This window comes from Cupriavidus sp. SK-4 (assembly GCF_000611125.1).
GTDB lineage: Bacteria > Pseudomonadota > Gammaproteobacteria > Burkholderiales > Burkholderiaceae > Cupriavidus > Cupriavidus necator.
Genome location: NZ_JFJW01000025.1, coordinates 187 through 56,730 on the forward strand (window position 1 = coordinate 187; position 56,544 = coordinate 56,730).

The 56,544-nt window shown below is 64.1% G+C and carries 54 protein-coding genes (1 of these 54 only partly in view); 43 read left to right on the forward strand and 11 right to left on the reverse strand.

Features of this window, described 5'->3' with window-relative positions:
* From CF68_RS38065 to CF68_RS05490, 14 genes are all read left to right on the forward strand, one after another.
* Positions 1-269: P-loop NTPase (locus tag CF68_RS38065; protein ID WP_035816576.1), on the forward strand; the 269-nt coding region annotated here is incomplete at its 5' end.
* 27 nt (positions 270-296) lie between these two features.
* Entirely contained in the window at positions 297-830 is a 534-nt protein-coding gene (locus tag CF68_RS05430) for a DUF3305 domain-containing protein (protein WP_035816578.1), read from the forward strand.
* A 27-nt stretch (positions 831-857) separates the two neighbouring features.
* Positions 858-1,451, forward strand: a complete 594-nt coding sequence (locus tag CF68_RS05435; RefSeq protein WP_035816579.1) for a DUF3306 domain-containing protein — start codon at positions 858-860, stop codon at positions 1,449-1,451.
* A 101-nt stretch (positions 1,452-1,552) separates the two neighbouring features.
* Complete coding sequence (locus CF68_RS05440) at positions 1,553-3,718, forward strand: 4Fe-4S binding protein (RefSeq protein WP_035816580.1); 2,166 nt, start codon at positions 1,553-1,555, stop codon at positions 3,716-3,718.
* Positions 3,719-3,753: 35 nt separating this feature from the next.
* A complete protein-coding gene (locus tag CF68_RS05445; protein ID WP_035816581.1) occupies positions 3,754-4,386 on the forward strand; it encodes a molecular chaperone in 633 nt (210 codons plus the stop codon).
* 198 nt (positions 4,387-4,584) lie between these two features.
* Positions 4,585-4,809, forward strand: a complete 225-nt coding sequence (locus CF68_RS05450) for a formate dehydrogenase (RefSeq protein WP_035816582.1) — start codon at positions 4,585-4,587, stop codon at positions 4,807-4,809.
* Between the two features lie 72 nt (positions 4,810-4,881).
* Positions 4,882-7,914: a molybdopterin-dependent oxidoreductase gene (locus CF68_RS05455; protein ID WP_035816583.1), complete on the forward strand. Its 3,033-nt coding sequence runs from the start codon at positions 4,882-4,884 to the stop codon at positions 7,912-7,914.
* 15 nt (positions 7,915-7,929) lie between these two features.
* Positions 7,930-8,607, forward strand: coding sequence for a formate dehydrogenase FDH3 subunit beta (fdh3B, locus tag CF68_RS05460; RefSeq protein WP_035816585.1), 678 nt, complete (start codon positions 7,930-7,932; stop codon positions 8,605-8,607).
* Entirely contained in the window at positions 8,604-8,840 is a 237-nt protein-coding gene (locus tag CF68_RS05465; protein ID WP_035816587.1) for a hypothetical protein, read from the forward strand. The genes fdh3B and CF68_RS05465 overlap by 4 nt, the downstream gene beginning before the upstream one ends.
* Positions 8,841-8,904: 64 nt before the next feature.
* Complete coding sequence (locus tag CF68_RS05470; RefSeq protein ID WP_035816589.1) at positions 8,905-10,113, forward strand: formate dehydrogenase subunit gamma; 1,209 nt, start codon at positions 8,905-8,907, stop codon at positions 10,111-10,113.
* 33 nt (positions 10,114-10,146) lie between these two features.
* The gene (locus CF68_RS05475) at positions 10,147-10,536 is read left to right on the forward strand and encodes a hypothetical protein (protein WP_035816591.1); all 390 of its coding nucleotides are present in this window, start codon (positions 10,147-10,149) and stop codon (positions 10,534-10,536) included.
* 63 nt (positions 10,537-10,599) lie between these two features.
* Entirely contained in the window at positions 10,600-11,430 is an 831-nt protein-coding gene (locus CF68_RS05480; protein ID WP_013957767.1) for a formate dehydrogenase accessory sulfurtransferase FdhD, read from the forward strand.
* Positions 11,431-11,527: 97 nt separating this feature from the next.
* A complete protein-coding gene (gene dcd, locus CF68_RS05485) occupies positions 11,528-12,094 on the forward strand; it encodes a dCTP deaminase (protein WP_010813843.1) in 567 nt (188 codons plus the stop codon).
* A 149-nt stretch (positions 12,095-12,243) separates the two neighbouring features.
* Positions 12,244-14,517, forward strand: a complete 2,274-nt coding sequence (locus CF68_RS05490; protein ID WP_035816594.1) for an arginine/lysine/ornithine decarboxylase — start codon at positions 12,244-12,246, stop codon at positions 14,515-14,517.
* 63 nt (positions 14,518-14,580) lie between these two features.
* On the opposite strand, the gene CF68_RS05495 is transcribed toward CF68_RS05490, so the two are convergent.
* The 3 genes from CF68_RS05495 to CF68_RS05505 all read right to left on the reverse strand — a co-directional run bounded on the left by CF68_RS05495 (position 14,581) and on the right by CF68_RS05505 (position 16,180).
* Positions 14,581-14,997, reverse strand: a complete 417-nt coding sequence (locus tag CF68_RS05495) for a type II toxin-antitoxin system VapC family toxin (RefSeq protein ID WP_035816596.1) — start codon at positions 14,995-14,997, stop codon at positions 14,581-14,583.
* The gene (locus tag CF68_RS05500) at positions 14,984-15,220 is read right to left on the reverse strand and encodes a plasmid stability protein StbC (RefSeq protein WP_010813840.1); all 237 of its coding nucleotides are present in this window, start codon (positions 15,218-15,220) and stop codon (positions 14,984-14,986) included. Before CF68_RS05500 ends, CF68_RS05495 begins: the two co-directional genes overlap by 14 nt.
* A 261-nt stretch (positions 15,221-15,481) precedes the next feature.
* Positions 15,482-16,180 (reverse strand): glutathione S-transferase family protein, encoded by a 699-nt coding sequence (locus CF68_RS05505; RefSeq protein WP_035816598.1) that lies wholly within the window; start codon positions 16,178-16,180, stop codon positions 15,482-15,484.
* A gap of 126 nt (positions 16,181-16,306) precedes the next feature.
* Between CF68_RS05505 and CF68_RS05510 the strand changes: the two genes are divergently transcribed.
* On the forward strand, positions 16,307-17,221 hold the full coding sequence (locus CF68_RS05510; RefSeq protein WP_035816600.1) for a LysR substrate-binding domain-containing protein: 915 nt from the start codon (positions 16,307-16,309) through the stop codon (positions 17,219-17,221).
* 43 nt (positions 17,222-17,264) lie between these two features.
* Here the strand turns inward: CF68_RS05510 and CF68_RS05515 are convergent, their stop codons facing one another.
* The 5 genes from CF68_RS05515 to CF68_RS05535 form a co-directional block, all read right to left on the reverse strand.
* The gene (locus CF68_RS05515) at positions 17,265-18,998 is read right to left on the reverse strand and encodes a TRAP transporter large permease subunit (protein WP_035816602.1); all 1,734 of its coding nucleotides are present in this window, start codon (positions 18,996-18,998) and stop codon (positions 17,265-17,267) included.
* A complete protein-coding gene (locus CF68_RS05520; RefSeq protein WP_035816603.1) occupies positions 18,995-19,537 on the reverse strand; it encodes a TRAP transporter small permease subunit in 543 nt (180 codons plus the stop codon). The genes CF68_RS05515 and CF68_RS05520 overlap by 4 nt, the downstream gene beginning before the upstream one ends.
* A gap of 192 nt (positions 19,538-19,729) precedes the next feature.
* Positions 19,730-21,142 carry an argininosuccinate lyase gene (argH, locus tag CF68_RS05525; protein ID WP_035816604.1) on the reverse strand — a complete coding sequence of 471 codons (1,413 nt, stop codon included), beginning with the start codon at positions 21,140-21,142 and terminating at the stop codon, positions 19,730-19,732.
* 133 nt (positions 21,143-21,275) lie between these two features.
* Positions 21,276-22,028 (reverse strand): anti-sigma factor domain-containing protein, encoded by a 753-nt coding sequence (locus tag CF68_RS05530; RefSeq protein WP_035816605.1) that lies wholly within the window; start codon positions 22,026-22,028, stop codon positions 21,276-21,278.
* Positions 22,025-22,621, reverse strand: coding sequence for a sigma-70 family RNA polymerase sigma factor (locus CF68_RS05535; RefSeq protein ID WP_051591421.1), 597 nt, complete (start codon positions 22,619-22,621; stop codon positions 22,025-22,027). The genes CF68_RS05530 and CF68_RS05535 overlap by 4 nt, the downstream gene beginning before the upstream one ends.
* A gap of 160 nt (positions 22,622-22,781) precedes the next feature.
* Here CF68_RS05535 and CF68_RS05540 point away from each other — a divergent pair, with 160 nt between their 5' ends.
* A complete protein-coding gene (locus CF68_RS05540; protein ID WP_035816609.1) occupies positions 22,782-23,408 on the forward strand; it encodes a ferritin-like domain-containing protein in 627 nt (208 codons plus the stop codon).
* Between the two features lie 102 nt (positions 23,409-23,510).
* On the opposite strand, the gene ppc is transcribed toward CF68_RS05540, so the two are convergent.
* Positions 23,511-26,549, reverse strand: coding sequence for a phosphoenolpyruvate carboxylase (gene ppc / locus CF68_RS05545; protein ID WP_035816611.1), 3,039 nt, complete (start codon positions 26,547-26,549; stop codon positions 23,511-23,513).
* Positions 26,550-26,626: 77 nt separating this feature from the next.
* On the opposite strand from ppc, the gene hemC reads away from it, so the two are divergent.
* From hemC to CF68_RS05595, 10 genes are all read left to right on the forward strand, one after another.
* The gene (hemC, locus tag CF68_RS05550; protein WP_035816613.1) at positions 26,627-27,640 is read left to right on the forward strand and encodes a hydroxymethylbilane synthase; all 1,014 of its coding nucleotides are present in this window, start codon (positions 26,627-26,629) and stop codon (positions 27,638-27,640) included.
* Positions 27,641-27,649: 9 nt separating this feature from the next.
* The gene (gene hemDX / locus CF68_RS05555) at positions 27,650-29,770 is read left to right on the forward strand and encodes a fused uroporphyrinogen-III synthase HemD/membrane protein HemX (protein WP_035816615.1); all 2,121 of its coding nucleotides are present in this window, start codon (positions 27,650-27,652) and stop codon (positions 29,768-29,770) included.
* A gap of 4 nt (positions 29,771-29,774) precedes the next feature.
* Positions 29,775-30,965 (forward strand): heme biosynthesis protein HemY, encoded by a 1,191-nt coding sequence (locus CF68_RS05560; protein WP_035816617.1) that lies wholly within the window; start codon positions 29,775-29,777, stop codon positions 30,963-30,965.
* A 130-nt stretch (positions 30,966-31,095) separates the two neighbouring features.
* Positions 31,096-31,803, forward strand: a complete 708-nt coding sequence (locus CF68_RS05565; RefSeq protein WP_035816619.1) for a pseudouridine synthase — start codon at positions 31,096-31,098, stop codon at positions 31,801-31,803.
* A 102-nt stretch (positions 31,804-31,905) separates the two neighbouring features.
* Positions 31,906-32,478 (forward strand): YqgE/AlgH family protein, encoded by a 573-nt coding sequence (locus CF68_RS05570; protein ID WP_035816620.1) that lies wholly within the window; start codon positions 31,906-31,908, stop codon positions 32,476-32,478.
* Complete coding sequence (ruvX, locus tag CF68_RS05575) at positions 32,471-32,896, forward strand: Holliday junction resolvase RuvX (RefSeq protein ID WP_013957752.1); 426 nt, start codon at positions 32,471-32,473, stop codon at positions 32,894-32,896. The genes CF68_RS05570 and ruvX overlap by 8 nt, the downstream gene beginning before the upstream one ends.
* Positions 32,893-33,429 carry a bifunctional pyr operon transcriptional regulator/uracil phosphoribosyltransferase PyrR gene (gene pyrR, locus CF68_RS05580; protein ID WP_010813826.1) on the forward strand — a complete coding sequence of 179 codons (537 nt, stop codon included), beginning with the start codon at positions 32,893-32,895 and terminating at the stop codon, positions 33,427-33,429. The genes ruvX and pyrR overlap by 4 nt, the downstream gene beginning before the upstream one ends.
* A 91-nt stretch (positions 33,430-33,520) precedes the next feature.
* On the forward strand, positions 33,521-34,495 hold the full coding sequence (locus CF68_RS05585; RefSeq protein WP_013957750.1) for an aspartate carbamoyltransferase catalytic subunit: 975 nt from the start codon (positions 33,521-33,523) through the stop codon (positions 34,493-34,495).
* Between the two features lie 62 nt (positions 34,496-34,557).
* A complete protein-coding gene (locus CF68_RS05590; RefSeq protein WP_035816621.1) occupies positions 34,558-35,841 on the forward strand; it encodes a dihydroorotase in 1,284 nt (427 codons plus the stop codon).
* Positions 35,838-36,671, forward strand: a complete 834-nt coding sequence (locus tag CF68_RS05595) for a 1-acyl-sn-glycerol-3-phosphate acyltransferase (protein ID WP_035816622.1) — start codon at positions 35,838-35,840, stop codon at positions 36,669-36,671. Before CF68_RS05590 ends, CF68_RS05595 begins: the two co-directional genes overlap by 4 nt.
* Before the next feature lie 35 nt (positions 36,672-36,706).
* Here the strand turns inward: CF68_RS05595 and CF68_RS05600 are convergent, their stop codons facing one another.
* Positions 36,707-37,555: a symmetrical bis(5'-nucleosyl)-tetraphosphatase gene (locus CF68_RS05600; protein WP_035816624.1), complete on the reverse strand. Its 849-nt coding sequence runs from the start codon at positions 37,553-37,555 to the stop codon at positions 36,707-36,709.
* Between the two features lie 230 nt (positions 37,556-37,785).
* On the opposite strand from CF68_RS05600, the gene rfbB reads away from it, so the two are divergent.
* The 17 genes from rfbB to CF68_RS36005 all read left to right on the forward strand — a co-directional run bounded on the left by rfbB (position 37,786) and on the right by CF68_RS36005 (position 56,152).
* A complete protein-coding gene (gene rfbB, locus CF68_RS05605; protein WP_035816626.1) occupies positions 37,786-38,850 on the forward strand; it encodes a dTDP-glucose 4,6-dehydratase in 1,065 nt (354 codons plus the stop codon).
* Positions 38,840-39,757, forward strand: coding sequence for a dTDP-4-dehydrorhamnose reductase (gene rfbD, locus CF68_RS05610; protein ID WP_035816627.1), 918 nt, complete (start codon positions 38,840-38,842; stop codon positions 39,755-39,757). The genes rfbB and rfbD overlap by 11 nt, the downstream gene beginning before the upstream one ends.
* 8 nt (positions 39,758-39,765) lie before the next feature.
* Positions 39,766-40,644 (forward strand): glucose-1-phosphate thymidylyltransferase RfbA, encoded by an 879-nt coding sequence (gene rfbA, locus CF68_RS05615; RefSeq protein WP_035816629.1) that lies wholly within the window; start codon positions 39,766-39,768, stop codon positions 40,642-40,644.
* On the forward strand, positions 40,641-41,192 hold the full coding sequence (gene rfbC, locus CF68_RS05620; RefSeq protein ID WP_035816630.1) for a dTDP-4-dehydrorhamnose 3,5-epimerase: 552 nt from the start codon (positions 40,641-40,643) through the stop codon (positions 41,190-41,192). The genes rfbA and rfbC overlap by 4 nt, the downstream gene beginning before the upstream one ends.
* Before the next feature lie 73 nt (positions 41,193-41,265).
* On the forward strand, positions 41,266-42,390 hold the full coding sequence (locus tag CF68_RS05625; protein ID WP_152548454.1) for a glycosyltransferase family 4 protein: 1,125 nt from the start codon (positions 41,266-41,268) through the stop codon (positions 42,388-42,390).
* Between the two features lie 166 nt (positions 42,391-42,556).
* On the forward strand, positions 42,557-43,972 hold the full coding sequence (locus CF68_RS05630; RefSeq protein WP_035816634.1) for a mannose-1-phosphate guanylyltransferase/mannose-6-phosphate isomerase: 1,416 nt from the start codon (positions 42,557-42,559) through the stop codon (positions 43,970-43,972).
* A 19-nt stretch (positions 43,973-43,991) separates the two neighbouring features.
* Positions 43,992-45,122: a GDP-mannose 4,6-dehydratase gene (gene gmd, locus CF68_RS05635; protein ID WP_051591414.1), complete on the forward strand. Its 1,131-nt coding sequence runs from the start codon at positions 43,992-43,994 to the stop codon at positions 45,120-45,122.
* Between the two features lie 2 nt (positions 45,123-45,124).
* A complete protein-coding gene (locus tag CF68_RS05640; RefSeq protein WP_084187087.1) occupies positions 45,125-46,054 on the forward strand; it encodes a GDP-L-fucose synthase in 930 nt (309 codons plus the stop codon).
* Between the two features lie 3 nt (positions 46,055-46,057).
* Entirely contained in the window at positions 46,058-47,239 is a 1,182-nt protein-coding gene (locus CF68_RS05645; RefSeq protein ID WP_035816638.1) for a DegT/DnrJ/EryC1/StrS aminotransferase family protein, read from the forward strand.
* A complete protein-coding gene (locus tag CF68_RS05650; RefSeq protein WP_035816640.1) occupies positions 47,239-48,105 on the forward strand; it encodes an ABC transporter permease in 867 nt (288 codons plus the stop codon). The genes CF68_RS05645 and CF68_RS05650 overlap by 1 nt, the downstream gene beginning before the upstream one ends.
* A 3-nt stretch (positions 48,106-48,108) precedes the next feature.
* The gene (locus CF68_RS05655) at positions 48,109-49,392 is read left to right on the forward strand and encodes an ABC transporter ATP-binding protein (protein WP_051591415.1); all 1,284 of its coding nucleotides are present in this window, start codon (positions 48,109-48,111) and stop codon (positions 49,390-49,392) included.
* A complete protein-coding gene (locus CF68_RS37630) occupies positions 49,389-51,134 on the forward strand; it encodes an FkbM family methyltransferase (protein ID WP_035816642.1) in 1,746 nt (581 codons plus the stop codon). Before CF68_RS05655 ends, CF68_RS37630 begins: the two co-directional genes overlap by 4 nt.
* The gene (locus CF68_RS05665; RefSeq protein ID WP_035816644.1) at positions 51,131-51,997 is read left to right on the forward strand and encodes an alpha-1,2-fucosyltransferase; all 867 of its coding nucleotides are present in this window, start codon (positions 51,131-51,133) and stop codon (positions 51,995-51,997) included. The genes CF68_RS37630 and CF68_RS05665 overlap by 4 nt, the downstream gene beginning before the upstream one ends.
* A 125-nt stretch (positions 51,998-52,122) precedes the next feature.
* Positions 52,123-53,178 (forward strand): glycosyltransferase, encoded by a 1,056-nt coding sequence (locus CF68_RS05670; RefSeq protein ID WP_051591416.1) that lies wholly within the window; start codon positions 52,123-52,125, stop codon positions 53,176-53,178.
* Between the two features lie 2 nt (positions 53,179-53,180).
* Positions 53,181-54,125, forward strand: coding sequence for a glycosyltransferase family 2 protein (locus CF68_RS36000; RefSeq protein ID WP_161786851.1), 945 nt, complete (start codon positions 53,181-53,183; stop codon positions 54,123-54,125).
* 123 nt (positions 54,126-54,248) lie between these two features.
* The gene (locus CF68_RS05685; protein ID WP_063832552.1) at positions 54,249-55,277 is read left to right on the forward strand and encodes a glycosyltransferase family 2 protein; all 1,029 of its coding nucleotides are present in this window, start codon (positions 54,249-54,251) and stop codon (positions 55,275-55,277) included.
* A complete protein-coding gene (locus tag CF68_RS36005) occupies positions 55,277-56,152 on the forward strand; it encodes a glycosyltransferase family A protein (protein WP_081645100.1) in 876 nt (291 codons plus the stop codon). The genes CF68_RS05685 and CF68_RS36005 overlap by 1 nt, the downstream gene beginning before the upstream one ends.
* A gap of 13 nt (positions 56,153-56,165) precedes the next feature.
* Here the strand turns inward: CF68_RS36005 and CF68_RS05700 are convergent, their stop codons facing one another.
* Positions 56,166-56,544 carry the 3' end of a glycosyltransferase gene (locus tag CF68_RS05700; protein WP_035816652.1) on the reverse strand. It continues 521 nt past the right edge of the window, so the window shows 379 of its 900 coding nt (coding positions 522-900); its start codon lies beyond the right edge, outside the window; the stop codon is at positions 56,166-56,168.

Here is a 56,544-nt window from a genome sequence, read left to right on the forward strand (position 1 = left end):
CGAACTGCGGCCACGTCGAGCATATTTTCGGACACGGCGGCGGCGAGAAGATGTGCGCCGACTACGGCGTGGACCTGCTCGGCAGCCTGCCGCTGAACCTGCAGATCCGCGAGCAGGCCGACTCTGGCCGCCCGACCGTGGTGGCCGAGCCCGACAGCCCGGTGGCCGAGATGTACCGCGCCATCGCGCGCAAGGTGGCGATCAAGGTCGCCGACAAGGCGCGCGACATGACCAGCAAGTTCCCGAGTATCGTGGTGCAAAACACCTGAGGGCGCGGCGCGCCGCGCGCAGCAACCATGGACAGCCAGCCTACCCCAGACCTGCCGGCACCCGGAGCCCGCCCCGCCGTCACCATGGCGGTGGTGATGCGCAAGGTCGCGCTGGCCAACCGCTGGCAGCCGTGGAAGTGGGAGCTGGACGCGGTGCTGCCGGATCTTGGCGAGTTCGGCACGCACCCCGTGTGCCTGGAGCATGACGCCCACGGCGCGCACTGGCTGTACCCGGGCTTTGAGGTGACGCTGTTCCGCGACCAGGGCGAAGGCTACTACCTGAACCTGACCTCGACCACGCCGTGCTGGTTCGTGCTGTGGCGCATGCCGGAGGATGACGGCGATGGCGAAGAAGCCCATCCGGTGCCGATGACCGTGACGCTGTCGTACAACGAGGCCGGCCGCTGGCTCGATGCCGGCGAGACCGTCGAGAACGTGCCGCTGGCGCCCGAGCAGCGCGAGTGGCTGCAGGCCTATGTCGACGAGCACTACCGGCCCGAGCCCAAGCAGCGGCGCCGGCCCGAATCCTTCAAGGCGCCGGAAGACCGCGCCCGCTACTGATCCTGACGACCTGAGCTTGCCCTGCCGATGAGCGATTCGTCCTTCCTGTCGCGCTGGTCGCGCCGCAAGGCCGCGGTGCGGGAAGGCATGCCCGTGCCGGCCGAACCGGCACCGCCGGCAGTTGTTGCCGACGCCGTCCCCGTGGCCACCGGGGCCGCGCCCGAAGGTCCGCAGGTACCGGCCCCGACGCTGGAGGACGTGGCGGCGCTGCGCCCCGGCGACGAGATCGCCCGGTTCGTGGCCCGCGGCGTGGATGAATCGGTCAAGCGCGCGGCGCTGAAGACGCTGTTCGCCGATCCGCACTTCAATGTGATGGACGGGCTCGACATCTATATCGACGACTACAGCAAGCCCGACCCGATCCCGCCGGAGATCCTGCGCCAGCTGCGCCAGGCCGAGACGCTGGGCCTGTTCGAGCCGACCGACGAGGAACGCGCGGCGGCACAGGCCGCGGCCGCTGCCGCGGGGCCTGTGGATGTACCGCCGGCGACGCCCGCCGAGTTCGCCGAACCCGGCGAGAGCGCCGACACTACGGACATACCCGCACCAGTCGAAACGCCGCAGCAAACGGTAAGTCAAAGCGCAGAACAGGGCCCGCAAGACCCGCATAAATGCGCGTAGCCCCGCAGGTGCAGCGCAGCCTACAATAGGCATCCCCACAATCCGCCGGCCCGCAGACCCCTCGCGAAGAAGGACGTCCGGACCGGTCAGCCGCATTCGCCATGCCGACGCTGATCTGCAACTGCAACGACACCATGCCGCTTGACGGGGCGGCATTGTCCGAAGCAACCAAGGACGCCAACCAGAGCCCCTTGAAGGTCCATCACCTGCTGTGCCGGCGCGAGATCGGCGACTTCACCGCCGCGCTCGACGGCACCGACGACGTCATCGTCGCCTGCACGCAGGAACGCCAGCTATTTACTGAAGTTGCAGCGCAAGCCGCGCAGGGCAGCGATGGCCGCCCGGTGGTGACCGCGCCGGTGCGCTTCGTCAATATCCGCGAGACCGGCGGCTGGTCACAGGGCGCCCGGCGCGACCCGAAGACCGCCAATGCCAAGATCGCCGCGCTGCTGGCCGTGGCCGCGCTGCCGGAGCCTGACCCGGTGCCGGTGGTGGATTACCGGTCCGACGGCGCGGTGCTGGTGCTGGGCCCGGCCCAGCGGGCGCTGCCGTGGGCTGAGCGGCTGGCCGCGATGCAGCTGGAGGTCACGGTGCTGCTGACTGGCAGCGACAGGCGTGAAGGCGCCGCGGCGCAGCCGGCGGCGCGCGCTTATCCGGTCCACAGCGGTCGGCTGGCCTCGCTGACGGGCTGGCTCGGTGCATTCGAGGCCAGCTGGGAGACCGGCGCAGGCCGCAGCAACCCGATCGACCTGGACCTGTGCACCCGCTGCAACGCCTGCATCGACGCCTGTCCCGAAGACGCGATCGATTTCAGCTACCAGGTCGACCTGTCGCGCTGCCGCTCGCACCGTGCTTGCGTGCGTGCCTGCGGCGCCGCCGCGGCGATCGACTTCGACCGCCCGCGGGGCACTGTGCAGGGGCGCTTCGACCTGGTCTTCGACCTGTGCGACACGCCCGCCTTCACCATGCACCAGCCGCCGCAGGGCTACCTGCACGCCGGCGCCGATGCCTCGCACCAGCAGGCCCAGGCGCTGATGCTGGCGGGGCTGGTGGGCGAGTTCGAGAAGCCGAAATTCTTCCGCTACAAGGAAAACCTGTGCGCGCATGGCCGCAACCAGACCACCGGCTGCACCGCCTGCATCGACATCTGCTCGACCGAGGCCATCGGCTCGCGCTGGCATGACGGCAAGGGACGCATCGAGGTCACGCCCAACCTGTGCATGGGCTGCGGTGCCTGCACTACCGTGTGCCCGAGCGGGGCCATCAGCTATGGCTACCCGGGGCCGGAGGTGACGGGCGCGCGCCTGAGGACGCTGCTGTCAGCGTACCGCCAGGCCGGCGCGCGCGATCCGGTGGTGCTGCTGCACGGCGAGGAATACGGCACGCCCGCGCTGCTGGCACTGGGCCGTTCCGCTCGTGGCGGCAAGGCCAAGGGCGTGCCCGCCAATGTGATGCCGTTGTCGCTGTTCCACCCGGCCTCGGCGGGGCTGGAGCTATGGCTTGCCGCGCTGTGCTGGGGCGCCAGCCGCGTCGCGGTGCTGCTGACCGGCGACGAGGCACCGCAGTACCGCACCGCGCTGCTGGAGCAGATCGCGGTCGGGCGCGCTCTGCTGGCGGGCCTGGGCTATGACGGCGAGGTGCTGTCGCTGGTCGAGGCCGCCGATGCGCCGGCGCTGGATGCCGGCCTGGCGGCGCTGCGCCCGGGCCGCAACGCAGTGCCGCCGGCGCCGTTCGGCCCCGTCGCGGCCAAGCGTGAGATGCTGGACTTTGTGCTGGACCACCTAGCGCGGCACGCGCCGGTGCCCGCGCCAAGCGTGCCGCTGCCGGCCGGCGCGCCGATCGGCGCGATCGCGGTGGATACGGGCAAGTGCACCATGTGCATGGCCTGCGTCGGCGCGTGCCCGTCGCAGGCGCTGCGCGACAATCCCGAGCACCCGGTGCTCAGCTTTATCGAGCGCAACTGCGTGCAGTGCGGGCTGTGCGAGAAGACCTGCCCGGAAGACGCCATCAGCCTGGTGCCGCGCCTGCTTGCCGGCGACGCGGCGCGCCGCCCTGTGACCCTCAACGAGACCCAGCCGTTCCATTGCGTCCGTTGCGCCAAGCCGTTCGGCACGGCGCAGATGGTGGAGTCGATGCTGGTGCGCCTGGCCGGCCATCCGGCCTTTGCCGGCGCCGCGGCCGAGCGCCTGAAGATGTGCCCTGACTGCCGCGTCATCGACATGATCGAGCGCGATACGGGAACCGCCACCGGCGCCACGCTGCGCTGACGGCGGCCGGGCCACCCAGGACAAATCATCACGACATGACAGATTTCCAGCCGATCCAGCTCACCGCCGCGCCGCCGGCCGACGATGCCGAAGACACCGCCCGCGCCGACCTCTACGGCCTGCTCGCCACGCTGTTCTACCACGCGCCCGACGCCGCGCTGCTGCACCACATTGCCGCCAACCGCGCCGTGGGCGATGACGCGAACACCGTGCTGGGCAAGGCGTGGAATGCGTTGTGCGATGCAGCATCGGAGACCACCGCGGCCGAGGCCGAGGAGGAGTACCGGCTGCTGTTCGTGGGCGTGGGCCGGCAGGATGTGTTCCTGTACGGCTCCTTCTACATGACCGGCTTCCTGAACGAGCGCCCGCTGGTGGCGCTGCGCGAAGACCTGGCCCGCTACGGCCTGGAGCGTCATGAAGATGTCAGCGAGACCGAGGACCATATCGCCACGCTGTGCGAGGTGATGCGCTTCCTGGTGGCGGGCGACGACCTGGCGGTGTCCAACCTGGGCGAGCAGCAGCGCTTCTATGCGCAGCACCTGCAGCCCTGGGTGGAGCGATTGTGCGATGCAGTGACGGCGCACCCGCAGGCGCGTTTCTATCGCAGCGTGGCCGGCTTGCTGGGCGCGTTTGCCGGCGTGGAGGCGGTGGCGCTCGAGATGCATTGAGCGCGGGCATTGAATATCGGCACGCTTGCAGGCTTCTTTAGCGCCGCGAGGCCAAGGCAGCCGCTTACACGAAAATGAGTTGGAAAGTAGGGAAAAACCCGCGCATATCATGGTCTTTCCTGCTAGTTGAATCTAGAATATGCATAACAACGCATAACGGCTAAATCCATCGGGCTTTGTCAGCCGAGGAGCCCCCACATGACAGAGAAGCAAACCAGGGTCGCGCGCCGCACGTTTCTCGCGGGCGCTGGAGTTGTGGCTGCCGCTACGGGCGCGGCCGCGCTGGCNGCGCTGACCGCGCGCGGTCCGGCCATGCCGGGCCAGGCCACGGCTCTACCGGAACCCACCGATCCTCCGTCGGACAGCAAGGGTTACCGGGTCTCTGACCACATCCGCAAGTACTACCGGACCACGCTGGTGTAGCTGCCCAGGGCGGTGTGGTCTGCCGCGCCGCCTGCAACCGGACGCAACCGGCGTCCGCATCTGAGGTGAGACATGATCTTGACCCGCAAACGCGCGGCGCAGGGCGCATCCGCCCGCCTCGCTGACGGCCTGGCCAACCGGCCTGAACATGCCGGCGCAGCCTCCGGCCGACTTTCGCAGCGGCTCGCGGCCAGCCTGGCCGGCGCGATGCCGACCATGGACCGCCGCAGCTTCCTCAAGCGCTCTGGCATCGGCGTCGGTGCCGGGCTGGCGGCCTCGCAGCTGACGCTGATCCGCAAGGCGGACGCCGCCGACGACAAGAAGGCAGCTGCCGACGGCAAGACCGGCATCGTGGTCAGGCGCACCGTGTGCGGCCACTGCTCGGTCGGCTGCGCGGTCGACGCGGTGGTGCAGAACGGCGTGTGGATCCGCCAGGAGCCGGTGTTCGATTCGCCCATCAACCTGGGCGCGCACTGCGCCAAGGGCGCGGCGCTGCGCGAGCACGGCCATGGCGAATACCGCCTCAAGTACCCGATGAAGCTGGTCAACGGCAAGTACCAGCGCATCAGCTGGGACCAGGCGCTGGACGAGATCACCGCCAGGATGAAGGAGATCCGCCAACAGACCGGCCCGGACTCGATGTTCTTCGTCGGCTCGTCCAAGCACAGCAACGAGCAGGCCTACCTGATGCGCAAGTGGGTGTCGTTCTTCGGCACCAACAACACCGATCACCAGGCGCGCATCTGCCACTCCACCACGGTGGCGGGCGTGGCCAACACCTGGGGCTACGGTGCGATGACCAACTCGTACAACGATATGCAGAACTCGAAAGCGGCTCTGTATATCGGCTCCAATGCGGCCGAGGCGCACCCGGTGTCGATGCTGCACCTGCTGCATGCCAAGGAGAGCGGCTGCAAGGTGATCGTGGTCGATCCGCGCTACACGCGCACCGCGGCCAAGGCGCAGCACTACGTGCGCATCCGCTCGGGTACCGACATCGCGTTCCTGTTCGGCATGCTGTACCACATCTTCGAGAACGGCTGGGAAGACCAGAAGTACCTGAACGACCGGGTCTATGGCATGGACAAGGTCAAGGAAGAGGTGCTGGCCAAGTGGACCCCCGACAAGGTCGAGGAAGTCTGCGGCGTGCCCGAGGCGCAGGTGAAGATGGTCGCCGAGATCATGGCCAAGAACCGCCCCAGCACGCTGGTCTGGTGCATGGGCCAGACCCAGCACACCATCGGCAACGCGATCGTGCGCGCCTCGTGCATCGTGCAGCTGGCGCTGGGCAATATCGGCGTGTCGGGCGGCGGCGCCAACATCTTCCGCGGCCATGACAACGTGCAGGGCGCCACCGACGTGGGCCCCAACCCGGACTCGCTGCCGGGCTACTACGGCCTGGCCACGGGCGCGTGGAAGCATTACGCCGCGGTGTGGGGCGTGGACTACGAATGGATCAAGAAGCAGTTCGTCTCGCAGGCGATGATGGAGAAATCCGGCACCACGGTGTCGCGCTGGATCGATATCGTCACCGAGAAGAACGAGCTGATCGACCAGGACAACAATGTGCGCGGCGTGTTCTTCTGGGGCCATGCCCCGAACTCGCAGACGCGCGGCCTGGAGATGAAGAAGGCGCTGGACAAGCTCGACCTGCTGGTGGTGGTCGACCCCTATCCGTCGGCGACCGCGGCCATGGCCAACATGCCGCCGGCCGAGGGCGACAAGGTCAACCCGAACCGCGCGGTGTACCTGCTGCCGGCCTGCACGCAGTTCGAGACCTCGGGCACGTGCACGGCGTCGAACCGCTCGCTGCAATGGCGCGAGAAGGTCATCGAGCCGCTGTTCGAGTCGATGCCCGACCATACCCTGATGCAGGCGTTTGCCGACCGGCTCGGCTTCGGCAAGGAGCTGTCGAAGAACATGAAGCTGATCGAGGTCAAGCGCGCCGGCCGCACCTGGATGGAGCCTGAGCCGGAATCAATCCTGCGCGAGATCAACGCCAGCAACTGGACCATCGGCTACACCGGCCAGTCGCCTGAACGGCTGAAGGCGCATATGCGCAATATGCAGATGTTCGACGTCAAGACGCTGCGCTGCAAGGCGGGCAAGGACCCGGTGACCGGCTACGACCTGAGCGGCGACTTCTTCGGGCTGCCGTGGCCATGCTACGGCACCCCGGAACTGAAGCACCCGGGCTCGCCCAACCTGTACGACACCAGCAAGCACGTGATGGACGGCGGCGGCAACTTCCGCGCCAACTTCGGCGTGGAGCGCGACGGCGTCAACCTGCTGGCCGAGGATGGCTCTTGCTCGCTGGGCGCGGAGATCACCACCGGCTATCCGGAGTTCGACCATGTGCTGCTGAAGAAGCTGGGCTGGTGGGACGACCTGACCGATGCCGAGAAGGCCAAGGCCGAAGGCAAGAACTGGAAGACCGACCTGTCGGGCGGCATCCAGCGCGTGGTGATGAAGAACCATGGCTGCCACCCGTTCGGCAACGCCAAGGCGCGCGCGGTGGTGTGGAACTTCCCCGACGCGATCCCGCAGCATCGCGAGCCGCTGTACTCAACGCGCCCCGACATGGTCGCCAAGTACCCAACCCACGACGACAAGATGGCGTTCTGGCGGCTGCCGACGCTGTACAAATCGGTGCAGCAGCGCAATATCGAGAACAAGGTCTATGAGAAGTTCCCGATCATCCTGACCTCGGGGCGGCTGGTCGAGTACGAGGGCGGCGGCGAGGAAACCCGCTCCAACCCGTGGCTGGCCGAACTGCAGCAGGAGAACTTCGTCGAGATCAACCCGCGCGCGGCGTCCGACCGCGGCATCCGCAACGGTGACTTCTGCTGGGTGAAGACGCCCACCGGGGCCCGCATCAAGGTGCGCGCGCTGGTGACCGAGCGGGTGGGGCCCGATACCGCGTTTATCCCGTTCCATTTCTCGGGCTGGTGGGAGGGCAAGGACCTGAAGGACTACTACCCCGCGGGCGCGATGCCGGTGGTGCGGGGCGAGGCGGTCAATACGGCAACCACCTACGGCTATGACGCGGTGACGATGATGCAGGAAACCAAGACCACCGTTTGCCAGATCGAGCGGTTTGCCTAAGGGCAGGGGAACATCATGGCACGCATGAAATTTATCTGTGACGCCGAGCGCTGCATCGAGTGCAACAGCTGCGTCACTGCCTGCAAGAACGAGCACGAGGTGCCCTGGGGCGTGAACCGGCGCCGCGTGGTCACCGTCAACGACGGCATGGTCGGCGCCGAGAAATCGATCTCGGTGGCCTGCATGCACTGTTCGGACGCGCCCTGCATGGCGGTCTGCCCGGTTGACTGCTTCTACCGCACCGAGGACGGCGTGGTACTGCACGACAAGGACGTCTGCATCGGCTGCGGCTACTGTTCCTACGCCTGCCCGTTCGGCGCGCCGCAGTTCCCGTCGACCGGCACCTTCGGCGTGCGCGGCAAGATGGACAAGTGCACCTTCTGCGCGGGTGGCCCGGAAAAGAACGGTTCGGAAGCGGAGTTCGAGAAATACGGCCGCAACCGCCTGGCCGAAGGCAAGCTGCCGCTGTGCGCCGAGATGTGCTCGACCAAGGCGCTGCTGGGCGGCGACGGCGATGTGATCGCCGACATCCTGCGCAACCGCGTGATCAAGCGCGGCACCGGCGGCGACGTGTTCGGCTGGGGCACTGCCTACGGCACCGCCAAGGGCGGCGCGGGCCAGCCGGCCCAACCGGCACAGCCGGCGCCCGCTGCACCGGCCGCACCCGCGGCCCCGGGAGGGCAAGCGTCATGAACCGCGTCCGCGTTGTTGCATTGCTGTCGCTGTGCGGCGTGCTGCTGGCAGCTTGCGGCGAAAAGCCGCAGACCATCGGCCCGTCGCACCGCAAGGCCGACGCCCAGGCCTTCCAGGGCGCCCCGGATGATCCGTTCGTGGCCAAGGGCTGGAAGCAGGGCGACAAGACCAGCTGGGACAACCAGATTCGCCAGCGCAACCAGTTGCAGAACGAGTACAACCGCACGCAATGAAGGCGCTGCAGCTGGGCCGCCCCGGCAGCCGGGCGCTGGCCCTCGACGATTCGAAGGAGTGCACATGACGCCGTCGCAGAATGCATGCCGCGCAGGCTGGCGGCGCTGGCTCAGCGCCGGCGCGCTGGCGCTGGCGGCCTTTGCCGGCACCGCCGCCGCACAGGCGCCGGCCTCGGCACCGCCGGCACCGGCCGCCGCGCAGGCCAGCGCCGACACCAACAACCCGGCCACGCACCCGGTCCAGCCGCTGGCCGGCATCGCGTCGGAAAACATCTTCAACGTGCCACGCCGCGACATCGCCGCCGAGGCGCAGGCGCAGAAGGGCCGCACCGTCGAGCAGCCCGGCAACAATGCGCCGGTCTGGCGCGAGGTCAATTCCGACCAGCGCCACTACAGCAGCCTGCCCGACAAGGAAGCCGGCGTGCTGATCCAGCGCACCGGGCAGCAATGGCGCCTGTTCCGCAACGGCGTCATCACCGTCTGGGGCGGCTGGCTGCTGCTGGTGGTGCCGCTTGCCATCCTGGGCTTCTTCCTGTGGCGTGGCACCATCCCGCTGCGCACGCCGCGCACCGGCCGCATGATCGAGCGCTTCACGCCGCTTGAGCGCATCGTCCACTGGACCATGGCGATCTCGTTCGTGGTGCTGGCGGTGTCGGGCATCGTGCTGCTGCTGGGCAAGCATTTCCTGCTGCCGCTGATGGGCCACATGCTGTTCGGCTGGCTGACCTACGTGCTGAAGAACCTGCACAACGTGATCGGCCCGATCTTCACGCTGTCGGTGATCGTGGCCTTCGTGGTGTTCGTGCGCGACAACCTGCCCAGCCGCGACGACGTGCACTGGGTGACCAGCCTTGGCGGCCTAGCATCCGGCAAGCATGTGCCGAGCGGGCGCTTCAATGCCGGCGAGAAGATGTGGTTCTGGATCGGCGTGTTCGTGTTCGGGCTGGTGCTGTCGGCCTCGGGTTGGGTGCTGGACATGATCGTGCCGGGCATGGACTACTACCGCGCGACCATGCAGATCGCCAACGTGATCCACGGGATCTCGGCCGTGCTGATGATCGCGATGGCGTGCGGCCATATCTACATGGGCACGGTCGGCATGGAAGGCGCCTACCGCGCCATGCGCGACGGCTGGGTGGACGAGGCCTGGGCCAAGGAGCACCACGAGCACTGGTACGACGACATCAAGTCGGGCAAGATCCCGGCCCAGCGTTCGGCCAGCCCGGAAGCCGCCGCGGGGCGCAACACCCGGCATACCCCAGGCGAAGCCTGAGGCCGGCGCCAACCAGACCATGCGGAACCCACCATGACGATGACACGCACCCTGACGCTGCTTGCCCTGTGTGCGGGCGCCACCTTTGCCACCGGCGCGCTGGCCAAGCTGCCGCCGCCGACCGAGGCCCAGCAGGCCAAGGCCGCCGAGACCAAGGCGCGCGCCGCCTGGGCCGACAAGGTCGCCGCCTACCAGTTGTGCCGCGCGCAGGACAAGACCGCGGCGCGTTACTTTGCCGAGCGCAAGACCCACGGCCAGGAAGCCCGCGCGCCGTCGCAGACCGCCGAATGTGCCGATCCGGGCCCGTTTGTGGTGCCGACCGCCGCTGCGCCTGCGCCCCCGGCACCAGCCGTGGCAAGCACCGCGGCCGAGGCCAAACCGGCCGCGGCCGGCGCGGTACAATCGCCTGCAAAGGCGCCGTAACCACAGCCCCACGCACGCCGCGCGCGGCGCGGGGCCCTCACCAGCAGTCCCGAGCCCCTCGTCATGACCCTGCGTCCCGAGCTTACCCAGGCAGCCGTTCCCCTGATCGAAGAGGTTGAAGTCGTCGACGAGCAGGGCCGCGTGCGCGCGGCCTACCTGCCGGGCGAGCGTCCGCTGACGGTCTACCTCGACAAGCGTGAGCTGGTCACGCTGATGACCCTGGGCGGCGCGCCCGAGCACCTGGTGCTGGGCTACCTGCGCAACCAGCGGCTGGTGGAATCGATCGAAGACATCGCCGCGGTGCAGGTCGACTGGGAAACCGAGTCGGCCGCCGTGACCACGCGCAACGGCGTGGACCGCATTGAGGAGCGCACCGCGCGCCGCGTGGTGACCACCGGCTGCGGACAAGGCACCGTGTTCGGCTCGCTGCTCGATGAAGTTGACAACATTCGCCTACCGGTTGGCGCCACGCTGGACCAGGACACCCTGTACGGCATTATCGACACCATCCGGCTGCAGCAGTCAGTCTACAAGCAGGCTGGCTCAGTGCACGGCTGCGCGCTGTTCCAGGGCACCGAGCTGCTGATGTTCATCGAGGACGTCGGCCGCCACAACGCCGTGGACGCCATCGCCGGACGCATGTGGCTGGAAGGCATGACGGGTAGCGACAAGATCTTCTACACTACCGGCCGCCTGACCTCCGAGATGGTGATCAAGGGCGCGCAGATGGGCATCCCGTTCCTGCTGTCGCGCTCGGGCGTGACGCAGATGGGCTACCAGATGGCCCGACGCGTCAACCTGACGCTGTTTGCGCGCTGCACCGGCAAGCACTTCCTGCTCTACACCGGGCGCGAGCGCTTCCACCACCGCCTGCCGGAAGACGCGGTGGCGTAAGCGGCACTTTACTGCTTGCGTTTGCTTGCAGGGGCGGGCCCCGATTGGTTGTACAATGCGGCGCACTCCGAGCCAGTGTGTTTACCCTCCCAACCTTATGAGCATCAAATCCGACAAGTGGATCCGCCGCATGGCGGAGCAGCACGGCATGATCGAGCCGTTCGCGCCAGGCCAGGTCCGGGAGCAGGACGGGCGCAAGATCGTCTCGTACGGCACCTCGAGCTACGGCTACGATATCCGCTGCGCCGACGAATTCAAGATCTTCACCAATATCAACAGCACCATCGTCGATCCGAAAAATTTCGACGAGAAGTCGTTCGTGGATTTCAAGGGCGATGTCTGCATCATCCCGCCCAACTCGTTCGCGCTGGCGCGCACGATGGAGTACTTCCGGATCCCGCGCAGCGTGCTGACCATCTGCCTGGGCAAGAGCACCTATGCCCGCTGCGGCATCATCGTCAATGTGACGCCGTTCGAGCCCGAATGGGAAGGCTATGTGACGCTGGAGTTCTCCAACACCACGCCGCTGCCCGCCAAGATCTACGCCGGCGAGGGTTGCGCCCAGGTGCTGTTCTTCGAGAGCGACGAAGTCTGCGAGACCTCGTATCGCGACCGGGGCGGCAAGTACCAGGGTCAGCACGGTGTCACACTGCCGAAGACCTGAGCGCATTACAATGCCGGCGTCTGCCGGTGCGGCTGGCCCAGAGCGGCCGCCACAACTGACGTGAGAGCCACATGTCGCCGTCGCGGGGAACCTCCCGCCGGCCATGTGGCTCAAGTCCTTTATGTCCTGCTTTCCATCAAGGATGCCCGATGAAATTCCGTTTCCCCGTCATCATCATTGACGAAGACTTTCGCTCCGAGAACATCTCCGGCTCGGGCATCCGCGCGCTGGCCGAGGCGATCGAGAAAGAGGGCATGGAGGTCATGGGCCTGACCAGCTACGGCGACCTGACGTCGTTTGCCCAGCAGTCCAGCCGGGCATCGAGCTTTATCGTGTCGATCGACGACGACGAGTTCACGCGCGAAGGCGACGACCAGCTCGAGGCCGCCGCGATCGAAAAGCTGCGCGCCTTCGTCGCCGAAGTGCGCCGCCGCAACTCGGACCTGCCGATCTTCCTGTACGGCGAGACCCGCACTTCGCGCCATATCCCCAACGATATCCTGCGCGAGCTGCATGGCTTCATCCACATGTTCGAGGACACGCCGGAATTCGTGGCACGCCACATCATCCGCGAAGCCAAGGTCTACCTCGACACGCTGGCGCCGCCGTTCTTCAAGGCGCTGATCGACTACGCGCAGGACAGCTCGTACTCGTGGCACTGCCCGGGGCACTCGGGCGGCGTGGCGTTCCTGAAGAGCCCGGTGGGCCAGGTGTTCCACCAGTTCTTCGGCGAGAACATGCTGCGCGCGGACGTCTGCAACGCGGTCGACGAGCTGGGCCAGCTGCTGGACCATACCGGCCCGGTGGCCGCGTCGGAGCGCAATGCCGCGCGCATCTTCAACTCCGACCACATGTACTTCGTCACCAACGGCACCTCCACCTCGAACAAGATGGTGTGGCATGCCAACGTGGCGCCGGGCGACATCGTGGTGGTGGACCGCAACTGCCACAAGTCGATCCTGCACGCGATCATGATGACGGGCGCGATCCCGGTCTTCCTGATGCCTACGCGCAACCACTACGGCATCATCGGCCCGATCCCGAAGAGCGAGTTCGACCCGGAAACGATCAGGAAGAAGATCGCCAACCACCCGTTCGCGAGCAAGGCCAAGAACCAGAAGCCGCGCATCCTGACTATCACGCAGGGTACGTACGATGGCGTGCTGTACAACGCCGAACAGATCAAGGAAATGCTGGCCGCCGAGATCGACACGCTGCACTTCGATGAAGCCTGGCTGCCGCATGCGGCCTTCCACGACTTCTATCGCAATATGCACGCGATCGGCAAGGACCGCCCGCGCAGCAAGGACGCGCTGGTGTTCGCCACGCAGTCCACGCACAAGCTGCTGGCCGGCCTGTCGCAGGCCTCGCAGATCCTGGTGCAGGATTCCGAGACGCGCAAGCTGGACCGCTACCGCTTCAACGAGGCGTACCTGATGCACACCTCGACCAGCCCGCAGTACTCGATCATCGCCTCGTGCGATGTGGCCGCGGCGATGATGGAAGCGCCGGGTGGCACCGCGCTGGTGGAAGAGAGCATCCAGGAGGCGATGGACTTCCGCCGCGCCATGCGCAAGGTCGAGGGCGATTATGACGACGGCAAGAACGGCGACTGGTGGTTTAAGGTGTGGGGCCCGGACGCGCTGATCGAAGACGGCATCGGCGACCGCGAAGAATGGATGCTCAAGGCCAACGAGCGCTGGCACGGCTTCGGCGACCTGGCCGACGGCTTCAACCTGCTCGACCCGATCAAGGCCACCATCATCACCCCGGGCCTGGACGTGGACGGCGAGTTCAGCGAACGCGGTATCCCGGCGGCCATCGTCACCAAGTACCTGGCCGAGCACGGCATCATCATCGAGAAGACCGGGCTGTACTCGTTCTTCATCATGTTCACCATCGGCATCACCAAGGGCCGCTGGAACTCGCTGGTGACCGAGCTGCAGCAGTTCAAGGACGACTACGACCAGAACCAGCCGCTGTGGCGTGTGCTGCCGGAATTCGTCGCCAAGCATCCGCAATATGAGCGCATGGGCCTGCGTGACCTGTGCGATGCGATCCACAGCGTGTACAAGGCCAATGACGTGGCCCGTGTGACGACGGAGATGTACCTGTCGGACATGGAGCCGGCGATGAAGCCGTCGGACGCCTGGGCCATGATGGCGCACCGCGAGATCGAGCGCGTGCCGGTCGACGACCTCGAAGGCCGCGTCACCGCCATCCTGCTGACGCCGTACCCGCCGGGCATTCCGCTGCTGATTCCGGGCGAGCGCTTTAACCGCACCATCGTGCAGTACCTGAAGTTCGCGCGCGAGTTCAACAAGCTGTTCCCGGGCTTCGAGACCGACATCCACGGCCTGGTCGAGGACGAGGTCGACGGCAAGAAGGCGTACTTTGTCGACTGCGTGAAGCAGGGCGGCTGAGCGCCAGTCAGCGTCCCGCTGACGTGAGCAGGGCCCCGCAATGCGGGGCCCTTTCTTTTGGGCCTAGGTGAACGGATTCAGCAGCATCGCGCCCGTGCCGCGGAAGTCCTCAACATTGCGCGTGACAATGGTCAGGTCGTGGATCAGCGCGGTGGCGGCAATGAACTTGTCCAATGCATGCTCAGGCCGCGGCGCGCGCAGCTGGCCCCAGACCTGGGCGACGTCGGCATCGACCGGCAACACCAGCCGGCCAAAATCGTCCAGCACGGTCGCCAGCCATTGCTCCAGCACCTCGGCCTGCGCCGTATCGCCGCGATGGCGGATCAGCGCTACGCCACGCTGGAGCTCGCCCACGGTCAGCGCCGACAGGTAGAGCGCGGCACCTTCCCGCGCCGCCTGCCGGAAGAATGCGCGCACGCCGGGGTTGGCGCGATCGCGCTTGCGCGTTTCGCTGATGACGTTGGTATCAATCAAATACACGCGGCGCCTCGCCTGGATTCTGGATCCGCTCGAAGTCGGCGTCTTGCCCGACGTCCGGGATGCTGGCCAGCACCTCGGCCAGGCTGCGCCGGCGCGTGCCGCCCAGCGCCTGCGCCAGGATGGCGCGGTGCTCGGCCTCGGCGCTGCGGCCGTTGGCGACGGCCCGCTCGCGCAGGCGCTGGACCAGGGATTCATCGATGCCACGAACGAGTAGTGTTGCCATCTTGACCTCCTCACCATCGGATGGAGGGATGATAGCATTGTTATCAGTGCGGCGGTCACGTATCGATGGCAGGCCATACATTGTGGCGGTGCCGGGCCGGTCAAAGGCTTTGGTGATTTGCATGGTGATCTCCTGGATCAAGTCGCTGAACGCAGGAGCCAGTCTGGGCCGCGCCGGGGCGCCGGTCGATGAGCCGATTCGCAATCGCGCGCCCGTCTCCCTCCCGCAACGCTCCCTTTCACAATACCGCCGCACCGTGGATCAGAGCTGCGCCAGGACTTCCCCCAGCGTGACATGGCCCTGGAAGCCGCCTTGGCTTTGCGCCGGCGCCTGCCGCTCGACGGCGTGGGCGAAGCGTACCGCCGGATTGGCTTCCAGCTGGTTGTAGAGGCGCTGCAGGTTCGGATAGTCCTCGCGGTTCAGCACTGCGTGGTACTTGGTCCAGCGGGCGATGCCGATGAAGTAGGCGTCGGCCACCGTGCGGTGCTCGCCAAGCAGCCACGGCCGGTCGCCCAGCATGGCTTCAAGTTCGGCATGCACGTTGCGGACTTCCGCCGCGCCATAGCGGGTCAGGGCCTCAAGTTCGGCCCCTTGCACGCCATGCTCCAGCGCGTACCAGAGCGGCGCGAAGGCGCTGAAAAAGCTGGTGTTGAGGTAGCCCAGCATCTGGTTGAGCCGGTCGAAATCCCGCGTGTCCTGCGCAAAGCCGAGCTTGCCGGCGATGCCGCGCGCGCCGATGTGGTTCATGATCGCCTGGCTTTCGCTGAGGAAGTTGCCTTGCGCGTCAATCAGCGTGGGCGTTTCACCAATCGGGTTGATGCGGCGGTAGGCGTCGCTGGTCACGATTTCCGGCATCTCGATGCGGCTCAGGCGATACGGTTCGCCCAGCCATTCAAGCGCGACGATCGAACCGAACGAGCAGCCAGAGGGGACGCCATAGAAGAGGGTGGTGGTAGGCATGGGAAGTTCTCCTGGTTTGGGTAGCTCCCGCCGATCGGGCATAGGGGAACTTTAGATGTGTGGACTTTGCGCGAGTAGTGGGCAAAAATCCGACCTATCGTCCACATGTGTAGACTTTGCGCCGTCATGCTGAACCTGAACGACCTGCGCTTCTTTGTCATGGCCGTGGCCAATGGCGGCTTTGCCGCCGCCGGGCGCGCGCTGGGCGTGCCCAAATCCACCGTCAGCAAGCGCGTGGCCGAACTGGAGCAGGCGCTGCAGGCGCGCCTGCTCTACCGGAGTTCGCGCAGCTTTACGCTGACCGATGCCGGCCGGGATTTCTACGAGCATGCGCGCGCGGCACTGATCGAGGCCGAGGCGGCGCAGGAGGCTGTGCAGCGGCGCGTGGCCGAACCCAGCGGCACGGTGCGCATCACGGCGTCGGTGCCTACCGCGCAGCAGTACCTGGCCATGCACCTGCCCGCGCTGGCCCGTGCCTATCCGCGCCTGCACGTGCAACTGGAGGTGTCCGACCGGAGGGTCGACCTGGTGCAGGAGGGCTTCGACATTGCCGTACGCAGCCATTTCGCGCCGCTGCCGGACTCGGGCCTGGTGCAGCGCCAGCTTGCAGTGGAAGAGATCGTGCTGGTGGCGTCGCCCGCCTACCTGTCGGGCCGCGGCACGCCGCAAGCGCCCGCGCAGCTGTCCGACCATGATGGGCTGCTGACCGGGGCCGCCGCCGGCACCTGGCGCCTGCGCGGGCCGGCCGGCACGGGTGCGGAAGTCACGCCGGTGCCCCGCATGACCGTGAACGAATCCGCCGTGCTGCTCGGTGCCGCCGTGGCGGGGCTGGGTATCGTGCCGCTGCCGCAGGAACTGTGCCGCGCGGCGCTGGCGGCCGGCGAACTGGTGCGCGTGTTGCCAGACTGGACCGCGGGCAGCGTGACCACCACGCTGCTGATGCCGGCGCGGCGCGGGCAGTTGCCCGGCGTCCGCGCGACGGTGGATTTCCTGGTGCAATGCCTGGCGCCGGCCAGCGCCGGGGCGCACGCGCGCCCATGAAAAAGCCCCGCATTGCTGCGGGGCCCTGGGTCTGCCATCCGGCTCAGTTCTTCTTTTCGAACTCGAACTGCGGTGTCGCGGGCTCAGGCGCCGGTGCCGTGCCTGGCAGTTCCAGCGAACCCGGCGGGGCAGCCGGTCCTGGCGCCGACGCCGGTTTCTCCGGCTCTGCGCCAAGCGGGATACTGACCTCTGCCGCGTTGCTGTGCTTGAGCGATCCCTTGTCCAGCAGCCCCGTCACCATGCCTGGCCAGAACATCACCAGCAGCACCATCACCATCTGCAGCCCGACCCAGGGCAGGGCACCCCAGTAGATGTCGGAGCTCTTTACTTCCTTCGGCGCGATGCCGCGCAGGTAGAACAGCGCGAAGCCGAACGGCGGGTGCATGAACGAGGTCTGCATGTTCACGCACAGCATCACGCCGAACCACACCAGCGCCGCCGTCGCCGCGGCCTCCGGGTTGCCGCCCATGGAGTCGGCCACCACCGGTGCCAGCACCTTGACCGCCACCGGCGCCAGCATCGGCACCACGATGAAGGCGATTTCGAAGAAGTCCAGGAAGAAGGCCAGGAAGAAGATAAACAGGTTCACCACGATCAGGAAGCCGATCCAGCCGCCTGGCAGCGAGGTGAACAGATGCTCCACCCAGGCGCCGCCGTCCACGCCCTGGAACACCACCGAGAAACAGGTGGAGCCGATCAGGATGAACACCACCATCGCGGTGAGGCGCGCGGTGGACTGGTAGGCATCGACGATCAGCAGGCGCAGCTCGGTCATCTGGCCGGCGCGCAGCAGCAGCCAGAGGATGACCAGGTACACCACCGCCAGCGGGATGCGGAACACGTGCGAGCCGAAGGCGAAGAAGCCCACCGCCGCGGCCACCAGCGTGGTGGCGATGCCGACGCGGTAGATCTGGCGGTCGATCCGGGTAAAGGCCTTGTCGCGGATCACGGCCAGCACCAGCGCGCCGACCGCGCCCATGGCGCCGGATTCCGTCGGCGTAGCAATGCCCAGCATGATGGTGCCCAGCACCAGGAAGATCAGCACCGCGCAGGGGATGATGCCGCGCAGGCATTTGCGCCACAGCGCCCAGCCGCGCAGCGTGCGCGCTTCGGCGGGAACCGGCGGCAGCCAGTCGGGCTTGAAGCGAGTCAGGAAGAAGGTGTAGAGCGCAAACAGCGCGATCTGGATCACCGACGGGCCCCAGGCGCCCAGGTACATGCTGCCCACGTCGGCGCTGCCCATCGGGGTCTTGAGCTGGTCGGCCAGCACCACCAGCACCAGCGACGGCGGCACCAGCTGCGTGATGGTGCCCGATGCGGCCAGCACGCCGGTGGCGTATTTCATGTTGTAGCGGTAGCGCATCATCACCGGCAGCGAGATCATCGCCATGGCGATCACCTGTGCGGCCACCGTGCCGGTGATCGCGCCCAGGATAAAGCCGACCAGGATCACCGAGTAGCCCAGGCCGCCGCGCACCGGGCCGAACAGCTGGCCCATGGAGTCCAGCATGTCCTCGGCCAGCCCGCATTTCTCCAGGATGGCGCCCATGAAGGTGAAGAACGGGATCGCCAGCAGCAGCTCGTTGGCCAGCACGCTGCCAAACACGCGGCTCGGCACGGCCTGCAGGAAGCTGATCGGGAAGTAACCCCATTCAATCGCCAGGAAGCCGAAGGCCAGGCCCACCGCCGACAGCGAGAACGCGACCGGGAAGCCGATCAGCATGAACAGCACCAGGCCGCCGAACATCATCGGCGGCATATATTCCAACGGAATCATTGAACCGGCCTCTCGTACTTGGATTCGATGCGCACCAGGCCCTTGAGGGCGGCGAAGCGCTTGATCAGTTCGGACACGCCCTGCAGCGTCAGCAGGGCGAAGCCGACGGGCACCACCAGCTTGATCGGGTAACGCGGCAGGCCGCCGGAATTGCCCGATTGCTCGAGGATGCGCCACGAGGGCAGGAACAGCGAATCCCACGACAGCCAGGTGAACAGCACGCACGAGGGCAGCAGGAACACGACGATGCCGAAGATGTCGATCCAGTGCTGCGCGCGTTCCGAGACGTTGCCGTAGATCAGGTCTACGCGCACGTGCTCATTGCGCTGGAAGGTGTAGGAGGTGCCGAACATCACGGCAATGGCAAACATGTACCACTGCAGTTCGAGTGGCCAGTTGTCGCTCAAGTTGAAGCCATAGCGCAGAAGGGCGTTGCCTGCGCTGATCAGGCACGACAGCAGGATCATGATGTTTGCAAGCCTGCCAGTGTGCTGATTCAACCTGTCGATCTGTCGTGACAGACCAAGCAAGTAATACATGGGTTGTCTCCCCGGTTTTTGCGGCGATTAGTTTATCTGTAACAAAATTCGCAGGCGCTAGGGGCTACTACCTACGGGGGCGACGAGATTGCGCCAGAATGGGGAATGCCAACAAAAAAAGCCACCGGGCTCGCGCCGCGGTGGCTTCTTCTTGCGTAAAACTTACGCGAAACTTACAAGGTGGGTCCGCTGTTACAGCGCAGCGCGTGCGGCCGCGATGGCGGCGCGCACCTGCGCCGGCGCCGTGCCGCCGATATGGTCGCGCGCGGCGACCGAACCTTCCAGCGTCAGCACCGCGTGCACGTCGTCGCCGATCAGCGCGGCCTTGTCGCCCAGGCCCGAGACCTCGCGCAGCTCGGCCACGCTCAGGTCGGCCAGGTCGCACTGGCGGCTGTCGCAGGCACGCACCGCGTGGGCCACGGCTTCGTGGGCGTCGCGGAAGGGCAGGCCCTTCTTGACCAGGTAGTCGGCCAGGTCGGTGGCGGTGGCATAGCCCTGCAGCGCGGCGGCGCGCATCGCCTCCGGCTTGACGGTGATGCCCGGCACCATGTCGGCAAAGATGCGCAACGTGTCCACGACGGTATCAACCGTGTCGAACAGCGGCTCCTTGTCTTCCTGGTTGTCCTTGTTGTACGCCAGCGGCTGGCCCTTCATCAGCGTCAGCAGGCCGATCAGGTGGCCGTTGACGCGGCCGGTCTTGCCGCGCGCCAGTTCGGGCACGTCGGGGTTCTTCTTCTGCGGCATGATCGAGCTGCCGGTGCAGAAACGGTCGGCGATGTCGATAAAGCCCACGCGCGGGCTCATCCACAGCACCAGCTCTTCCGAGAAGCGCGACACGTGCGTCATCACCAGCGCGGCGGCGGCGCAGAATTCGATGGCGAAGTCGCGGTCCGACACGGCGTCCAGCGAGTTGCGGCACACGCCGTCGAAGCCCAGCTGCTGCGCCACGAACTCGCGGTCGATCGGGTAGCTGGTGCCGGCCAGCGCGGCCGCTCCCAGCGGCAGGCGGTTGACGCGCTTGCGGCAGTCGGCCATGCGCTCGGCGTCGCGCGTGAACATCTCGTTGTAGGCCAGCAGGTGGTGGCCGAAGGTCACCGGCTGCGCCACCTGCAGGTGGGTGAAGCCGGGCAGGATGGTGTCGGCGTTCTGTTCGGCCAGGTCCAGCAGCGCGGCGCGCAGCGCGCCCAGCAGCACCATGATGTTGTCGATCTCGCTGCGCAGCCACAGGCGGATGTCGGTGGCGACCTGGTCATTGCGCGAGCGGCCGGTGTGCAGGCGCTTGCCGGCATCACCGACCAGCGCGGTCAGGCGCGCCTCGATGTTCAGGTGGACGTCTTCCAGGTCCAGCTTCCACTCAAAGCCGCCGGCCTCGATCTCGGCCTTGATCTGCGCCATGCCGCGCTCGATCTCGGCGCGGTCGGCCTCGGCGATGATGCCCTGCTTTGCCAGCATGGCCGCGTGGGCCAGCGAGCCCTGGATGTCGAACAGGGCCAGGCGCTTGTCGAAGAACACCGAGGCGGTGTAGCGCTTCACCAGGTCGGACATCGGTTCGGAGAAGCGGGCGGACCAGGCTTCGCCTTTCTTGGCAAGTTGGGAGGTGGACATGGACGTCGGCTGCAGTGGCTCGCGCGGGCAGGCGCCGGCGTGTGGACGGCGGCAGGCGCGAGAAATTGGGAAACGGCGATTATATCGCCCGCCGGCCCGCTGGCGGCGCTGGCCGGCACGCCAGCGCCGATCATCAGAGCCGGCTGTGGATCACAGGCCCCTTGAATACCACCGGGCCGCTCGGGCCATCGGCATTGGGCGAGCCGCCCGGCGGCTCGATGCTGACCGCCAGCGCGGGCACCGCCGCGGGCAGTTGCTCCAGCACCAGCCGGGCTTCGGGTGCCCGGCCGATCACGCCAAGCGACTGCGGCTTGCCACGCGCAGGCAGCGCCCACAGCTGCAATACCTGCTGGTCGCTCAGGGCCAGGTGATCCAGGCGGCGCACGATCAGGCTGCGTGCGCCGGCATCCCACGACACCAGCATCGCAGGCTGGGCACGGTCGTCATTCAGCACGGCGACGACCTCGGCCGGCGCCGTCTGATCCTGCCGGGCCAGCTGGATGCCGATGCCGACGGCCAGCACCGCCACCATGGCCATTGCCGCCGCGGCGCCACGCCAGAACACCGGGGCCGACCACAGGCGCTGCCACCAGCCGTCCGCGGGGCGGGTGTCAGGGGCCGGGCGGTTCGGCTGACTGGGCGGATCGGCCACCTTCCAGCCGAGGCGATCCTCGATCCCGCACCACACCTTATCGACCGGCTCGGCGGCCGCCTGCAACTCGGCCACGCCCGCCAGCCGCGCCTGCCAGCGGTGGATCGCGGCGCGCACCGCGGGCTCTTCGCGCGCGAGTTGTTCCAGGCGGCGGCGTGCGCCGCCGCGCAGCACCCCCAGCGCGTACTGTGCGGCGATGCGGTCGAGCAGGTCGGGATGGCTGGCCAGCTTCATGCCGCGCCCTCCATGCAGCTGCGCAGCCGCTCCAGGCCGCGCCGGATCCAGGACTTGACCGTCCCCAGCGGCGCGCGCAGGCGGGCGGCCAGCTCGGCGTGGCTCAGGTCCTGCAGGTAGGCCAGCATGATGGCCTGGCGCTGCGGCTGCTCGAGGCGCTGCAGGCAGCGGTTGAGCGCGCGTGCCTGCTGGCTGGCATCGGCCAGTTCCGCGGGGCCGGCCGCGTCGTCGGCCAGCCATTCGCCCAGGTCTTCGTCAAGCTCGACCGTCTGCCCGACGCGTGCCGCGGTTGCCCGGCGCAGGCAGTCCAGCGCGCGGTTGCGCACGATCGCGGTCATCCAGGTCATCGGCGCGGCCAGGTGCGGCCGGTAGTCGCCGGCGTGGTGCCAGATGCTGACAAAGCTTTCCTGCACGACATCCTCCGCCCAATCACGCCTGCCAGTGATACGCAGCGCAAGGCCAAACAGTTTCGTCGCGGTGAGGTCATAGAGGCCGCGCAGCGCCTGCCGCTCGCCGATGGCCACGGCCTGGAGCAGGGCCGCAAGGCGCTCGGCGCCGGGCGGCGCGGCGTAGGTTTCGGCGGAAGGGGACACCGGAGAAGGGGGCACCGGGGCGTCTCGCGAAAGGGTGTTGCCGGATTATAGGCACGACCTTGCATCCGATTGGCTCCGCCGTGCGTATCAGGTGGCAGGCGCACGATGGCGGCCCCGGGCCGCGGGCCGCGGCGCCGTTGATCCCACACAGGAGAACACCATGGAACGCATGCGCACGACTGCCGCCACGACAGACCCGACCGATTCCCGCGACCGCATTGTGACCGCGCCCGATGCGCGCCGCCGCGGGCTGCTCAAGGCGCCGGGGCTGTTCGCGCTGGGCTCGCTCGCCGTCATCAGCCTTGGCGAGTCCATGCCGGCCTGGGCGCAGACCCAGTCGGGCAGCACCCGGGACGACATCAATATCCTGAACACCGCGCTGGGGCTGGAATACCAGGCGATCGCCGCCTACCAGGTGGGCGCGGAAAGCGGCCTGCTGCAAAAGCCGGTGCTTGCCACCGCGGTCAAGTTCCAGGACCACCACAAGGCGCACGCGCAGGTGCTGGCGGGGACAGTGTCGAAGCTGGGCGGCACGCCGGTGGTGGCGAAGAAGGCGTCGGAATACACCTTCCCGACTGACCAGCTGAAGACCCAGGCCGATGTGTTGCGCTTTGCAGCGGGGCTGGAGAAGGGCGCCACTGCCGCCTACCTGGGCGTGCTGCCGAACTTCCACAACCGCGAACTGACCCGCGCCGCCGGCAGCATCCTCGGGGACGAGGCGATGCACTGGGCGGTGCTGCTGCACGTGCTGGGTGAAGATCCGGTGCCGGGGGCGTTTGTGGGGTGAGGGGTCAGACTGGCGCCATGTGAAAAAGCTGGCGCCCGATGTGGACGCGCCCCTCTGCCGCAAGCGGGAGAGGGGCGCAAACCGGCAGCACTCTGACGCCAATCAGCCCGTATTGCGCAGGCCCGCCGCGACCCCGTTGATGGTCAGGTGGATGCCGCGCCGCACCCGGATGTCATCGCCATCCTTGGCCGAACGGAAACGCTTGAGCAGCTCGACCTGCAAGTGGTTCAGCGGGTCGAGGTAGGCAAAGCGGTTCTTGATCGAGCGCGCCAGCAGCGGGTTGTCCGCCAGTCGTTCCTGGTGGCCGGTGACCAGGGTCAGCATCTCGCAGGTCAGGTGCCATTCCTTGCTGATGCGGTTGAACACGGTGCGGCGCAGGGCCGCGTCGTCGCACAACTGGGCGTAGCGCGAGGCCACGGCCAGGTCGGTCTTGGCCAGCACCATGTCCATGTTGGACAGCAGCGTCGAGAAGAACGGCCAGGTCTTGACCATGCGGCGCAGCGTGGTCACGGCCAGCTTGCGCGCCTTGTCGTCCGGCGCGGTGTCCAGCAGCGACTTGACCGCGCTGCCGAAGCCGTACCAGCCCGGCAGCAGCAGCCGACACTGGCCCCACGAGAAGCCCCAGGGGATCGCGCGCAGATCTTCGATGCGGCGGTGCTTCTTGTCCATCAGCTTGCGCGAGGCCGGGCGCGAACCCAGGTTCAGGTCGGCGATCTCGGTGATCGGCGTGGTGGCGAAGAAGTAGTCCTTGAAGCCCGGGGTCTCGTAGACCAGGTCGCGGTAGGCGGTGAAGGCGCGGTCCGACAGCTGCTGCATCACGGCCTCGAACATGTCGAGGTCCCTGGGTGCGTTCTGCTGAGGCAACAGCGAGGCTTCCAGCGTGGCCGCGACCACCGTTTCCAGGTTGCGCCGGCCGATCTCGGCGTTGGCGAACTTGCTGTTGATGATCTCGCCCTGCTCGGTCAGCCGGATCTGGCCGTTCACGGTGCCCGGCGGCTGCGACAGGATGGCATCGTAGGTCGGGCCGCCGCCGCGGCCGACGGTGCCGCCGCGGCCGTGGAACAGGCGCAGCTTGACCTGGCGCTGCTCAAACAGCTGCACCAGCGCCAGCTCGGCCTTGTACAGCTCCCAGGTGGAAGTCAGGAAGCCGCCGTCCTTGTTCGAGTCCGAGTAGCCAAGCATCACTTCCTGCTCGACGCCATGGTGCGCGATTACCGAGTCGAAGCCCGGCAGGTCCAGCAGCGACTGCATGATGCCGGCGGCGTTGCGCAAGTCCTCGATGGTCTCGAACAGCGGGATCACCATCAGCTCCATGCGCGCCGGGTCGGTCTTGCTGCCCAGCGTGCCCTGCAGCATGCCGGATTCCTTCTGCAGCAGCATCACTTCGACCAGGTCCGACAGCGTCTCGGTGTGCGAGATGATGTAGTTGCGCGCAATGCGCTTGCCATAGCGCGCGCGCAGCTCGCGCGCGGCGGCGAAGATCGCCAGTTCCTTGCGGGTCTGCTCGGAATACTCGTGCCACGGCAGCGTCAGCAGGCGCGGCTGGCGCAGTTCGGCCAGCAACAGGTCCAGCTTGCGCGCCTCGGGCAGGGCGGCGTAGTCGGGGGCGATGCCGGCGGCGGCGAACAGCTCGGCGATGACCGCCTCGTGCACGTCCGAGACCTGGCGCATGTCGACCGATGCCAGGTGGAAGCCGAACACGCCGATGGCGCGCGCCAGCGCGTCGATGCGGCCATTGGCCAGTGCCTGGCCATGGTTGGCGCGCAGCGAGTCGATTACCAGCTGCACGTCGGCGGCAAAGGCCTCGGCGCTGTCATAGGGCTCGGCCGGCGCCACCGGGCGGCGCGGCACGGCGTGGCCGGTCAGCGCCTTGCTGGTTGCGGCCAGGCGCGCGTAGATGCCGATCAGCGCGCGGCGGTAGGGTTCGTCGGCGCGATGCTCGGAGTGGTCGGGCGAGCGCTCGGCCAGCGCCAGCAGTTCCGGGCTGGCGTCGACCATCAGCGTCGACATCGACAGCTCCGCGCCCAGCGCATGGACTTCATCCAGGTACCAGTCGATGATCATCTGCCCCTGCTGGCTGGCGGCGTGCTCAAGCGTCTCGGCGGTGACGTTGGGGTTGCCGTCGCGGTCGCCGCCGATCCAGGAGCCCATCTGCAGGAACGGCGCCAGCGGCGCCGGCTGCGCTCCTGGGGTGCCCTTGCGCTTGCGCGTGGCCGGGAACACCGCGGCGATGTCTTCTTCCAGCTCGCTCATCAGCTGCGGGATGCCGCGCAGGAAGCAGGTGCGGTAGTAGGACAGCGCATTTTCGATCTCGTCGGCCACCGTCAGGCGCGAATCGCGCAGCATGCGGGTCTGCCACAGCGTGGTGACCTTGGCGCGCAGCTGCGCGGTGTTGTGCTCGCGCTCGCGCGCGGTCATCGGCAGGTCGCGCTCGGCCAGCAGGCGGGCGATCTCGCGCTCGGCGTCCAGAATGCTCTTGCGCTGGACTTCGGTCGGGTGCGCGGTCAGCACCGGCACGATCAGGGCCTCGTCCAGGAACTTGCGCAGCTGCTTGCCGGTCACGCCGGCGGCGTCGATCGCCTCCAGCGCGTGCGCCAGGCTGCCCGCCTGCGGCGGCGAGCCGGCCAGCGCGTGCACGCGGCGGCGGCGGTTGTGGTGCTGGTCCTCGGCGATATTGGCCAGGTGTGAGAAATAGCTGAAGGCGCGCACGACCTGGTTGGTCTGGTCGCGCGACAGGCGCTTGAGCAGACGGTCCAGCTCCGCGCCGGCGGCGCGGTCGTTCTCGCGGCGGAAGCGCACCGCGGTCTGGCGGATGGTCTCGACTACCTCGAAGGCGGCGTCGCCCTCCTGTTCGCGCAGGCATTCGCCCAGCAGGCGGCCCAGGAAGCGGATGTCCTCGCGCAGCGGCACGTCCTTGTCGGCGGTGCGGCGGGAGGTGGGGGCGATGGTGGTTCCGTTGCTCGACACGATGGAAAGCTTGGGCTTGGGAGAGCGTTTGGTCCCGCTGCGGGTGGCGGGGCGTTTCGGTTCGGTTGTGGATGCGCCGTTTGCGTCACCTTGGCCGGCGCCGAGGGCAGGGCTTTGGTCTTTCGCAGCCGGGGCGGTCCGCCGGCCGTTGGGGCGCGCAGCATGCTGCGTCATGCAATCTCCTCGTTCTGCTTCTCTAAGCTTATCTATTGGTGCGGAGGGGCTATTGGGTCGCGTGCTACCATTGACGCATGTCGTCTGCCACCCTGTCTTCCGCTACCGCTGTCGTGTCTCGCAATCTTCCGCAAAAGCTCGTCATTGCCTCCCGAGAGAGCCGTCTGGCCCTGTGGCAGGCAGAACATGTGCGTGCTGCATTGCAACAATACTATCCCGCGTGCGACGTGTCCATTCTTGGCATGACCACGCGCGGAGACCAGATTCTAGACCGTACGCTGTCCAAAGTCGGCGGCAAGGGTTTGTTTGTCAAAGAACTGGAGTTCGCGATGGACGAACGCCGGGCGGACCTGGCGGTGCATTCGCTCAAGGATGTGCCGATGGAGTTGCCCGAAGGCTTCGCCCTGACCGCGGTGATGGAACGCGAGGATCCACGCGACGCGCTGGTGTCTTCCGCCTACGCCTCGCTGGACGAGATGCCGGCCGGAACCGTGGTCGGCACCTCCAGCCTGCGCCGTGAAGCCGCGCTGCGCAGCCGCTACCCGCAACTGGTGATCAAGCCGCTGCGCGGCAACCTGGACACGCGGCTGGGCAAGCTCGACCGCGGCGAATACGGTGCCATCATCCTGGCCGCCGCCGGCCTCAAGCGCCTGGGCCTGGGCGAGCGCATCCGCGCGCTGATCCCGATCGAGGTGTCGCTGCCGGCCGCAGGCCAGGGCGCCCTCGGCATCGAGATCCCGGCCAACCGCCCCGAGTTGGCGCAATGGCTGGCGACCCTGAACCACCAGCCGACGGCGCTGGCCGTGAGCGCCGAGCGCGCCGTGTCGCGCATGCTGGGCGGCTCGTGCCAGGTGCCGCTGGCCGCCCATGCGCGCTGGGAAGGCGATCAGCTGAAGCTGGACGCCTTTGTCGCCTTGCCCGATGGCACGCGCGCCATCCGCGCTGCCGCGTCCGGACCGGCTGCTGACCTGGCCGCCGCCGAAGCGCTGGGCCAGGCCTGCGCGCGCGACCTGCTGGCGCAGGGTGCCGAAGCCATCCTCGCGGCACTGGCCGATTCTGGCGATCCCGCCGGCTCCCAAGCTCCTGCCTGAGGCTGCCCCATGCCCAGCCCGACCGTCGTTGTCACACGACCCGCCGGGCAGTCCCGGCAACTGACCGAGGCGCTGCAGGCCGCGGGCCTGGACGTACTCAGCTTTCCCTTGCTGGCCATCGGCCCGGCCGCTGACGACGCGCCGCTGCGCGCGGCACTGGCGCGGCTGGACACCTTTGCGCTGGTGGTCTTTGTCAGTCCCAATGCCATTACCTACGCGCTCGACGCGCTGGCCGGCGTGCAGGGCGCGTCCGTGGCCCAATGGCCGGCGCAGGTGCCGGTGGCGGTGGTCGGGCCGGCCAGCGTCGCCGCCCTGGCCGAGCGCGGCATCACGCCGCCCGCGTGCCGGGTGATTGCGCCCGCGGGCGCTGCCGCGAACGGGCAGGGCGCCGATGACGCCGCGCCGGAGGCCGAAGCACTGCGCTTTGATTCCGAGGCCCTGTGGGCCCGGCTTGATCCCGCCGCGCTGGCGGGCAAGCCGGTCCTGATCATCCGCGGCAACGGCGGGCGCGACTGGCTGGGCGACCGCCTGCGCGAGGCCGGTGCCCAGGTCGAGGCCGTCGAGGCCTACCAGCGCACGCTGCCCGAACCCAGCGCCATGCAGTGGCAGGCCGTGCGCGACAACCTGCGTCCCGGCGCGGCGCCGCATGCGTGGCTCCTAACCAGTTCTGAAGCGGTGCGCAACCTTGACGCGCTGGCACGCCAGCATCTGTCGCCTGAGGAAGACGCTACCCTGCGGCAGGTGCAGTGCATCGCGCCGCATGCGAGAATCGCCGAACAGGCGCTGGCGCTGGGCTTCCCCCATATCCTGCGTGCCGCTCCGGGCGATGCCGGCCTGCTGGCGGCGTGCCTGCAGTGGGCCGATGCCCATGCCGGTCCGGCGCCGGCAAGCATGGCCAGCGCGGCAACCGAAGCCAGCCCGCCCAGCGCCAAAGCCGAAGCGCCGCCGGCCCCTGTGCCGGACGCAGCAGTTCCCGCAACGTCAACGAAGGTCGAACGCGTGACGCAAGAAACCACGTCCTCCTCCGCTACGCCGCCGCCCACGGCGGCCTCCGCAGCATCGGCGCAAGCCGCGCCCGCGCCGGGTCCCGCTACCCCCGCTGCTCCCAGTGCAGCCTCACGGCGGTCCGCTGCGTTGTGGGCGCTGGTCGCCGTGCTGGTGGTGGCAACGGCTGGCGGCTTCTGGTGGCTGCAGCAGCGCGTTGACCACCTCACCGGCGAGTTGGCGCGCCGCCAGCAAAGCAACGATGCGCTGGTGCAGGAGTCGCGCGTGCTGACCCGCAACGCGCAGGACACGGTCAAGGAACTGCAGGCCAAGGTCGGTGCGCTGGAAAACCAGGTCGGCGAGACCCGCGACAAGCAGGTGGCGCTGGAACAGGTCTACCAGGACCTGATGCGCAACCGCGACGACTGGGAAATCGCCGAGATCCAGCAGTTGCTGACCAGTGCCGGCCAGCAACTGCAGCTGACCGGCAACGTGCAGGTGGCGCTGGCCGCGCTGCAAAGCGCCGACGCCCGCCTGGCGCGCGCCGACAAGCCGCAATACAACCTGCTGCGCCGCGCGATCGCGCGCGACGTCGCGCGCATGAAGGCGGTGCCCGACACCGACCTGACCGGCGCCGCAATCAAGCTGGACGAGGCCATCAACCAGGTCGACTCACTGCCGCTGCTGTCCAGCGAACGCATGCTGGAGCGCAGCGAGGCCGACGCCCGCAAGGGCGCCGCGGCCAACGGTGCCAGCGCGCCCGCCGCCGCCAACGGCGCGGGCCCGGGCTGGTTCACGCGCCTGTGGGATTACCTGCGCGAAGAGCTGGCGCAGGTGGTCCGCATCCGCAAGGTCGACGACGCCGAGGCGCTGCTGCTGTCTGGCGACCAGGGCTGGTTCCTGCGCGAGAACGTCAAGCTGCGCCTGCTTAATGCGCGCCTGGCACTTCTGTCGCGCAACGAACCCGTGTTCCGCAACGACCTGGCCGCCGCGCAGGCGATGATCAGCCGCTATTTCGATACCAAGTCGCGCCGGGTGCAGGGGGTGCTGACGCTGCTGCGGCAGGCGCAGGCCGGTGCGGTCACGGTGCAGCTGCCGACCATGGCCGAGAGCCTGGGCGCGCTGCATGCCCTGAAGAAGGAGTAAGCCCATGCGCCTTCTGTTCTGGGTTGCGGTCCTGTTTGGCGGCGCCGTCGGGCTGGCCCTGTTCACGCAGTTCAACCACAGCAATGTGGTGCTGTTCTATCCGCCGTATCGCGTCGAGCTGTCGCTGAACCTGGCGCTGGCCTTGCTGCTGTTGCTGTTCTTCGTGGTGTGGACGGTGATGTCCACCGTCCGCCATCTGGCCGACATGCCACGCCGTGCCGCCGCCTACCGCGAGCGCAGCCGCATGAGCAAGGCACAGGCGGCGCTGCGCGAGTCGATCGAAAACCTGTTTGCCGGCCGCTTCGCCCGCGCCGAGCGCGCCGCGCGCGAGGCGCAGTCCTGGGACGACCAGGCTCAGACCGCCGCGCTGATCGGCGCCCGCGCCGCGCACCGGATGCAGGAAGCCGAGCGGCGCGACGCCTGGATGTCGCAGGTCACCGACCCCGAGCGCGAGCAGGCACGGCTGGTGTCGATGGCCGAGTTGCTGGTCGATGCCCGTGACGCCGACGGCGCGCTGGAAACCATCGCCCAGCTGCAATCGCAGGGCGCGCGCCAGATTCACGTGCAGCGCATCGCGCTGCGCGCGCACCAGCACCTGAAGAACTGGACCGAGGTGCTGCGTCTGGCGCGCTCGCTGGAAAAGCGCAACGCGCTGCATCCGGTGCTGGCGCTGCGGCTCAAGCAGATGGCCGTCGAAGCCATGCTGGACGAGCGCCGCCACGACGCCGACGCGCTGTCTGAGTTCTGGCGCTCGCTGTCCGCCGACGAGCGCCGCGCCACCCGCATCGCCGAGCCCGCCGCACGCTACTTCGCTGCGCTGGGCCGGCAGAACGAGGCCCGCCGCATCATCGAAGACGCGCTCAAGGTCAACTGGGACAGCCGCCTGGTGCTGCGCTATGCAGATTGCGCCGTTCCCGGCCACGCGCTGCCGCAGATCCAGCAGGCCGAGAAATGGCTGGCGGCGCATCCCGCCGACGCCGACCTCTACTACACGCTGGGCGTGCTATGCCTGGGCGAGAAGCTGTGGGGCAAGGCCCAGTCCAGCTTCGAGCGCGCGCTCAAATATGCCGAGCCCGACCAGCAGCGCCGCCTGCGCGTGCGCACGCACCTGGCGCTGGCTCGACTCTTCGAGGAAACCGAGCGCTTCGACGACGCGCAGCGGCATTATCGCGAAAGCGCGATGCTGGCGGCCTGAGGGTTTCCGGCGCTCGCGAACTCCCCAACCCTCTCCCGCATGCGGGAGAGGGAGCACACAATCGGTTGCCCAGAGCTCCGTGGCGCTTGTCATCCCGAGCCATCAACCATCCTTACGTACTTTCCATTCCATGACACTCGACCGCATCCTCCAATCCCAGGGCTTTGGCACGCGCCGGTACTGCGGCGACCTGATCGCCGCCGGGCTGGTCGAAGTCAACGGCGAACTGTGCGAAGACCCGCGCGCGCAGTTTGAAGTCGACGGCCTGCGGCTCACCGTAGACGGCGAAGAATGGCTGGCCTGCACCAAGGCCTACCTGATGCTGAACAAGCCCACCGGCTACGAGTGCTCGCAGCGCCCGCGCCATCATCCCAGCGTCTACAACCTGCTGCCGGTGCCGCTGCGCCAGCGCGAGGTGCAGGCCGTGGGGCGGCTGGACCACGACACCACCGGGCTGCTGCTGCTGACCGACGATGGCCAGTTCATCCACGCCCAGACCTCGCCCAAGCGCAAGGTGCCCAAGATCTATGAAGTGACGACCGCCGAGCCGGTCACGCCGGAGCAGGCCGAAGCGCTGTGCAGTGGCGTGCAGCTGCTCGACGAACCGGCGCCGATCGCTGCAGAAGCGTGTGAGATCACCGGCGAACGCAGTCTGCGGCTGACACTGGTGCAAGGCAAGTATCATCAGGTCAAGCGCATGGTGGCGGCGGCCGGCAACCATGTCAGCGCGCTGCATCGCAGCGCCATTGGCGGCCTGCAGCTCGATCCGGCCCTGGCCGAAGGCGAGTGGCGCTGGCTGACGGCGCAAGAGCTGGCCGCGCTGACCAGCAAGGATTGAGCCAAACGGCAGCTCCAGAGCGTGGCCGGGCGCTCATTGCTGCACTGCAACGCCCGCCAATCTTTTCCGGAAGACCCCCGGCGATTTGATAAAATGCAAGGCATGGCGAAGCCCGAAGCACCTATCAATCTGACCAATCAGTTCCTGATTGCCATGCCTGGCATGGCCGATCCGACTTTTTCGGGTTCCGTCGTCTATATCTGCGAACACAATGACCGTGGCGCGCTCGGGCTGGTGATCAACCGGCCCATCGACATCGACATGGCCACGCTGTTCGACAAGATCGACCTCAAGCTTGAAATCCAGCCAGTCGCGCACCAGCCGGTCTACTTCGGCGGCCCGGTGCAGACCGAGCGCGGTTTCGTGCTGCACGACCCGGTGGGCGTCTATGTGTCGTCGCTGGCCGTGCCGGGCGGACTGGAGATGACCACCTCCAAGGACGTGCTCGAGGCCGTGGCCAACGGCAGCGGCCCGCACCGCTTCCTGCTGACGCTGGGTTACTCCGGCTGGGGTGCCGGCCAACTGGAGGAAGAGCTCAGCCGCAACGGCTGGCTGACGGTCCAGGCCGACCCCGAGATCATCTTCAGCGTACCGCCCGACGAGCGCTTCGCCGCCGCCATCCGGCTGCTGGGCATCGACTTCACCATGCTGTCCGGCGAGGCCGGGCATGCCTGATGCCGTGGGGCGTGAACTGCCCCGCGACGGCACGGTCCTGGCATTCGACTACGGCGAAAAAAAGATCGGCGTCGCGCTGGGCAACTTCATCACGCGCGAGGCGCGTGCGCTGACCATCCTCCCCAATATCACCGTGGAAGGCCGCTTTGAGGCCGTGGCGGCGCTCATCCAGGAGTGGAACCCGGTGCAGCTGATCGTCGGCATGCCGGTCAATCCCGAAGGGGGCGAGCAGCCCTCGATGAAGCTGGCGCGGCGTTTCGGCAACCAGCTCAACGGCCGCTTCGACCTGCCGGTGGAGTGGGTGGACGAGCGCTATACCTCGCGCGCCGCGTCGATGGCCGGCGCCCGCCGCGGCGAGCTCGATGCCGAGGCCGCCCGCATCATCCTGCAACAGTATTTCGACCAGTTCCCGCTATGACGCAGATTTCCGTTCCCGACGCCGAGTCGCTGTACCGCAAGCTGCTGGACCAGGCCCAGGCGTTGATCCCCGAGGCCGAGCGCGCGCGCTGGTCGGTGGCCGGCATCTACTCAGGCGGCGCGTGGATCGCCGCGCGGCTGGCTGCCGACCTGAAGCTGCCCGAGCATGGCGTGATCAACGTTGCCTTCCATCGCGACGACTATGCCAAGAAGGGCCTGCACAGCCAGGCCCAGCCGACCACGCTGCCGTTTTCGGTGGATGACCGCAACATCCTGCTGATCGACGATGTGCTGGCCACGGGCCGCACCATCCGTGCCGCCGTCAACGAGCTGTTCGACTACGGCCGTCCCGCGCGCGTGGCGCTGGGCGTGCTGGTCGACCGCGGCGGGCGCCAGCTGCCGATTGCCGCCGACCTGACTGCCGCCGAGATGGCGCTGCCGCCCGGCACCACGCTGGTGCTGTCGCGCCAGGGCGAGGGCGCTGGCGCACAATTCGCCTTTGCGACCGAACCTACCGATTCCGCCACCGGCTGAACCCGCCCGAATGCCCCAGGCGCGCCGTGCGCGCCTGACCCCCAGCTCCGAGACCAGACCACCCCCGTTTTTTGCCCGCGCCCGACCAGCCATGACCAAGACGTTCCGCAACCCGCAGCTCACCAAGAACGGCGAACTGAAGCACCTGCTGTCGATCGAGGGGTTGTCGCGTGACATGATCACGCACATCCTCGACACCGCCAGCCAGTTCGTATCGCTGTCCGACTCAGACCGCGATGTCAAGAAGGTGCCGCTGCTGCGCGGCAAGAGCGTGTTCAACCTGTTCTTCGAGAACTCCACCCGCACCCGCACCACCTTCGAGATCGCCGCCAAGCGGCTGTCGGCGGACGTGCTGAACCTGAACATCAACGCCTCGTCGACCAGCAAGGGCGAGTCGCTGCTGGACACCATCAACAACCTGTCGGCCATGTCCGCCGACATGTTCGTGGTGCGCCATGCCAGCTCGGGCGCACCTTACCTGATCGCCGAGCACGTCGCGCCGCACGTGCACGTGATCAACGCCGGCGACGGCCGCCACGCGCACCCGACGCAAGGCCTGCTGGACATGTACACAATCCGGCACTTCAAGAAGGACTTCACCAACCTGACGGTGGCCATCGTCGGCGACATCCTGCACTCGCGCGTGGCACGCTCCGACATCCACGCGCTGACTACGCTGGGCGTGCCCGAAGTGCGCGCCATCGGCCCGCGCACGCTGCTGCCGTCGGGGCTGGAGCAGATGGGTGTGCGCGTCTTCCACAACATGGAAGAGGGCCTGAAGGGCGTGGACGTGGTCATCATGCTGCGGCTGCAGAACGAGCGCATGAGCGGCGCGCTGCTGCCGTCGGCGCAGGAATACTTCAAGGCCTACGGCCTCACGCCGGAGCGCCTGGCACTAGCCAATCGCGACGCCATCGTGATGCACCCGGGCCCGATGAACCGCGGCGTCGAGATCGACTCCGCCGTGGCCGACGGCCCGCAGTCCGTGATCCTGAACCAGGTGACCTTCGGCATCGCCGTGCGCATGGCGGTGATGGGCATCGTGGCGGGAAATAGCGACGAATGACGCAGTCGAGTGACACGAGCCAGAACACACCGAAACAGCCAAGCGACACGACAAGCCAAGCTATGAAGATTCACATCAAGGGCGGCCGCCTGATCGATCCGGCCAGCCACACCGACGCCGCGCAGGACCTCTACATCGCCGCCGGCAAGATCGTCGGCGTGGGCAGCGCCCCGGCGGACTTCACCGCCAACAAGACCATCGATGCCAGCGGCCTGATCGTGTGCCCCGGCCTGGTCGACCTCTCCGCGCGCCTGCGCGAGCCCGGCTACGAATACAAGGCCACGCTCGAATCCGAAGTGGCCGCCGCCACCGCCGGCGGCGTGACCAGCCTGGTCTGCCCGCCCGATACCGATCCGGTGCTCGACGAACCGGGCCTGGTGGAAATGCTGAAATTCCGCGCCCGCACCCTGAACCAGACCCACGTGTACCCGCTGGGCGCGCTGACGCTGGGGCTGAAGGGCGAGACCCTGACCGAGATGAGCCAGCTGACCGAGGCCGGCTGCGTCGGCTTCAGCCAGGCCGAGGCCCCGGTGCGCAACACCCAGGTGCTGCTGCGCTCCCTGCAATACGCCCAGACCTTCGGCTTCACCGTCTGGCTGCGCCCGGAAGACCCGTTCCTGGGCGGCGGCGTCGCCGCCAGCGGCGCGGTGGCATCGCGCCTGGGCCTGTCCGGCGTGTCAGTCATTGCCGAAACCGTGCGCCTGCACACCATCTTCGAACTGATGCGCAGCACCGGCGCGCGCGTGCACCTGTGCCGGCTGTCGTCCGCCGCCGGGCTGGAACTGGTGCGCCAGGCCAAGCGCGAAGGCCTGAATGTGACCTGCGACGTCAATATCCACCACGTCTCGCTGACCGACATGGATATCGGCTACTTCAACTCGCAGATGCGCTTCTCGCCGCCGCTGCGCAGCCCGCGCGACCGCGACGCCATCGTCGCCGCACTGGCCGACGGCACCATCGACGCCCTCTGCTCGGACCACACGCCAGTGGACGACGACGAGAAACTGCTGCCGTTCGCCGAGGCATCGCCGGGCGCAACCGGCCTGGAACTGCTGCTGCCGCTGACCCTGCGCTGGGCCACCGAGCACAAGGTCCCGCTGGCCCAGGCACTGGCCCGCATCACCGCCGAGCCCGCACGCGTGATCGGCCTGAAGGCCGGCACCCTGGGAGTAGGCAGCGCCGCCGACGTGTGCGTGTTCGACCCCAAGCAGGTCTGGAAGGTCGACCGCCGCTCCATCAAGAGCCAGGGCAAGAACTCGCCGTGGCTCGGCTACGAGATGGAAGGCAAGGTCCGCATGACCCTGGTCGGCGGGCAAGTCGTCTACGGAAACCACGCCCACGCATGATCTGGCTGCGCAAGACCGCGCTGGTGCTGCACCTGCTGCGCGGGCTGGTGACCTGCGCGCTGCTGTTCCCGTGGCTGGGCGTGCGCACGCGCGAGTGGCATATCCGCCGCTGGTCGCGGCGGTTGCTGCGGATTTGCGGGGTGGAGGTCGAGGTGGTGGACGCCACCGGTGCAGCGTCGCACGGCGCCGGCCGCCAGGGTGCGATGGTGGTTTCCAACCACATTTCGTGGCTGGATATCTACGTCATCCACAGTTGGCAGCCGGTGCGCTTCGTCGCCAAGTCGGAGATACGCGACTGGCCGCTGATCGGCTGGCTGTGCGGCAAGACGGGAACGATCTTCATCGAACGAGCGCGCAAACGCGATGCCCACCGCGTGCTGCACGACATCACGGACGTGATGCTGCAGGGCGACCTGGTCGGCGTGTTCCCGGAAGGCACCACGACCGACGGCGCCGAGGTGCTGCCATTCCACGCCAACCTGATGCAGGCGCCGATTTCTGGCGGGTTGCCAGTTCAGCCCCTGGGGCTGAACTACCTCGATGCCGCTACGGGTCAACCAACGCTTGCCGCCGCCTACATCGGCGAGACCACGTTGCTGCAGTCACTGGAAGCGGTCTTGCGAGCACCCCGGATCAAGGCCCGGCTGGTGATCGGGCCCGCGCTGGTGTCGGCCTCGGGTGACCGTCGCGAGCTTGCGAATTCCGCCAAGGAGGTGGTCGCCCACCTCAGCCAGGGCGCGCCGGAACACGCTGCCGCTGCGGCCCGACGGCTGAATCATCCCGTCGAGTCCGGCAGCGTGCCGCAGCCAACCTCCGTTGCCATCAGCTAGCCGTCCTGTCGTCCCCGCCAACGCGGGATTGCCAGTCAGGCGAGCGGGTCACAATATTGCGGGCATTCAACCTGAACGACGGTCCGTTCGGCAGGATCCTGTGCCATCCGGGCCGCCGTCAGCTTGCCACCCCAGACGCAGCCCGTATCCAGCGCCATCAGGTTCGGCCGCATGACCAGGCCCAGCGTCGACCAATGGCCGCATACCACCGTCACATCCTCGGTACGCCGCCCAGGCACGTCGAACCATGGCATGAACCCGTCCGGCGCCTTGCCCAGGCCTTCCTTGGTCTTGAAGTCCATCACGCCATCGACAGTGCAGTAGCGCAGCCGGGTGAGGGCATTGACCACCACGCGGTGGCGTTCGATGCCGCGCAGGCCATCGTGCCAGCGGTTGGCGGCGTTGCCGAAGATGTCGGCGAGGAAGCCTTGCCAGTTGTGGCCTTGGAGTTGTTCTTCGACTTCGCGGGCGAGGTCGATGACTTGGGTGGCGGTCCATTGGGGGAGGACGCCGGCGTGGACCAGGAGGAAGTTGTTTTCCAGCAGGGCTAGGGGGCGGTGGCGGAGCCAGGTGAGTAGGTCCTCACAATCGGGGGCGGTTAGGATGTCGTCTAGGGTGTCGGATTTGCCTTTTTTGCGGACGCCGGCCGCGACGGCGAGGAGGTGGATGTCGTGGTTACCGAGGACGGTTTCGGTGTGGCAGTCCATGGCGCGAATGGCGCGGAGGGTTTGGAGGGAGGCTGGCCCGCGGTTGACCAGGTCGCCAACGAAGCGGAGGGGGGGGGCCGTGGGCAATTGGTCCAGCAGGGCGATCAAGGAAGCGGCGCAGCCTTGGAGATCGCCGATGGCATGGAGTGTCGAAAAATGCACTTTAACGTTGACCATCAAGAGAAGGAAAAACTATTTCGCTTCTATTTGTAGTTTTGTGACCGATATACCGTGGCATGGTTACATGAGGCTACAAAAAGAGAGGGAGGGGATGTAGGTTAGGGCATTCCGTCGGATAGAATACCGCCACTTCTGCAGGCACTTAACGCCCCGCCGTCCAGGAAGAGGACAAGGTGGGCGCTCGGCTTTTGTCGGGCCATCGAAACATATCGAGGCAAGGAGCAGTTTTGTCGCATATTTTGGTCACAGGGGGCGCTGGGTTTATTGGCGCAAATTTCGTTCTGGCTTGGTTGAGCGACAAGTCCGCCGACGGCATTGTCAATGTCGACAAACTGACGTATGCAGGCAACCGCAAAACGCTGGCAGCGGTGGAAGGCGATAGCCGCTACGTCTTCTCCCATACCGATATTTGTGACCAACCGGCTCTCGACGCACTCTTTGCTGCTTACAAGCCTCGCGCCGTCGTACATTTCGCCGCGGAAAGCCACGTCGATCGCTCCATCCATGGCCCTGCTGAGTTCATTCAAACCAATATCGTCGGGACTTTCACGCTACTCGAAGCGGCCCGCGCATATTGGGGTGTCTTGAGCGAGACAGACAAAGCCGCGTTCCGCTTCCTTCACGTGTCCACCGATGAGGTTTTTGGCTCGCTTGGGCCGGCCGATCCCCAGTTTTCCGAATCCACCCCATACGCTCCCAACAGTCCCTACTCAGCTTCAAAGGCCGCCTCGGACCATCTGGTTCGCTCCTATCACCATACCTACGGCTTGCCGGTCCTGACGACGAACTGTTCGAACAACTACGGACCCTACCATTTTCCCGAGAAGCTGATCCCGCTCATGATTGCTAACGCCTTGGGTGGCAAGGACTTGCCGATCTACGGTGATGGTCTCAATGTGCGTGATTGGCTGTACGTTGGGGACCATTGTTCGGCGATCCGCGAAGTGTTGGCACGAGGACGTCTAGGCGAAACCTATAACGTTGGCGGTTGGAACGAGAAGACCAATCTCGAAGTCGTGCACACACTGTGTGACCTGCTTGACGAATTGCATCCCAAAGCCACCGGTTCGTACCGCGACCAGATTGCCTTTGTGAAAGACCGACCCGGCCACGACCGCCGCTATGCCATTGATGCACGCAAGCTTGAGCGTGAACTCGGCTGGAAGCCAGCAGAGACTTTCGAGACTGGGCTGCGCAAGACCGTGCAGTGGTACCTTAGCAACCAGGCGTGGGTGCAGGACGTCATGTCGGGTGAGTACCGGAACTGGGTGGCGAAGCAATATGTTGCATAAGGCGTCACGCATTCCCACCGTGCTCGTAACAGGAAGCAACGGCCAGGTTGGGTTCGAACTCCGTCGCAGCTTGGTGCCGCTCGGGCGGGTGGTGGCGCTTGATCGCAAGGCCTGTGATCTGACCAACATCGATGTCCTCCGCGATGTGGTGCGCAGTGTCCGCCCTGACGTGATCGTCAACCCGGCCGCCTATACCGCGGTGGACAAGGCGGAGACCGAGACTGAGCTGGCTTTCGCCATCAACGGCACCGCTCCCGGCGTGCTGGCCGAAGAGGCGCGCGCGCTGGGCAGCCTGCTCGTGCACTATTCGACGGACTATGTGTTCGCCGGCACCGGCGATAAGCCCTACGTCGAAAGCGACGCGGTAGGGCCGCTTTCGGTCTACGGCAAGAGCAAGCTGGCCGGCGAGCAGGCCATCGCGGAAGCGGGGGGAGCCGCCATCGTCTTGCGGACCTGCTGGGTCGCGGGTGCGCATGGCGGCAATTTCGCCAAGACGATGCTCAAGCTGGGCCGCGAACGCGACAGCCTGCGCGTGATCGCGGACCAGTTCGGCGCGCCGACCACGGCTTCCCTGATAGCCGACGTGACCGCGCATATCATTGACCGTGCTTGGCTGCATGGCGACCGGATGGAGTTTCCGGGTGGCGTCTACCATCTGGCCGCAGCGGGCGAGGCATCGTGGCATGGGTATGCCACGGAAGTCCTGCGCTATGCGGCTAGCAAGGGCGTTGAGCTCAAGGTCGATCCAGAGGCCATCGAGCCCATTCCCGCCACGGCCTACCCACTACCTGCACCGCGGCCGTCCAACTCGCGGTTGAGCACGCGCAAGCTGCGCGAGACCTTTGATATCAATCTGCCGGCGTGGCAGCAGGGCATGCACTACCTGCTGGACCAGCTGCTTCCCTGAACGACAATATGCGCAAAGGCATCATTCTGGCCGGAGGATCCGGCACGCGGCTATATCCGATTACGCGGTCGGTGTCGAAGCAGCTCATGCCCGTCTACGACAAGCCGATGATCTACTACCCGCTTTCGACGCTGATGCTGGCGGGGATTCGGGACATCCTGGTGATCTCTACGCCGGAAGACATTACGCGTTTTTCAGACATGCTGGGCGACGGCAGCAACTGGGGCATCAATTTGCAGTACGCGGTCCAGCCCTCGCCGGATGGGCTGGCTCAGGCGTTCATCATCGGACGCGAGTTCATCGGTAACGATCCCTCGACACTGATCCTGGGAGACAACATCTTCCACGGCCACGATCTTGTTGCACAACTCGCTCGCACGGCCACTGTCGACGATGGCGCCACGGTATTCGCATACCATGTGCACGATCCCGAGCGTTACGGGGTTGTCGAGTTCAATGACCGGTTCCGTGCGATCTCCCTTGAGGAAAAGCCTGCGAGACCGCGCTCGAACTACGCCGTGACAGGGCTCTATTTCTACGACAAGCAGGTGTGTGATATCGCTTCCGCAGTCCGTCCGTCTCCTCGCGGCGAGCTTGAGATTACAGACGTCAACAAGCGGTATCTGGAAATGGGCAAGTTGAATGTCGAGATCATGGGTCGAGGCTATGCGTGGCTCGATACTGGCACGCACGATTCGCTTCTGGAGGCTGCGACCTTCATCGCCACCCTGCAGAACCGACAGGGCTTGATGGTGGCCTGTCCCGAAGAAATCGCATACAGAAACAAGTGGATTTGTGCGGAGCAGGTCGCTGCGCTGGCGCGTCCGTTGTCAAAGAGCGGTTATGGCAAGTACCTCATGCAAGTCATTTCAGAGTCCGTCAAATGAACCTGACCGTAACCCAAACGGCATTGCCTGAGGTGCTCGTTCTAGAACCGAGAGTATTCGGAGACGATCGCGGCTTCTTCTTCGAAAGCTTCAATTCACGTGTCTTCGAGCAGGCTACCGGCGTGAAGCGGGAATTCGTGCAGGACAACCATTCGCGTTCTGTGCGGAATGTGTTGCGCGGTTTGCACTATCAGATCCAGCACCCGCAGGGTAAGCTCGTGAGGGCATTGCGGGGAGAAATCTTCGACGTAGCTGTTGACTTGCGCCGTTCATCACCGAATTTCGGCAAATGGGTCGGCGTTTTTCTTTCCTCGGATAACAAGCGGCAGTTATGGGTGCCGGAGGGCTTCGCGCACGGTTTCCTCGTCGTCTCGGAAGAGGCAGAGGTTCTATATAAAGCGACCGACTACTGGTATCCCGAACACGAACGGGCGGTGGTATGGAATGACGCCGAGATCGGTATCTCGTGGCCGTTGTCTGAGACACCCGTGCTAGCGTCTAAGGACGCTTTGGCAGAGTCGCTGTTGCACGCTGAGCTTCCGCTTTGAGTCATGGTGCGAACATGAATATCCGGAATGATTCTCCGCCCCGTCATCGCCCTTCACCGTTGGAGTGAATTGCATGGCAGCGCGTGAAAAGATCCTTTTTTGCGGGAACTCGGCATGGGCCATGTACCAATTCCGCCGTGGGGTCATGGAAGCTTTGATTGCGGACGGCTATGAAGTGCACGTTGTCGCGCCAGCGGACGGCAATTCTTCTGCCTTGGAGGGACTTGGTTGTATTTTTCACGCTGTACCCATGTCACCGCAAGGCCATAATCCTCTAGAAGATTTGCGGCTTGTCCTGGTACTGAGTGCTCTGTACCGGCGCGTCGGTCCCAAAGTGATTTTTCATTACACGATCAAGCCCAATATCTACGGATCGGTCGCTGCGTGGCTGGCCAGGGCGGAGTCCATTGCGATCACTACCGGGCTGGGCTATGTGTTTCTTAATGTCGGTCTGGTGTCACGGGTTAGTAAACTCCTGTATCGAATAGCGTTCCGATTCCCGCAGGCGGTCTGGTTTCTCAATCATGAAGACCGGGGCGCGTTCGTTTCCAGGAAGCTTGTGGACTCATCGAAGTGCGTCGTGTTGCCAGGGGAGGGCATAGACCTGACCTATTTCCGGCAGCTTTCGGATATCAAGCCCGGGCCATCGGAGTGTTTCACTTTTCTGCTGATTGCACGAATGTTGTGGGACAAGGGTATCGGCGAGTACGTCGATGCAGCTCGACAACTCGGGGGGCGATATAGAAATGTGCGTTTCCTTTTGCTTGGGCCGGGCGGTTCCGCGAATCCTAGCGCCATTCCAATCGAACAGATTTACCGTTGGCAAGAGGATGGGGTAGTTGAATATCTGGGCGAAGCGGCAGATGTGCGGCCCGCCATAGCAGCCGCAGACTGCATTGTGTTGCCATCCTATCGTGAGGGTGTACCCCGTGTTCTGCTCGAGGCCGCAGCCATGGAGCGGCCGGTGATAGCGACCGATGTTCCCGGTTGCAAGGACATCGTTGATCACGGCGTAAATGGTTACCTGTGTGCGGAACGCAACGCGGCTGACCTGACATCAAAAATGGAAGCGATGCTCCAGCTAGGCGCGTCAGCGCGACGAGAGATGGGGCGTGCCGGCCGAGCAAAGGTGCAGCGCGAGTTCGATGAGAAAAAGGTGGTTGCCCATTACCGTAGTGTGATTCAGGCATTTGCCTGAGTCGGGCGAGCTGGCGAAGGAAGTGCTGCAGCTGACGGAAGTGCAGACATGGATGATGGGTGTTGGTGGAATTGGCGCGAATCGATGGGATTGCGAATGTTAAAATCGATGTTAGCCGTCGTTATTCGGCAAGATTTTTGATTTATATACGGACTTGGTGATTTCAATGACGTTTATTCCCGTTATTCTGTCGGGTGGGGCTGGGACAAGGCTATGGCCGGTGTCTCGGGAGTTCCATCCCAAGCCGTTCATCCGTCTGCCGGATTCACAGAGTCTGTTGCAGAAGGCGTTTCTGCGTGCGGCTGCACTGCCCGATGTTGCCGAAATCCTTACGGTCACAAACAGGGAATTGTTCTTCAAGACGGAAGATGAGTATCGTGAGATTAACCACTCCCGAATGGCCACATCTTTCATTCTTGAGCCCTTCGGGCGTAATACATCGGCGGCTGTTGTAGCTGCTGCGCTGCATGTATCGAAGACTTACGGTAACGACGCGACCTTGCTGATTCTGGCCGCGGATCACTTGATATCCGATCATGCGGCCTTCGCGGACGCTGTGGGCAAGGCAAGGGATTTGGCTGAGAAGGGCTATCTCGTTACTCTGGGGATCCGTCCGGATGCGCCCGAAACGGGGTACGGGTACATTGAGGCGAGCGGCACGCAAGTCAATCGTTTTGTCGAGAAGCCGTCGGCACAAAAGGCTGCCGAATATCTTGCGGCGGGCAACTATCTTTGGAATTCTGGGATTTTCTGTTTTAGGGCAGGCACTGTTCTATCACAGTTCGAAGAGCATGCTGGCAATATTCTCAATGCTGTGAAGGAGTGCTTCGACGAGTCACGAGTTGTGACGGCCGATGGCTTTTCCCAGACCGATCTTGAGGCAAGTCGGTTCGAAGGAGTGCCAAGTATCTCGATCGACTATGCGCTGATGGAGAAGTCCAATCAGCTTGCCGTTGTGCCTTGTGACATCGGTTGGAGTGATGTGGGCTCCTGGAATGCTATCGGTGCGCTTGCCGGGGCCGATGGCAATGGCAACTGTATTGAGGGTGAGGCACTGCTGCACGATAGCAAGAATTGCTACGTACGCGGTGAGGATCGCATGGTTGGTATGGTGGGTGTCAGCGATCTCGTCGTGATCGATACGGCCGATGCGCTTCTCGTTGCTCACAAGGAGCGAACCCAGGAGGTCAAGGAGATTGTCCGCCAACTGAGCGAGCGCGGGCACGAATCCAGCAAGATCCACCGAATGGTGCATAGGCCTTGGGGCACATATACCGTCCTAGGCGGCGGCGAACGATTCAAGATCAAACGCATCGAGGTCAAGCCGGGCGCATCGTTGTCGCTGCAGATGCATTACCACCGCAGCGAACACTGGATCGTGGTCAACGGCATGGCTAAGGTGATCAACGGCGAAACCGAAACGCTGGTGAACACCAATGAATCGACATATATCCCGGCCGGAAATCGTCACCGGCTGGAAAACCCCGGAAAGCTGCCTTTGGTCATGATCGAGGTGCAGTGCGGGGACTATCTCGCGGAAGACGATATCGTCCGCTTTGAAGACACTTACGGCCGGGTTTAAGAAAGGACACGTGGCATCTATGAGCAAAGTCGCACTCATTACGGGCATCACTGGACAGGATGGTGCTTATTTGGCCGAATTTCTGCTTGCCAAGGGCTACCAGGTCCATGGAATCAAACGCAGAACTTCGCTCTTTAACACCGATCGCATCGATCACCTCTTCCATGATCCGCATTCGGGCGGCCCTAACTTGGAACTGCACCATGGGGACCTGACGGACTCGAGCAGCTTGCTGCGGATCATCGCCAAGGTTCAACCGACGGAAATCTACAATCTGGCAGCCCAAAGCCATGTTCAGGTGTCGTTTGAAGAGCCCGAGTACACCGCAAATTCCGACGGCATCGGCGCTCTGCGCTTGCTGGAGGCGATTCGGATTCTCGGTCTTGAAAAGACCGCGCGCTTCTATCAGGCATCGACATCCGAACTGTACGGCTTGGTGCAAGAAGTGCCACAAAAAGAAACGACGCCTTTCTATCCGCGCAGTCCTTATGCCGTAGCAAAGCTCTATGCATACTGGATCACGGTTAACTACCGTGAATCGTATGGGCTCTATGCTTGCAACGGGATTCTCTTCAATCATGAGAGTCCGATCCGCGGGGAGACGTTCGTTACTCGCAAGATCACCCGCGGTCTTGCGCGCATTGCGCTCGGCATGCAGGATTGCTTGTACCTCGGCAACATGAACGCTCTGCGCGACTGGGGTCATGCACGCGATTACGTGACGATGCAATGGCTCATGCTGCAGCAGGAGCAGCCCGAGGATTTCGTTATTGCCACAGGCGAACAGCACAGTGTCCGGGAGTTTGTTGATCTTTCGGCGCGTGAGCTTGGTATCACCCTGCGATGGCAAGGCGAAGGTGTCGATGAGGTGGCTATCGTGGACAAGGTCGAAAACGAAGAATACGCCAGTCACGTGGCTCCGGGATCCACGATCGTACGGGTGGATCCACGATATTTCCGTCCTGCTGAAGTGGAAACGCTGCTTGGCGATGCGACCAGGGCGCGCGAAAAGCTTGGCTGGACGCCGGAGACGTCATTTGCCGAGCTTGTGGCGGAAATGGCTCAGGCCGATGCGGCGCTTGCCGCCCGTGAGAAGGCCGTACTCGGTCGCGGGTTGAAGGTCTTCCGGCCGGACCTTGGGGAGAAGTAATCGTGCCTCAGGGTCCCATTCTTGTCACAGGTGGAACTGGCATGGTCGGGCGAAACCTGCTCGATTTGGCCAAGCTCCGTAATGTCGATATCGTGGCGCCGTCCAGTCGGGAATTGGATCTGCGGAATTTCGATGCGGTACGCGGCGTCCTGCGTGACCTTCGACCGTCGTGTATTGTGCACGCGGCCGGCCGGGTTGGCGGAATCCAGGCAAATATTCGTGAGCCGGTAGCGTTTCTCGTGGAGAACTGGGACATGGGCAAGAACCTGCTCATGGCCGCTCGTGATGCCGGGGTTGCACGTGTGCTTAATCTTGGCAGCTCTTGCATGTATCCACGGAACAGTCCCAATGCACTGCGCGAAGAGGAAGTTCTGACAGGACAGCTCGAGCCGACCAACGAAGGGTATGCACTGGCGAAATGTGCAGTGGCGCGCTTGTGCGATTACATCAGCCGGGAAAGTCGGGAGTGCCAGTACAAGACGCTGATTCCATGCAATTTGTACGGCAAGTACGACAAGTTTGATCCGCAGCATTCGCATCTGGTGCCAGCCATCATTCACAAACTGCACGAGGCGAAGTCTTCGGGCCGCGACGCAGTGGACGTCTGGGGCGATGGGACCGCTCGGCGAGAGTTTCTGTACGCGGGCGATCTGGCGGATGCCATCTTCACCTTTATCGACCGCTTCGACAGCCTTCCAGGAGTGCTGAATATCGGACTGGGTCGGGACTACGAAGTCAATGAGTACTACCAGGCCGCAGCAGAAGTGGTTGGCTATATGGGACGCTTCGAGCATGACTTGTCGAAGCCGGTTGGCATGAGCCGGAAGCTGGTTGACACCAGTCGTGCCAGCCAGCTGGGCTGGGCTGCCCAGACGTCGCTGGTTGAAGGGCTGCGTGCTACATATGACTATTATTTGAATCACTTGGGGTAATGGATGCCGTACTCGCTTGCTAGTACTACGTGGGGCCAGGAAGAGCTCGATGCAATGCAACGCGTCATCGAGTCGGGCATGTTTACGATGGGTAAGCATGTTGCTGAGTTTGAGCGGGTGTTTGCCGAAAGCGTTGGCAGCCGCTATAGCGTAATGGTGAACTCCGGATCCTCCGCCAACCTCGTGATGGTCGGCGCGCTGCTATTCCGGAAAAGCAATCCGCTGCAGGCTGGCGATGAAGTCATCGTGCCGGCAGTGTCGTGGAGTACGACGTACCATCCGCTGCAGCAGTATGGATTGCGAGTCCGGTTCGTCGATATTGACCGCGAGACGCTTAACTATGACCTCGATGCGCTAGCCGGCGCGATCACCCCGCAAACGCGAGCGATCATGGTCGTCAACCTGCTGGGTAATCCGAACGACTTCGCTCGCATCCGTCAGATCGTCGGCGATCGCAATATTGACGTCATTGAAGACAATTGTGAGTCGCTGGGTGCAACGTTCGAAGGGCGCCAAACCGGGACGTTCGGACTGATGGGTACTTACTCATCGTTCTTCAGTCACCACATCTCGACCATGGAAGGTGGCGTGGTCGTGACCGACGACGAAGAGCTGTATCACATCCTCTTGGCACTGCGCGCCCATGGCTGGACGCGCAACCTGCCCAAGCACAATCACGTTTGCGGAACCAAGAGTGATAATCCGTTCGAGGAATCGTTCCGGTTCGTGCTGCCTGGGTACAACGTGCGTCCGCTGGAACTGAGCGGTGCCATCGGCATTCCTCAGATGCGCAAGCTGCCTGGCATGGTGGAACAGCGTCGCCGAAATGCATCGAAGTTTCAGGCGCTGATGTCGCGCGTGCAGCACTTGCGCACTCAGCGCGAGATTGGCAACAGCAGCTGGTTCGGCTTCAGCCTCATTGTCGAACCCGATGCGCCGTTCACACGCGCCGACCTGATCGCGGCGTTTGCGAAGCACCAGATCGATGTGCGTCCTATCGTTGCCGGCAATTTCGCTAAGAACGAAGTGCTGAAGTGGTATGACTATTCCATTCACGGTAGCCTAACCAACGCGGAAGAGATCGATGTCTCGGGTTGCTTCATCGGGAATCACCACTATCCGCTGGACGACGAATTCAAACTTCTCGAGCAAGCCTTGGCCGAACTGCCGGGCGCAATAGTGTGATGCAGAAAGCCCTGAACGTCCCCGAGCGCAAGGTGTCTGCGGAGCCGAAGCCAGAGACCCTGATTACGCCGCAACCTGATTCAAGTCACTACTGGCGCGACCTGTGGCGCTTTCGTGAGTTGCTGATGTTGCTCGTGTGGCGGGACGTGCTGGTGCGATACAAGCAGACCGCCATGGGAATGAGCTGGGCCGTCCTCCGCCCGCTCACGACCATGCTCGTCTTCACACTTGTCTTCGGCAAGCTTGCCAAGTTGCCGTCGAACGACGCACCGTATGCGTTGCTGGTGTTTGCGGGAATGCTGCCATGGCAGTTCTTCTCCGCGACCTTCTCTGATGCAGGCAACAGTGTTGTGGGCAATGGCCACATCATCTCGAAGGTGTATTTCCCACGGCTGATCGTGCCGCTCAGTGCACTGTTCGTTGGAGTCGTCGATTTCGTCATCGCTGGCGTCGTGTATCTCGGCCTGTCGATGGTCTACCTTCATATTCCGAGCTGGCAGATCATTTTTTTGCCGCTCTTCGTCATCTTGCTGTGCTCGTTCGTACTTGCATGCAGCCTCTGGGTGGCGTCGCTCAACGTCTCGTACCGGGATTTTCGCTTTCTGGTTCCGGTTGCCATTCAGTTGGGTGCCTATCTGTCGCCTGTCGGCTTTGCAAGCTCGATCGTTCCAGAGAAGTGGCGGCTGCTTTATTCGCTAAATCCGATGGTAGGCATCATCGACGGTTTCCGCTGGTGTCTGCTAGGCGGACAGAATCCTTTGCACTGGGACGCCCTCGCAATTTCCGTCGGCATCACGATCGTGCTTCTCATCCCGGGAATCCGGTTCTTCCGGCGTACTGAAAGCGGCTTCGCCGATCTGATGTAAATCATGAGCAAAGCAATCGTTGTAGAAGATCTTTCGAAGAGCTATTTGCTCAAGCATCGCACCGCGCAGGCCCAGGCGTCGACGCAGAAATCGTTGCGCGATGCGATCGGTTCCGGGCTGGGTGCCATGCTGCGTGGTGGCCGGAAGCGTAACGCTGCGGCCGGCGTTGAAGTCGAGACAGAAGAAGTCTTCTGGGCATTGCGCGACATTAACTTCGAGGTGGAAGAGGGCGAACGCGTTGCCATCATCGGTAGGAACGGTGCCGGCAAATCCACGCTGTTGAAGATTCTTTCGCGTGTGGTCAGCCCGACGTCCGGCAGTGTGCGGATTCGCGGCCGGTTGAGCAGCCTGCTCGAAGTTGGTACGGGTTTCCATCCAGAGTTGACCGGGCGTGAGAACGTCTTTCTCAATGGCGCGCTTCTGGGCATGAGCCAGGCCGAAGTGCGTCGCAAGTTCGATGAGATTATCAACTTCGCAGAGATCGAGCGATTCCTCGACACACCCGTCAAGCGCTATTCCAGCGGCATGTACGTGCGCCTCGCTTTTGCAGTATCGGCATTTCTGGAACCGGACATCATCGTCCTGGACGAAGTACTGGCCGTTGGCGACGCTGCATTCCAGAAGAAGTGTCAAGCCAAGATGCGCCAGTTGGCGGCAGAAGGGCGTACCGTGCTGTTCGTCAGCCACAGCATGGGGGCGGTCAAAGAGATGTGCGACACCGCGCTGATCCTTGAGGGAGGCCGCGTGAACAACGGGAAGGTGTCCGTTGATGAAGCGGTGCTGTCCTACATGCGGCGATCTGTGAATACCGAATGCGCGAACCTGCCGTTCCACACAGAGGATGTCGATTGCCTGAATGTCCTGATCCTTCAGGACGAAGTGCCGGTCACTGCGTGTGATGGCAGCAAGCCAATTGATGTGCAGATCGAGTTCCGTGTGCATCGGCCTCTTCAGGCGTTTCGGATGGGGTTCTATCTCAAGACGGTGCTTGGCGAAATGATTGCGCGCTCGCTCGCGGCAGACTGGAATCCGGACATGGAAACCGTCCTGCCCGGCGATTATGTCCTGCATGCGCGATTGCCCGCCGATTTCCTGGTGGCGGGCAGCTATGTCGTGGAAATCCACTCCAGCCAGTTTGGCGTTTGCGACTATTTTGACAGCATGCTCTCCTTTCCAATCACTGTTCGCCGTTCGCCGGGGTATAACGTGCAGCATGCCGCCGAACAGCCGTTCGGTTATGTGCATCTCAATCCGGGTTGGCGCTTGGAATCCTTGTCTCTCGCATGATCGACGTCAAACTGTCAACGTGCGCACCTGCCTGGCCATGGATGCGTCAGTTCCCAGGCCACGTGCCGACTTGGGGGCCCTTCCGATTCCACATCGACAGTAATATCTCGAACTGCGATGCCTGGGTGGTATTCGAATCGCTCGCCGCGCGGGAGCAAGTCAACTGCCCGCACGAACGAACCATATTCGTGACGGGCGAACCGGACTCCCTTGGCCACTATGACGCCGGTTTTCTGTCGCAGTTCCACACTGTCGTCAGCGGGCGCCATGACATTGATCATCCCCGCATCTTCCGGATGCAACAGGCACATCCCTGGTTCGTCGAACGATCCATGGACGAGTTGCTTGCAATGGCGCCGGTGGCAAAGCAGGAAGAGATCTGCGTTATCTCGTCGGACAAGGCGTTCAGCGAAGGCCATCGGAAGCGGCTGGAGTTCGTTCAGGCGTTGTCCGGGGCATTGGGAGACCGCCTGCATGTATATGGGCGCGGCATTCGTAGTTTCGACTCGAAGTGGGATCTGCTGTCCCGCTACCGATATGCGGTGGTGTTGGAGAACCACGAAAGCGAAGATTTCCTGACCGAAAAGCTCCCCGATGCGTGGCTCGCATGGTGCTATCCGTTCTATGCAGGCTGTACGAATGTCGGACGTTATCACGCGGACGATACGTGGACGCGGATTGCGATGGAAGAACCACAACGCGCTGCTCGGACTATTGCCGGTTGTCTCGATGACCCGAAGCATTACCCTTCGCACCTCGAGGCCATTGCGCGCGCACGGACGCAGTATCTGTGGAATACGCAGTTCTTTCCAAATCTCGCTATCGTCCTGCAGCACCTGATTGCCACCACGTCCCAGAGCGAGCGTGTGCAGAAGACCATGATCCCGATGAACGAGATGGTGGAACGCGCGGCCAGGGAAGCAGCAGAAATCGCCAACACCGCGGTACGTGGCGATTCGTCATCGCCGCAGCAATTGCCAGAAATCAAGAACGGAAAGTCTGTGAACAAGCTATTGGTACGGGTTCTCAGGTCCGCGGGCTACCGCCTGCAGTATGCAGCCGATGCGATGGATCCACCTCCGCCGCCTCCCCCGCCGCCACCGCCACCGCCTCCCCCGCCGCCGCCTTCATTGAAGGAGCTTTCGTACCGGAAATGGGTGGCGGCCGATGGCGACCGTACTCTGCGCGTCGATTACCCATTGACGTCCCAATCGATCGTGTTCGATGTCGGTGGGTTCGAAGGACAATGGGCGAGCGACATCTACGCACGGTATCGCTGCCACATTCACATTTTCGAACCGGTACCATCGTATGTGGAGCAGATCGCGCGTCGTTTCGAGCAGAACGACGCGATCCGTCTCCATGCGGTGGGCCTTGGTGGCTGTGCGGGCACGTTCCAGATCTCGATTGCCGGTGATGCATCGTCCATGCAGTTGCAGGGCGAAGACATAGTGGAAATTGGCGTCGTCACGCCCGAGCAGGTGTTTTCAGCCGAGGATGTTTCGCAAGTTGACTTGATGAAGGTGAATATCGAGGGCGCCGAGTACGACCTGCTCGATCACCTGATCGACACGGGCCTTATACGGAAAATCCACCGACTTCAGGTTCAGTTTCACGATTTCGTGCCTGACGCGGAAGCACGGATGGCGGCGATCCAGCAACGGCTTGCTGTAACGCATCGCGTGACATATCAATTCCCTTTCATTTGGGAAAACTGGGTAAGCAAGGAGTTGGAGGAATGATCGTCACGCGAGTGATCGGTGGTCTTGGAAACCAGATGTTCCAGTACGCGGCGGGCCGGGCACTGGCGCGGCGGCTTGGGGTGCCGTTGAAGATCGACAGCAGTGGCTTCGCCGACTATCCCTTGCACAACTACGGGCTGCACCATTTTGCATTGAAGGCCGTGCAGGCCGGAGACCGCGAGATACCCAGCGGGCGCGCTGAGAATCGGTGGGCCAAGGCATTGCGACGCTTTGGCCTGGGTACCGAATTGCGCGTGTTTCGCGAACGCGGTTTCGCTGTGGATCCTGAGGTCATGAAGCTGCCTGACGGTACGTACCTCGACGGGTACTGGCAAAGCGAGAGCTATTTCGCGGAAATGACACAGGAATTGCGCCGCGATTTTCAGATTGCCACCCCGCCCACTTCGGAAAATGCCGAATGGCTGGCACGTATCGGCGGCGACGAGGGCGCAGTTTCCATTCACGTCCGCCGTGGTGATTATGTGACCAATGCATCGGCCAATGCCGTGCATGGAACATGTTCCCTGGACTACTACATGCGGGCTGCCAGGTATGTAGCGGAAAACATCGGTGTGAAACCGACGTTCTATGTTTTCTCCGACGACCCGGACTGGGTTGCGGAGAACCTTCATCTCGGACACGAGACGCGGTATGTCCGCCACAACGACTCCGCCCGGAACTATGAGGATTTGCGGCTGATGTCAGCCTGCCGTCACCACATCATTGCCAACAGCACTTTCAGCTGGTGGGGAGCGTGGCTGAATGCGTCAGAGAAGAAGGTAGTGATTGCGCCAGCGCAGTGGTTTCGCGATGAGAAGTTCGATACGAGAGATCTGCTGCCGCCGACGTGGACAAAGCTCTGAAACGGACTTGATCGAACGCATCGGCAATGTATCGTTGCAGTGAAATTAGTCTTTAGAGATCAATCAATAAACAGTGACGCGTCACCGGTGGATGTGACAGTGTTCACTGACATGGCGGAAATTGAATGAAAGGCGAGCCTTTGATCAGCGTCGTAATGCCAGCGTACAACGCGCAACAGCATCTGGCCGAGGCTATGCAAAGCGTGCTGGCCCAGACCTACGAGAACTTCGAGGTCATACTCATTGACGACGGTTCATCGGACAATACGCTTGAGATTGCGCGGTCATTTGCGGATCCTCGCATCAGGATCGTGGAGAATGAAACGAACCTTGGTCTCGTCAACACGCTCAACAAGGCCTTGGGTTTCTGTAAAGGCGACTATATCGCGCGCATGGATGCCGATGACATCTGTGTGCCGGACCGCTTCAGACTGCAGGTGGAGTTTCTGCAGCAGCATGCCGACGTTGGTGTCGTAGGCGGTGCCATCCGCTTCTTCGACAGTATCGCGACGCCTTATACATTCCAGTTTCCGCCATCGCACGACGATATTCGTGTCGCGTTGATGTTCTATTGCCCGTTGGCACATCCGGCACTGATGTTTCGCCGCTCTGTTTACGATGAGCGCAAGCTGGTTTACACCAACGAATTTCCGCACGCGGAAGACTATTGGTTGTGGAGCCGCTTTACCCAGGAAGTGCGTAGCGCCAATCTGCCGGACCTGTTGCTGCACTACCGGTTGCATAAGAAGCAGGTCAGCACGAGCGAATCCAATCACCAGTATTTGGCGTCGCGTAAGGTGCGAGGCTGGATGTTCGCTCAGGCAGGTGTTGAGCTCGACACGCGGGATTCTGAATTGCATGAAAGTCTGATCCTCGAACGGTACGCTGCGACGCCTGAGTATCTCAATGATATTGCGCATTGGTTCGCCAAACTTGAGGCCGCCAACTCGGCGTCGGGTTTCTGGGACGGGCGGGCGTTGCACGATCTTCTAAAAGAGCGATTCCGCAAGGTGCTGACAGAGACAGGTCTGCAATCGTATCGCCGATCGGCAGTGGTGGAGGCGCAGCCATATCTGCCTCCGCCGTCGGCGGATCTGGCCAGGACGATGCGAGGCTCGGCCAGTGCATTGCAGCGGAGATGCCGCAATGCCATCAAGCGGTTGTTGATGTGGGGGAATTGAAGATGCCAGTTCCGCAAGAGAATCGACTTGCAGGGCAGGAGATGGCAACGCTAGTGGTGCGGAGCGTTGGAGGTCGTCATCGCGAAATCGCGCGCGCGCTCGAAAGCGTTGGGCGCTCGATCTATCGTCCGCTTGAGGTCGTATTGGTGTACCAAGGCACCGACGAGGGATATCTCGAGTACCTCCGCGGCCTCGGCACCTTGGTGCCCAGTATCGAATACCGTGTGGCGCACAATCCGACCAATGAAGACCAGCGCGCAAGAAATCTCAATCTTGGCATCGCTGTGGCGAAGGGTCGCTACGTCGGCTTCCTGGACGACGATGATGCATTGGAGCCGGATCACTTGGAGCGCCTTGTAACGGTCCTGCAAGACACTGGCCGCACATGGGCCTATGCTCAAACCGTATTGAAGAAGGAGAATGAGCAGTTCGAGGTCATTCAGGAAACCACTCCCTTCGTGCGCAAGAGCTTTTCCCTGAAGGCGTTGTGGACAGAGAACTTCATCCCGATCCATAGCTTTCTGATTGACCGCACGCGACTGCACGACGAACTGCGAGAAGAGCCTTTCAATGAAGCGTTGACGCGTTCCGAGGACTGGGATTTCCTAATCCGGCTGGGCTTCTATCATGAGCCGGCCGTGATCGAGGCGTTCACCTGCAGTTACTACGTAAGCACCGCGCCGCGCAATAGTAATTTGTCGTTGACGCGCCCCAAAACGCAAACCGAGCAGGACTTGCAGAATAAACGCATGTGGGACCGCTCAAAGGAAATTGTCGAAGGCACCAAGGAAGGACTCCTCAGTCGCTTCTATTGGGCGCGTGACTATTTTGTGACGGCAGTGGCCCCGCTTGCCGCGCCCTCGGCGGAAGCGCCTCGTGCAACGAAGAACCGTCTCTACCGTCGGGTCGTGCTCGGCATTATCCGCAGGTTGGAAAGAACGGTCTGATGGACGCTATGCGTAACGTTATCAAGGAAAGGGCTAGGCAAGACGCTCGTATGTTCCCGGTGGGTCCGGCAAGATGGTCATGGATGCGTGGATCATGTGTGACCGATATTATCAGAGGGGCCTATGCCTAAAGTTTCCATCTGTATTCCGGCCTATCGGCAGGTGGCCTTTCTGCGCCAGACGCTGCAGTCGGTAATGGATCAGCGTTTTACTGATTATGAAGTGATCGTTACCGACGATTCGCCCGATGATTCCGTGGAAGCATTGCTTTCTGAATTCGATTTCGGCGGGCGCTTGCGATATGTGCGAAATGCCAAGCAGCTGGGTTCACCGGAGAACTGGAACGCCGCGTTGCGTCTCGCTTCGGGCGACTACCTGAAGATCCTCCATCATGACGACAATTTTACCGATGCGGATGCGCTGGGCGATTTCGTGCAGCTACTCGATGACCATCCCGATGCTGGGTTTGCGTTCTGTGCGACGCTGATCATTGATGTCGCAACGGGTCATCAGCGTGTTCATCGAGCCACCGAGAGCCAAATGCAGGCGCTGCGTGCAATGCCGGAGGTGCTGTTTGCAGGCAATTTCGTCGGTGCGCCGAGTACCACGATCTATCGTCGCGCTTTCTCGCTCGAATACGATATACGGATGAAATGGCTGGTGGACCTGGATTTCTATATCCGTATCCTCCAGAGCGGTACGCCATTCGCCTTTAGCACCAGGCCGCTGATTTGCACGCCGACGAACGCGGCGCATCAGGTCACGGAGGTATGCCGGGACAGCGGGCAAATCGAGCTTTACGAGTATTCGATCCTGTTCGAAAAGATCGCGCACAAAGTAGCCGAAGAGCCCGAGATCTGGGAGCAATGGTACCGGCTGTTCGAGAAGTACCACATACGCTCGCGTCGTGGATTTCTGAAGTACGGGGTGGCGCAACCCGAGCCTGCCGTGTATTTCGACCAGCTTATCGCGAGCTATCGCCGTAAGCGACTCCTCACATTGCAAGGTCTCGCGCGCATCTTCTTTGCGATTTATCCGAAGGTTCCGGCTCCCGTTCGCGCGCCAATACGCTGGACCAAGAATGGGGTTCTTTTTGTACTGGGTCGACAACGCAAGCTGCCGCCCGCAGGCGAGTATGGCGGCGACAAGTAATGTCTGAGCAAATCCCATCGATCACCGTGCTGCTACCTGTGCGTAATGGCGAACGGACGATTATTCCTGCGGTACGTTCCATTCTGGCCCAGACTTTCGGGGATTTCGAACTCATAGTGCTTGACGATGGGTCCACGGATAGCACTGCCCAACTCGTGCTGGGGTTGCACGACGCACGTATCCGGCTTGTTTCGGATGGCTTTCAGCTCGGTTTGACTGCACGCCTCAATCAGGGTGTCGATCTGACCCGCGGTCGCTACCTTGCTCGGATGGATGCAGACGACCTGAGCTTTCCGGAGCGACTGAAGCGTCAGTACCAGTTTCTGGAGGAACACCCCGAAGTCGATCTGGTAGGGTGTCGGGCAGCGGTATTCCGGAATGATGGGTCCATTGTCGGATTCCTGCCGTTTCGCGAAACTCATGAGGCGATCTGCGCGCGTCCGTGGCGCGGTATCCCATTGCCGCATCCCACATGGATGGGCCGGGCGGACTGGTTCCGCAAGCATCGGTATCGCGTTCCGGAAGTCAGGCGTGCGGAAGACCAGGAACTGCTGTTGCGTAGCTGTACGGCGAGCAGGTTTGCATGCCTTGACGAGACCTTGCTGGCGTACCGACAGGGAAACTACAGTGTGACGTCGACGTTGGTCGCGCGAAGACATCTTCTTCGTGCACAACTGCGGATGTTCATCGACCGGCAGCAATGGACCAATGCCGTCCTGGCGGCACTGTCCAGTGCCGTAAAGGCAGCAGTGGACGTACTGGCTGCGCTGCCAGGCATGGACAAGGGGCTGGCTTTCCGCCGTGTGGAGGACCCAGTGCCTGCCAGCGTTGTTGAACGTATCCAGAAGCTCTTGGCAAGCGCTTCGCGATCGTAGGCGTCGTGACTGGCTACGACCGTCCGGAGAGTTTTCGCGAAAGACCGCTCGCTGCCCGCGCCAAGGCGGCGCTTACCCGCCCCCTTACGTACCAGCCCAGCATAAGCGCGACATTGCAGCGTCGGTCCGCCTGTTTCAAGGCTTGCCGATTCTTCAGCAAGAACCGAGCGGTGTTGTAAAGCGCATAACTCTCATACGACAACCTGCCACGTCCACGGGCACCACCGGTGGCCTGAGACGGAGGCAGGTTGATCTGCAATGCGCGGGGCTCATATGAAATCTTGAGTCCGCTTGCACGGCAACGCACTAGGTAATCGGTTTCTTCGCGATAGCAGTTGCCGACGTAGCCCGTGTCGAAGTCTATGGCCTTGGCCGCGTCCGCCCGAATCAGG

Excerpts from the sequence above, each read along its gene's own strand:
- CF68_RS05465 (WP_035816587.1), top strand. The coding sequence starts at position 8,604 with ATGAACCGCGTCCGCGTTGTTGCATTGCTGTCGCTGTGCGGCGTGCTG.
- CF68_RS05515 (WP_035816602.1), bottom strand. The coding sequence starts at position 18,998 with ATGATTCCGTTGGAATATATGCCGCCGATGATGTTCGGCGGCCTGGTG.
- CF68_RS05625 (WP_152548454.1), top strand. The coding sequence starts at position 41,266 with ATGGCAGCGCGTGAAAAGATCCTTTTTTGCGGGAACTCGGCATGGGCC.
- CF68_RS37630 (WP_035816642.1), top strand. The coding sequence starts at position 49,389 with ATGATCGACGTCAAACTGTCAACGTGCGCACCTGCCTGGCCATGGATG.
- hemC (WP_035816613.1), top strand. The coding sequence starts at position 26,627 with ATGTCGTCTGCCACCCTGTCTTCCGCTACCGCTGTCGTGTCTCGCAAT.
- CF68_RS05540 (WP_035816609.1), top strand. The coding sequence starts at position 22,782 with ATGGAACGCATGCGCACGACTGCCGCCACGACAGACCCGACCGATTCC.
- CF68_RS36005 (WP_081645100.1), top strand. The coding sequence starts at position 55,277 with ATGTCTGAGCAAATCCCATCGATCACCGTGCTGCTACCTGTGCGTAAT.
- CF68_RS05470 (WP_035816589.1), top strand. The coding sequence starts at position 8,905 with ATGACGCCGTCGCAGAATGCATGCCGCGCAGGCTGGCGGCGCTGGCTC.
- fdh3B (WP_035816585.1), top strand. The coding sequence starts at position 7,930 with ATGGCACGCATGAAATTTATCTGTGACGCCGAGCGCTGCATCGAGTGC.
- CF68_RS05650 (WP_035816640.1), top strand. The coding sequence starts at position 47,239 with ATGCAGAAAGCCCTGAACGTCCCCGAGCGCAAGGTGTCTGCGGAGCCG.
- CF68_RS05560 (WP_035816617.1), top strand. The coding sequence starts at position 29,775 with ATGCGCCTTCTGTTCTGGGTTGCGGTCCTGTTTGGCGGCGCCGTCGGG.
- CF68_RS05500 (WP_010813840.1), bottom strand. The coding sequence starts at position 15,220 with ATGGCAACACTACTCGTTCGTGGCATCGATGAATCCCTGGTCCAGCGC.
- CF68_RS36000 (WP_161786851.1), top strand. The coding sequence starts at position 53,181 with ATGCCAGTTCCGCAAGAGAATCGACTTGCAGGGCAGGAGATGGCAACG.
- pyrR (WP_010813826.1), top strand. The coding sequence starts at position 32,893 with ATGACGCAGATTTCCGTTCCCGACGCCGAGTCGCTGTACCGCAAGCTG.
- CF68_RS05570 (WP_035816620.1), top strand. The coding sequence starts at position 31,906 with ATGGCGAAGCCCGAAGCACCTATCAATCTGACCAATCAGTTCCTGATT.
- CF68_RS05565 (WP_035816619.1), top strand. The coding sequence starts at position 31,096 with ATGACACTCGACCGCATCCTCCAATCCCAGGGCTTTGGCACGCGCCGG.
- rfbD (WP_035816627.1), top strand. The coding sequence starts at position 38,840 with ATGTTGCATAAGGCGTCACGCATTCCCACCGTGCTCGTAACAGGAAGC.
- CF68_RS05630 (WP_035816634.1), top strand. The coding sequence starts at position 42,557 with ATGACGTTTATTCCCGTTATTCTGTCGGGTGGGGCTGGGACAAGGCTA.
- argH (WP_035816604.1), bottom strand. The coding sequence starts at position 21,142 with ATGTCCACCTCCCAACTTGCCAAGAAAGGCGAAGCCTGGTCCGCCCGC.
- CF68_RS05600 (WP_035816624.1), bottom strand. The coding sequence starts at position 37,555 with ATGGTCAACGTTAAAGTGCATTTTTCGACACTCCATGCCATCGGCGAT.
- CF68_RS05490 (WP_035816594.1), top strand. The coding sequence starts at position 12,244 with ATGAAATTCCGTTTCCCCGTCATCATCATTGACGAAGACTTTCGCTCC.
- CF68_RS05530 (WP_035816605.1), bottom strand. The coding sequence starts at position 22,028 with ATGAAGCTGGCCAGCCATCCCGACCTGCTCGACCGCATCGCCGCACAG.
- CF68_RS05645 (WP_035816638.1), top strand. The coding sequence starts at position 46,058 with ATGCCGTACTCGCTTGCTAGTACTACGTGGGGCCAGGAAGAGCTCGAT.
- CF68_RS05585 (WP_013957750.1), top strand. The coding sequence starts at position 33,521 with ATGACCAAGACGTTCCGCAACCCGCAGCTCACCAAGAACGGCGAACTG.
- CF68_RS05480 (WP_013957767.1), top strand. The coding sequence starts at position 10,600 with ATGACCCTGCGTCCCGAGCTTACCCAGGCAGCCGTTCCCCTGATCGAA.
- CF68_RS05670 (WP_051591416.1), top strand. The coding sequence starts at position 52,123 with ATGAAAGGCGAGCCTTTGATCAGCGTCGTAATGCCAGCGTACAACGCG.
- CF68_RS05435 (WP_035816579.1), top strand. The coding sequence starts at position 858 with ATGAGCGATTCGTCCTTCCTGTCGCGCTGGTCGCGCCGCAAGGCCGCG.
- CF68_RS05445 (WP_035816581.1), top strand. The coding sequence starts at position 3,754 with ATGACAGATTTCCAGCCGATCCAGCTCACCGCCGCGCCGCCGGCCGAC.
- hemDX (WP_035816615.1), top strand. The coding sequence starts at position 27,650 with ATGCCCAGCCCGACCGTCGTTGTCACACGACCCGCCGGGCAGTCCCGG.
- rfbA (WP_035816629.1), top strand. The coding sequence starts at position 39,766 with ATGCGCAAAGGCATCATTCTGGCCGGAGGATCCGGCACGCGGCTATAT.
- rfbC (WP_035816630.1), top strand. The coding sequence starts at position 40,641 with ATGAACCTGACCGTAACCCAAACGGCATTGCCTGAGGTGCTCGTTCTA.
- dcd (WP_010813843.1), top strand. The coding sequence starts at position 11,528 with ATGAGCATCAAATCCGACAAGTGGATCCGCCGCATGGCGGAGCAGCAC.
- ppc (WP_035816611.1), bottom strand. The coding sequence starts at position 26,549 with ATGACGCAGCATGCTGCGCGCCCCAACGGCCGGCGGACCGCCCCGGCT.
- CF68_RS05455 (WP_035816583.1), top strand. The coding sequence starts at position 4,882 with ATGATCTTGACCCGCAAACGCGCGGCGCAGGGCGCATCCGCCCGCCTC.
- CF68_RS05440 (WP_035816580.1), top strand. The coding sequence starts at position 1,553 with ATGCCGACGCTGATCTGCAACTGCAACGACACCATGCCGCTTGACGGG.
- ruvX (WP_013957752.1), top strand. The coding sequence starts at position 32,471 with ATGCCTGATGCCGTGGGGCGTGAACTGCCCCGCGACGGCACGGTCCTG.
- CF68_RS05685 (WP_063832552.1), top strand. The coding sequence starts at position 54,249 with ATGCCTAAAGTTTCCATCTGTATTCCGGCCTATCGGCAGGTGGCCTTT.
- CF68_RS05520 (WP_035816603.1), bottom strand. The coding sequence starts at position 19,537 with ATGTATTACTTGCTTGGTCTGTCACGACAGATCGACAGGTTGAATCAG.
- gmd (WP_051591414.1), top strand. The coding sequence starts at position 43,992 with ATGAGCAAAGTCGCACTCATTACGGGCATCACTGGACAGGATGGTGCT.
- CF68_RS05595 (WP_035816622.1), top strand. The coding sequence starts at position 35,838 with ATGATCTGGCTGCGCAAGACCGCGCTGGTGCTGCACCTGCTGCGCGGG.
- CF68_RS05655 (WP_051591415.1), top strand. The coding sequence starts at position 48,109 with ATGAGCAAAGCAATCGTTGTAGAAGATCTTTCGAAGAGCTATTTGCTC.
- CF68_RS05475 (WP_035816591.1), top strand. The coding sequence starts at position 10,147 with ATGACGATGACACGCACCCTGACGCTGCTTGCCCTGTGTGCGGGCGCC.
- CF68_RS05510 (WP_035816600.1), top strand. The coding sequence starts at position 16,307 with ATGCTGAACCTGAACGACCTGCGCTTCTTTGTCATGGCCGTGGCCAAT.
- CF68_RS05430 (WP_035816578.1), top strand. The coding sequence starts at position 297 with ATGGACAGCCAGCCTACCCCAGACCTGCCGGCACCCGGAGCCCGCCCC.
- CF68_RS05590 (WP_035816621.1), top strand. The coding sequence starts at position 34,558 with ATGAAGATTCACATCAAGGGCGGCCGCCTGATCGATCCGGCCAGCCAC.
- CF68_RS05505 (WP_035816598.1), bottom strand. The coding sequence starts at position 16,180 with ATGCCTACCACCACCCTCTTCTATGGCGTCCCCTCTGGCTGCTCGTTC.
- CF68_RS05665 (WP_035816644.1), top strand. The coding sequence starts at position 51,131 with ATGATCGTCACGCGAGTGATCGGTGGTCTTGGAAACCAGATGTTCCAG.